Source organism: Haloplanus sp. (assembly GCF_028275055.1).
Taxonomy (GTDB): Archaea; Halobacteriota; Halobacteria; order Halobacteriales; family Haloferacaceae; genus Haloplanus.
On record NZ_JAQCNJ010000020.1, the window covers coordinates 1 to 55,569 of the forward strand.

The following is a 55,569-nucleotide window of genomic DNA, read 5'->3' on the forward strand; positions in this document are numbered from 1 at the left end:
CGGTCGGCGATTCGAACCCGCAACTGAGACACCTGACGCTGGTGGTGGCTGTGTCGTCGACCATGCCCGCTACTACGTTCCGACGTGTCATAGTGTTTTCTCGTCGACGACAATCCCTTTGGTCGGCGGGCGTCGATAGCGGGACATGACCGAGGACGACCACGACCACGGAGACGGGAACGGGAACGACAGTCACGAACACCACGGACACGATCATGATGACCACCACCACCACGACATCGAGACCATCGGAGCCGGCATCGTGACCGTCACCTCCTCCCGGACGCTCGACGACGACCGGGCGGGCGACGCCATCGCCGCGGCGTTTGAGGCCGAAGGTCACGAGGTGGTGACGCGGGAACTCGTCCCGGACGACCACGACCGGGTGCAGGCGGCGCTGGCGAACCTCGCGGGGCGGGACGATGTCGACGCCGTCGTGAGCACGGGCGGAACGGGCGTGACGCCGGACGACGTGACCGTCGAGGCGGTCCGGCCGTTGTTCGAGCGGTCGCTGCCGGGCTTTGGCGAACTCTTCCGGCGGCTGTCCTACGACGAGATCGGGACGCGTGTGGTCGGCACGCGGGCGGTCGCGGGACTCGTGGACGGCACGCCGACGTTCTGTCTGCCGGGAAGCGAGAACGCGGCGACCCTCGGTGCCGAGGAGATCATCGTCCCCGAGGCCGGTCATCTGTCCGGGTTGGCGAGTCGCGAGGAGTGATCGGACGTTCGTCGTCAGGGTTTAACCCCCCGGCCCAATAGGTCGGGTTATGAGTCAGCAGGAACCACCCGATCGGGACGACGAGTCGCCGTACGCCGGGAGCAAAGACCCCGACCTCCGGAGCCGCGAAGTGACCGAGGGGCGCGACCGTGCCCCCCACCGGTCGATGTTCCGGGCGATGGGGTTCGACGACGACGACCTCGAGTCGCCGATGGTCGGCGTCCCCAACCCCGCGGCGGATATCACGCCGTGTAACGTCCATCTCGACGACGTCGCCGAGTCTGTCGTCGACGGTGTCGACGAAGCGGGGGGTATGCCCATCGAGTTCGGCACGATCACCATCTCCGACGCCATCTCGATGGGGACAGAAGGGATGAAGTCATCGCTCGTCTCGCGGGAACTGATCGCCGATTCCGTCGAACTCGTCTCCTTCGGCGAGCGGATGGACGCCCTCGTCACGGTCGGTGGCTGTGACAAGAACATGCCCGGCATGATGATGGCCTCGATTCGAACGGACCTCCCCTCTGTTTTCTGTTACGGTGGGTCGATCATGCCCGGCGAACACGACGGTCGCGAGGTCACCATCCAGAACGTTTTCGAGGGTGTCGGCGCCGTCGCCGAGGGTGAGATGTCCGACGAGGAACTCGACACGCTCGAACGGAACGCGTGCCCCGGTGCGGGCTCCTGTGGCGGGATGTTCACCGCCAACACGATGGCGTCGATCAGCGAGGCAATCGGCTTCGCCCCGCTGGGCTCCGCGTCCCCGCCCGCGGAGGACGCGGCCCGCTACGAGGTGGCCCGTGAGACGGGCGATCTCGTCGTCGACGTGATCGAGGCAGAGCGCAGGCCCTCGGACGTTCTCTCGAAGGAGTCTTTCGAAAACGCCATCGCGCTCCAGGTCGCGGTCGGTGGCTCGACCAACGCCGTCCTCCACCTGCTGGCGATGGCCGCGGAAGCCGGCGTCGACCTCGGTATCGAGGCGTTCAATCGTGTCAGCGAACGGACGCCCAAGATCGCCAACCTCCAGCCCGGCGGTGAACGGGTGATGAACGACCTCCACGAGGTCGGCGGCGTGCCGGTCGTGTTGGGGGAACTGCTCGATGCCGGTCTGCTCCACGGCGACGCGCTCACCGTGACGGGCGAGACGATGAGCGAGGCGCTCGACCGCTACGATCCGCCCGCGGTTTCCGACCTCGATGCCGACTTCCTCCACACCGTTGCCGACCCGATCCACGAGCGGGGTGCGATCCGGGTTCTCACCGGCAACCTCGCCCCCGGCGGCGCGGTCATCAAGATCACCGGCGAGGACCACCTCCATCATGAGGGTCCCGTGCGGGTGTTCGAGGAGGAGAAAAACGCCATGGAGTACGTTCAAGCGGGCCGGGTCGAGTCGGGCGACGTGATCTGCATCCGGAACGAGGGGCCCCGCGGCGGCCCCGGGATGCGCGAGATGCTAGGGGTCACGAGCGCAGTCGCCGGGCAGGGTCACGCCGAGGACGTGGCGCTCTTTACCGACGGCCGCTTCTCCGGTGCGACGCGTGGGTTCTCCATCGGCCACGTCGCCCCCGAGGCGTTCGTCGGTGGCCCGATCGCCGCACTCGAAGACGGCGACGTGGTGACCATCGACATCGACGACCTCGAACTCTCGGTCGATCTGAGCGACGAGGAGATGGCAATACGTCTGGAGGGGTACGAACCGGAGCCGAACTACACCGCAGGCGTGTTGGCGAAGTACGGGCAGATGTTCGACTCAGCGGCAAACGGTGCGGTCACGGATCCGGGCTCGAAAGAGGACTGATCGGACGATTCACGCCTTCTTATCGACGATTTCGACCCCGTCTGCGGTCGTTCTGACGTACAGGAGCACGTCGGCCGGACCCGGACCGGTCACGTCGTTGAGTTCGGGTGCACACCCCATCATCCCGACGTCGTTGAACCCACAGGCGTCACAGACCGCGTCAGCCGGGTGAGGGTCGTAGCCGTCGTCGAGCGCCGCAGCCGGGAGGTAACCGGCGCCGGTGATCGGGTCGCCACACGCCGAACAGCGCAGGGTGTCGGGGAAGTCCATACCCCCAGTCGGTGGGTCTCGTACATAGACCTGTGTGAGATGTACCGGGGCGACGCCGGCCTACTCGTCGAACAGGCCACGGAGCGTCTCGTGGACGCCGACGACCATCGCCGGAACGATCAGCATGAACAGGTGTTCTTCCAGCGGGATCCCCAGCAGTTCGACGCCCGTCCGCATCGGGATTGCGAAGACGCCGACAGAGAGCGTATACCAGTCCCAAACGTACGCGAAGGGGTAGAGTACGGCGGTCGTCCGCATGGCGGCCCACACCGCGTCGGCCCGAACCACCAGTGCAACGGCGACGGTTCCCCACAGCACCTCGGTCGCGAGGTACGTGTACGGACCGAGGGCGGTGATGTCGGGCAACGAGACCCCGGATAGCGGCCGGAACCAGACGGCGACGACGAGGAGGGCAAAAAAGAGATACGACGCCCGCACGAGCAACATCGTCGCGAGTTCGGCGTCGGCCCGGCGGGCGAGGAGGGCGACGGCGAGAAACGGAATCGTCGCGAGCGCGGATCCGCGGGGGACGACACCGGTCACCGAGAGGGCGGCGACGGCGGCCATACCCGCGCCCATCAGGGTGCCGGCGACGACCCGCGCCCGCCGACGGCCGACGACCACCGCGACGGTTCGCTTGTCGACCGACCGGTCGTACGCGTAGTCTGTGGCGTCGTCGACGACCTTGATGCCCGCGAGAACGACGACGAACACGACGGCGAACGCGAGGACTGTCGTCGAGAGCGCCCGGGACTGGACGTAGTGGCCGCCGAGCAGGGCGAACCCGATACCGACGGGGTAGCCAAGCGTCGCTCCAAAGGGATTCGTATCGAGGTGGGGTGCGTGGAGTACGGCGACGAGCCACCCCGGGATGGCGAGTGTGGCGGCGACGGCGTCAACGCGGAGTCCGAGGGCGACGACGCCGATACCGAAGAGCAGTGTCGACCCGGCGAGCGCGAGATGACAGCCACGACGGGTGAGCGGGTGGTCGTCGTCCTCGCCACGGTGGTGGAAGTCGACGAGGCCGTCCTTGACGTGGGCGGTGTAGAGTGCACAGAAGGCAACGCCGAGATGGAGCGCCGCGAGGCGGGGCGCGCCGAGACCGCCGAGAACGGCGCCGAACCCGGAGGCGGCAAGCGGCGGGAGCATAAACACCGGGTGGATCTGGGAGGCGACGGCTCCGAGCGATGCGCGAAGGCCGGTGCCGTGCCGGGCGATGGCCATGGGAGTACGGATACGCCCCACACCCACATATACTGCCGGCCATCGTAAGTTATGAGTCGACGGTACAACACACCGCCGTGCCCGGAACCCCACACCACGCGCTCGGCAGCCCGCTTCTGACCGGAGCGGCCGCGACGCTCGTCGCCATCGTCGTCGCACGGGCGGCGGTCGGACCGCGGTCGGGGTCCGTGCGTCCCCGGTCGCTTGCGGTCGGCGTCGGCGTCGCGTACGGCGTTGGTCTCCTTTTTTTGTGGGCGGTGGTCCGTCTGTTGTTCTGGCGGATCGAACCCGACCCCCGGTCCTCGCCGTTCTTCGCGGCCGTGGTCGTCGGGGGAACAGGACTCGCACTCATCGTACAGGGCGGCGTCCCGACATACCTCCACGCGAAGCGGGGGCTGTGGACGCCGCTCGCATGGCTGGTCGGGAGCAGTTGGCTCTGTGTGTACGCCTTTCTCCGCGTCGGCGGCGAGTCGGGCGCGTTCTTTCTGCTTCTCGTCTGGACGGTCGGGATCGTCCCCCCGGCGTTGCTCGTTCTCGGCGTCTGCTGGGGTTTCGAAGCCGGCTACCGTCGACTCCGCGACAACGACGGGCCGTGATCCGTCGGAGCGCATCGCTTATCATGACACGCGGGCATCCGGTTCACATGAACGCACGCGAACGACAGGGGCCGCTAGATGGGCTCCGTGTCGTGGACTGCTCCGGGATGATCGCCGGCGGGTTCGCGACGACGCAGTTGGCCGACTTCGGCGCGGACGTCATCAAGATCGAACACCCGGAGGGAACCGATCCACTGCGCGAGTGGCCCCCCTACGACGAGGGGGTGTCGCTCTGGTGGAAGTCGATCGGTCGGAACAAGCGGTGTGTAACGCTAGATCTGAGCACGCCGGAAGGGAGCGCGCTCCTTCTCGCCCTGATCGAAGACGCCGACGTTCTTTTCGAGAACTTCCGACCGGGCACGATGGAGAAGTGGGGGCTGGGCCCGGACCGACTCCACGAGGAGAACCCCGGACTGATCGTCGTCCGGCAGTCGGGCTATGGGCAGACGGGGCCCAAGTCGGACAAGCCGGGCTTTGGCACCGTCGCAGAGGGCATCACGAACTGGGCACACGTCAACGGGTTTCCGGACAGCAAGCCCCTGTTGCCGCCGATCAGTCTCGCCGATCTGACCGCCGCCACCTTCGCCGTTCAGGGCGTCATGTTCGGGGTGTTCGAGCGCGACGTAGGGCGAGACGGTGGGAGTGGCCGAGGGCAGGTTGTCGATATGAGCCTGTATGAACCACTCTTTCGGCTCTTTCTCTCGGAGGTGGAGGCATATGACCGCCTCGGCGCGGTCAGAGAACGGATCGGGAACCACCACGAGAACGCCGCGCCGCGGAACGTCTACGAGACGGCCGACGGCCACATGACCCTCTCTGCGTCGGCCCAGTCCATCTTCGAGAACGTGGCCGAGGCTGTCGGCCGCCCCGACCTGATCGACGACCCACGCTTCGCCGACAACGAGAGCCGGGTCGAACACGCCGACGAACTCGACGAGGTGATCGAGGCGTGGACGAGGGAACGCTCGACCGAGGAGGCCATCGCGGAGATGGAGGCCGCCGACGCCATCGTCGGTCCCGTCTACGACATGGGTGACATCTTCGAGGACGAGCAGTACGCGGCCAGAAACGACATCGTCGAAACCGAGGACGAGGACCTCGGACGCCTGAAGACGGCCGCACCGGTGCCCCGTTTTACCCGGACGCCCGGCGCGGTCGACCACGCGGGGCCGGGACACGGACAACACAACGACGAGGTGTATCTGTCCGAACTCGGCCTCGACAGGGGCGAGTACGACCGCCTCCGCGAGGAGGGCGTGATCTGATGGCGGTCCTCCGAGACGTGACCGTCCGGGAGGGTGCACAGATGCCCGGCCGGAGCTACGGCGTCGAGGCGCGGGTGGCCGCCGGCCGGGCGCTCGACCGCCTCGGAATCGACGCCGTACAGGCCGGCTTTCCGGTTGTCGGCGAGGACGACCGGGAGGCGATACGGCGACTCGCCGGCGACGAGGGTGTCGACGCCGACATCGTCGGTATCGCCCGCGCTACGACCGGCGACGTGGAAGCCGCCCTCGACGCCAGCGCGGACGTGATCGAGGTGTTCGTTCCCACCTCCGAGCGACAACTCGAACACGTCATGGGGATGTCGCGGGCGGAGGCGATGGAGACGGCGGGCGAGGCACTGGACCGTGCCCGCGAGGGCGGCGCGGGCGTCCACCTCACCCTCGTCGACGGCTTCCGGACCGACCCCGACCACCTCGCGAGGACGTTCGATACGTTTCCGTCCGTGCCGACGATCACCGTTGCCGACACGGTCGGTGCGCGAACGCCGGGCCGCGTACGAGCGGTGATCGCCGACCTCCGTGGCCGCGGCGTCGACTGCGACCGCCTCGGCGTCCACTTCCACGACGATATGGGCGTGGCGGTTGCGAACACGCTGGCGGCCGTCGACGCGGGCGTGACGATGGCTGACGTAAGCGTCGCGTCGCTGGGCGAGCGGGCGGGCAACGCGGCGCTCGAACGGGTGGTCGTCGCCGACGCCGTGGACGGTGAGGGGGCGTTTGCGGCCGACCGGTCGGCGCTCGTGCCGGCGTGTCGGGCGGTGCTTGACGCACTCGAGGAGCGGATCGACCCGCGGACGCCCGTTCTCGGGGAGGCGGTGACGACTCACGAGTCGGGGATTCACACCGCCGCGATGCTCCGTGACCCGGGCACGTTCGAACCGTTCGACCCCGCGGCGTTCGGCGGGGAACGCCGCCTCGTCTTCGGCGAGGGGAGCGGCCGGGGCAGCGCCCAGGCACTTCTGGAACGGGCAGGGATCGATCCGACGGCCGACCGTGTGGACCGACTCCTCGACGCCCTCACCGAGCGTGGCCCGATGGACGCCGCCGCCGCGGCGACGCTGATCGAGGAGCTGTTCTGAGGGTGGGCGGGGCGTGCCAGCGTGGCTCACGGAATCGATTTACGACACTAGCCCGTATTTGGCGTATGAACTACGATTCCGCGCTCGACCGTGCATACGACACGCTCCCCGAGCGAACGCGGGAGGCGGGCGACCGCCTGCAGGTTCCCGACCCGGTCGGTGAGACGGACGGTGCGTTCACGCGGCTGACGAACCTCGGCGACATCGCCGAGGCCTTGTCGCGGGACCCGGAACACGTCCACCGGTCGATCCAGCGCGAACTGGGGACGAACGGCCAGTTCGACGGCGACCGCGCCCGGTACAACGGTTCCTTCACCGCCGACGAGTTCGACGCCGCTGTCGACGCGTACGTCACCGAGTTCGTCACCTGTTCGGAGTGTGGGTTGCCCGACACCAACCTCGTCAACGAGGATGGGGTCGACATGCTCCGGTGTACGGCGTGTGGGGCGTTCCGCCCGGTTGCAAAGCAGACACAGGAAACCGCAAACGAGGAACAGGCCGTTCTCGAGGAGGGGAAGACCTACCAGGTACAGATCACCGGCACCGGCCGCAAAGGCGACGGCGTCGCCGAGCGCGGAAAGTACACCATCTTCGTGCCCGGCGCACAGGAAGGGCAGGTCGTCGACGCGTACATCGAGAACATCAGCGGAACGCTCGCGTTCGCGCAGTTGGCATAAACCGAAACCGATAGCCCGAGGGCCACCGTCGTCGGCCCATGCGACTGGCACGCATCTCGACCCCGAAGGGACCGCTGACCGGAGAGTACGACGGCGGTGTGGTTTACGCTGATGGCGACGCGTACGTCGTCAGCGAGGACGGTGATCTGATGGCTCCCTGCGATCCGGCGGCGATATTCTGTACCGGCCGAAACTTCGGCGCGAAGATCGAACAGATGGGTGAGGACGACCGCCCGGACCGACCGGACTGGTTCATCAAGCCGCCCCACTCGTTGCACCCACCGGCTCACCCGATCACGTACCCCGACTGGGTGGAGTCGTTCACCTACGCCGGGGAGCTTGCGGCCGTGATCGACGAGCGATGCCACGACCTCGCGGTCGACGAGGTCGACGACGTTCTCCGAGGCTATACGATCCTGAACGACCTCGACGCCTACGAACAGGACCGTCGCACGGCCCGGAAGGCCTTCGACGGGGCCGCGCCACTCGGCCCGTGGATCGAGACCGATGTCGACCTCGACGGGATGGGGATGGAGACGGTGATCTCGGGCGAGCAACGGCAGTCCGCGACGACCGACGAGATGCTCTTCTCACCGGAGGAGGTCGTCGCCGTTCTCTCGGAGCGGTACACGTTCCGACCGGGCGACGTGGTCTCTTTCGGTAGTCCGGCCAATCCCGGCCTGCTGGAACGGGGCGATACGATCGAGATCACCTACGAGGGGGTCGGGACGCTCCGAAACACGGTCGAGTAGCCAAAACGCCTTTCAGCCGCGCGTGCGGCGACGACCCCATGCCCGAGTGTCTCGACATCTCCGAGGGGTTCGATGTCCACGAGTACCGCGCGGGGCTGAAGCTCCGGACACAGGACGGCAACTCGATGCATCTGGAGAACCGCGAGGGGTACGGCTGTCCGGCTTGTGGGCGGCGGTTCGACCGGCTGTTCGTCTCGTCGGACGACCGGGTGAGCTTCAACGATCCGCCGAACGCGCCGTTCTGTCTGGCCCGGACGGCGGAGCAACTGTTGTTGTTGACCCACTGATCGTCCACCCCTGCGGTCATCACGGCGTGCCACCGGACCGTGGAACGACCGCGACGTGTTCCCGGAAACCGAAAAGGGTGTCAGGGTCGGTTGAGAACCGACCACACGATGTACGAGGAGGTCCTGCTCCCGACGGATGGGAGCGAGTCGATGGACGTGGTGGTCGACCACGCGGCCGAGGTGGCGGCGCGGCGGGACGCGACCGTTCACGTTCTGTACGTGATCGACGATCGGTCGTTTCTGACCCTACAGGACGGTATGCAGACCGACGTGGAAAACGAACTCCGCACGGAGGGCGAAACCGCGACCGCCGCCGTCGCCGACCGTCTCGACGACGCGGGCGTGACCGTCCGGACGGTGATCCGCAAGGGTGACCCTGGAGAGGAGGTTCTGGCCTACACAGAGGAGTCGGGAGTTGACCTCGTGGTGATGGGCACCCACGGCGACGACTACCAACGGACCATGCTCGGGAGCGTCTCCCAGAAGGTGGTGACGATGGCCGACGTGCCCGTTCTCACCGTCGGCGTCGGGGGTTAGTCCTCGGGATCGAACGCCAGTGCGACGGAGTTGATGCAGTAGCGTTCGCCCGTCGGATCGGGACCGTCCTCGAAGACGTGGCCGAGGTGGCCGTCACACCGGGCACACGACACCTCGGTTCGGGTCATCCCGTGGCGGGTGTCGGTCTCGAAGACCACCGCATCCTCGATGGCGTCGTAGAAACTGGGCCAGCCGCTTTTGGAGTCGAATTTGGTGTCGGAGGCGAACAACGGCGCACCACACCCCGCGCAAGCGTAGGTGCCGTCCTCCGTGTTTTCGAGAAGGTCGCCGCTAAACTTGGGTTCGGTACCGCGTTCGCGGAGGATGTTGTACTCCTCCTCGGAGAGCCGGTCGCGCCACTCGTCGTCGGACAGGTCGCTCAGGGATCGTTCTTCGCTCATACGGGTCCTACGTGCCGGGGACTGATAGCCTCGGCGGCTGGCGTGGCGGCCACGACGTTACGTCCGGGTCGGCACGCCGTCGAGAGCGAGCAGATCGGCCAGCCCGTCGAGTTCGAACGTCGGCGCGACCGAAAGGTCGTAGCCCTCGCGGTGGGGACGGCGGATGAACGCGGCGTCGGCGCCGGCGTTTTGGGCCGCCAACACGTCGGACTCGCTGTCGCCGATAAAGAGGGTGTCGGCGGCGTCGACACCTATGTCCGAGAGGGCGCGCCGGAGGTAGTACGGAGCGGGCTTTTTTCGGGTCAGGCTTTGGATCGTGGGCGAACGTCCGTACACCGGGTCGAAGAGGTCGGCCGTTTCAAAAAAGTCGTGCATGAACTTGAGGGTCGCCTGCTGGTTCGAACTGACGATACCACGAGGTGTGTCGATGTCGTGAACGACGTCGAAGTCGTCGTACAGCGTCGCCCGACCCGCCCGAAGTTCGACGCGTTGAGCGTGCGAGGAGTAGTGGTCGCGGGCGCGCCAGAGCCGCGACGGGTCGAGACCGTATCTCGCACACACCGAGGAGAGGCGGTCGGGCGTGACACCGATGGAGAGTCGTGCGACGTCGTCGTCGTCCGGGTCGGGAACGCCGAGAGCGTCGAACGCCTCCCACGTCGCGCGCCGGAGAACGGAGTGGCCGACCGGTTCGACGAGAACACCGTCGTTGTCGAACAGCACCGCCTCGTATGGCATACACGGAGGTTGGGACCGACGGCGAAAAGCGTTTAGTTCTTGCCGGCGGCGCGATCCGTCGGAGGGCCGGGGTTTAATCCGCTCGCCCGAGATGTGTGTCCGATGGGTGACGAGCGCGTAACTCGGCGGGCCATCCTCGGAACCGGGGTCGGGGTACTCGCCTCGCTGTCGGGCTGTGGGCGGCTGTTTATCGAGCCGGAGCCGACACCGCCGGACAGCGGTGACACACCGGCGTCATCGCCGACGGCCACAGCGACCGAGCCTCCGACCGTCACGGAGACGGTCGAAACTCGGGCGCGGGCACGGACGCGAACGGCCGCCGCCGTCGCGCTTCCGGGCGACGGAATCGAGGTACGGAACCGACGGCTCTCGATCCGGCTGACGCCGACGGAGTCGCACGCGTTCGTCAACTATCAGTTCGAGGTGGAGAACACGGGCGAACGGCCGATAACGGACGTCGAGTTCCGGGTGGATGTCCGTTACGCGCGCGAGGACGTCTCCCGCGTCGTCGCAACCGACTATCCACGGTTCTGGTTCGTCCCGCTTGCGAGCCGTGGCGACGGTGATGAGGACGATGGGAACGGGAACGGGAACGGACTGGATCGGGACGACAGCGAGCGGGTAGGCAACGAGGTCCGGTTCGAACGCGACGGTCGTGCGGAAGGCTCGACCGACTCCGACCGGTTCGACATCGAACTCGCGATCCGGCGGGTCCGGCGGCGTTGAGACCGAGCGGAGACAGTGAACCGTCGGGACGGGCAGCGGTGGCGCGGCCGCCGACTGCTTCGGTGACAATACCTAAGTTTGTCGGCGACCGAGCAGCATTGTCCGGCATCGGCCGGTGGTACACATGTTCGCGCTCGCCTTGTTCGCACTGTTTCTCGCCGCCGGCCTGTTCGTCGGGGGATACGTCATCGCCCGAGCCGGTAGGACCGGCCGCCGCCGGACCGTCATCGTCGCGGCCGTCCTGCTCGCCGCGGGCGGTGTGACCGTACCGGCGATGCCGGCGGCCGTAACGCCGTCGCCGGAGCCGATGACGTCCGCGCCGATGCCGGCGGCTGTGGCTGACGCCGGTGCGGGGGCGGGAGCGGCGGCGGACGAGCGCAGGGACACACGGGCGGGCGCCGCGACGGTGGCGGCAAACGCGACGGTCGTGGCGGTGAGCGCCCCCGACCGCCTCACGTACCGAACCGGGTCGGGGGCTCGGCGAACGGTGCGCCTCGCCGGTGTCGATGCCCCGGGTCTCGACGCGGCCACCCTCGAACCGTTCGATGGCGTTCCGACCGGCGACCAAGGCCGGCGGTGTCTCGCCGACCATGGCCAGCGGGCGCTCGTCGACTTACGGACGGACCTGGTCGGTGCGGGGGTGACCGTCCGGACGACGAGTACGGCGGTGGGAACGCGGACAGCAGTGGTCACCGTCGACGGACAACCCCTCAACCGACGGCTCGTCGAACGAGGGCGCGCCCGGGCGACGGACGGGCGGTATGCCGACGCCGAGCGGGCGGCACAGAACGCTCGCCGGGGTATCTGGTCGTGTGGTGTCGTCGAGCCGACCCGGCCGATCCGCGAGTCGAACACCTCGGCGCTCCGCATCGTAGCGGTCCATCCCAACCCGCCGGACGACGCGGCGGCGGGAATCGACGACGAGTTTATTATCATCGAAAACACCGGAGAGCGAGCGATCGACCTCTCCGACTGGTCACTTATCGTCGACGACACGCACTACTACTTCTTCGGCGACCGGCGCCTCCAACCGGGAGCCGAACTCGTCGTCAGCGTCGGAACGGGACGCGACGACGAGGGTCGTGTCTACTGGGCGACCGGTCGTCCGGTTCTTGACGACGGAAGCGGGACGATCCGACTCATTGACGGCGACACCGACCGCTCGGTTTGGTTGTCGTATTGACCGACACGCATCGGCCGTACCCGGTAGGTAGTAAATACCGAACACGTTCAACCAAATTTTAGTTTGATATATTGGATCGTCATCGTTATTATTGGGCGACCGCAGGTGTATTTATGAAGCGGATCACGATTCTGGCGGTCGTCGGCCTGTTGCTGGTCGCGCCGGTCGTTCCCGCGTTCGCATCGAGCGTTGTCTCCGGGAACCCGGTATTGGGTGTCAGCGTTGCCGACGAAACCTTCCAGTCGAACGAGGAGGCGCGGCTCACGGTCGTCGCGAGCAACGACGGCAACATTGAGGATGGCGGGCCCAGCCGGTTCGAGGAGCAGGTCCAGACGGCTCGGAGCGTCCGGATGCAGGTCGATGAAGACCAGGTCGACGCCCCGATAGACGTAAAGACGGGGACGGTCACGGCCGGGAGCATCGGCCCCGGTGGAACGGCCGAGTTCAGCTTCAATGTGGATATCGGTAACGCCGAACCGGGGCGGTACACCGTCCCCGTCGAAATCACGTACCGACACGCGCGGGCCGTGCTCTACGATGAGACGAGCACCGGTCCGGCAAACATCGAGTACACGTGGCTCGAAAAGGAACGGACGGTCGATCTGACGATCCGGATCGAGGAACGCGCCGAGTTCGACGTGATTTCGGAGGGATCCAACGAGTTGCTCGCGGGCGACACCGGATCGCTCGCGTTCACCATCGAGAACACGGGCACTCAGACGGCGCGGAGCGCGACGGTCCGGTTGGAATCGCGGGCGTCGGGGCTGTACTTCGGGAGCCCCGACGCGCCGTCGACGACAACCGGCGTGTTCGTCCGGTCGCTCGATCCGGGCGAGACCAGACGGGTGTCCGTGCAGGTGGGCGCGGACGCCGACCTCTCGCCGGGTGAGTATCCCGTCGACGCCGTGGTCTCCTATCGCAACCGAAACGACATCGCAAAGCAGTCGAACAGCCTGACCGCGGGTGTCGTCGTCCAACCCGAACGGAGTTTCACGATCGAGGACCTGACGACCGAGAACTTCCGGGTCGACGAGTCGGAGGCGACGTTGTCCGGCCGGGTCGTCAACACGGGACCGGCACCGGCTCGGAACGTGGTCGTCAGGATGCGCGACGCCGGCCCGGTGACACCGACAAACGGCGAGTCGGCGGTCGGAACCCTCGATCCGGGTGAGTCGGCACCGGTCACGTTCACCGTGGCCATTGCGGGCGACGCCGAACCCGGAACCAACTCGTTCACCTTCGGCGTGGAGTACGAGAACGCCGACGGCGACGTGCAAACGGCGTCGAACCCGATCCGGAAGCGGGCGACGGTCGACGAGTCACGCGACCGGTTCGAGGTGGAAAACGTCTCGACAACGGTGACACCCGGCGGTACGGCGCGGCTCACCGTCGACGTGCGGTACGTCGGCGACGACCCCGTGTCGGCGACCAACACACGACTGTTCACCAGCGACCCGCTGTCGACCTCCGACGACGGGGCGTTTCTCGGACGACTGGGGCCGGGCGAGACGGCGACCGCCTCGTTCCGGATCAGCGCGACGAGCGACGCCATCCCCAAGCGGTACAACGCCGCTGTCCAGGTGCGGTACGACGAGGCCGACGGGGATACGAAGTTCACCGACGAGATACCCATCGGCGTGGGGGTGAACGAGGCCGATGGCGGACCGCCGATTCTCCCGGTCGGCGGCGGCGCGATACTGCTCGTCGCCATCGTCGGGGGGCTCTGGTACCGTCGACAATGAGCGCCGAGACGGGGCCGGCGGAGACAAGCGTGGGCGGGAACGAGGACGAGCACAAAGACGAGAACGGAGGAGACTGACGTGGGACGACTCGACCACCTCTTCGGCGGCATCGGCAACGAGGTGCAGGCCCACCCGGTCGCGACGCTACTGATCGCGGTGGTCCTCCTCGTCGCCGCCTTTGGCGGCGCCGCACAGATCACGAGCGTCACCGGCGATCAGGCCTTCACCGCCGGGAACCCGACCCTGAACACGTTCGACGAGACGTTCGACCGTGGCTCCATCTCCGTGCTGGTCCGAGGGGAGGTGAGCGATCCGGCGACGATCAGGGCGGTGGCCCGCTTCGACGACCGGATGTCGGCGGTCGACGACGTGGCCTACGTGTCGAGTCCGGCCGACCGGGTGCGCGCGGAGTACGGCCGGGTCCCCGACTCGCAGGCGAAAGTCGAGCGAGCGATCGGTGATCCGGACACCGCGTTCGTTCGGGTGGTGTTCGAACCGGGACTGACACAGCCCGAGGAACGACCGATCTACGAGGAGGCGACCGGGGCCGAGGAGTGGGCACGCTTCCCAGCCGGTGTCGACGTGATCGTCACCGGGTCGGCGGCGTTCTCCGCACAGCTGTCGGCGTTGATCCAGCAGAGCACGAACCAACTGCTCGGGTTGGCGGTCGGGCTGATGATCGTCGCCCTCTTTTTCCTGTTTCGTGGGGTGCGCCTGCGGCTCCTCCCGATCGTCGCGGTCTTTACCGGCGTGTTGTACACGTTCGGGGCCATCGGCTACGCCGGCGTTCCCAACTCGACACTGACGAGTTCCGTCTTCCCGATCCTGATCGGTCTCGGCATCGACTACTCCGTGCAGTTCCACGAGCGCTACGAGGAGGAGTTGGAGGTGGCGCCGCCACGGGAGGCCCTGCCACGGGCGTTGTCGGGCATCGGTCCGCCGGTGTTCGTGGCGATGCTCGCCGCCGCACTCGGCTTCGGCGCGACGTGGATGTCGACACAGGGGTCGCCGGCGTTCGTCTGGTTCGCCCAGACCTCGATCTTCGGGGTCTTGCTCACCTTTCTCGCGGCGATCCTAATCTTGCTCCCGACGCTGACGCTGTACGCGCGGTGGCGAGAACGAGGGCGAGGGCGGGATGCCGACGAGACCGAACGACGCGGCGGCGGGCAGACCGGCGGCGAGGGACCGGCAGACGTCGATCCGGTGGGGCCGGCGGATCCGGCAGGATCGACACCCGACCTCGACGAGTCGGACCGCGTCGGCGTCTTCGGGCGGACGCTCGGACAGGGTGCTCGGACGGTTGCGGCCAATCCGGGACTCACGCTGGTGGTGGCGGTGCTCCTGATGGGTGCGGGATTCCAAGCCGGCACCGGACTGGAGACGCTTGCGGACACCGAGGAGTTCGTGCCACAGGACCTGCCGGCGTACGTCGACCTCCAGCAGTTCCGCGCCCAGACCGGCGGCGGGAGCGCCGTCCAGTTCGACGTGCTCGTTCTCGGGAGCGACCTCACCCACCCCGAGGTGTTACGCTGGATGGAACGGTTCGAGCGTGTCGCCGTCGGTACACCGCTGGTCCAGGGGGTAGACTCGCCGGCGACGCTCGTCTCCGAGTACAACGGCGGCGAGATTCCCGAGACGCGGGCGGGCGTCGAACGTGTTCTCGCCGACGTTCCGGAGGAGGAGCGCGTCAACTACTACAACGACGGCTACGCCCACATCACCGTTATCGGTGCCGAGGACATGACGACCGACCAAACGTTGTCGTTTATTACGAACGTCGACAAGGCGATCGCGTTCAGCAACCCACCGCCGGGTGTGCAGGTGACGCTCACCGGTACGGAAGCGGTTTCTCCGCCGTCGGTCGTCGAGCAGATCGAGAACCGGAACGTGACGACGGGACTGGGCGTTCTGTTCGTGTTCGGTCTCCTACTCGTCTACTACCGGCGGCTGACGAAGGCGGTCGCGCCGCTGATCCCGATGGTGTTCGTCATCGGGTGGCAGAACCTCTACATGGCCGCCCTGAACATTCCCGTCTCGCCGCTCGGGGCGTCGCTGGGGGCCATGAGCGTCGGCATCGGGGCCGAGTACACCATCATCGTGATGGAGCGGTACTACGAGGAGAAGGCGCTCGCAGGCGTGAGCAGGCTCGACGCCGTGGAAACGGCGGCCACACGGGTCGGCAAGGCCATCTCGGTGTCGGGGATGACCACCGTCTTTGGCTTCTCGGCGCTGACGCTCTCGCCGTTCCCGATCCTCGCGGACTTCGGCTACCTCACCGTCGGTGTTATCTTTCTGACGCTGGTGGCCGCACTGGCGACGCTACCGCCGACGCTGATCGTTCTCGACGAACTGGTCGAGCGGCTCCCGACGCCGTTCTGGGCGGCGAGCGCCGACGCCGGCGTCGGCGGGGAGAAGGGAACGCATAACTGATCGCGGGTCGAGACGCCAGGCATGCCAACGGCACCCGCCGATTCGGCGTACGGTACCAGCCTCGTTCCGACGGTGACGCCCTTCGTGGACGGGTCGGTCGACACCGATGCGATTGCCGACCTCGTCGAGTTCGTTCTCGAAAACGGCGCTGACGGCTTGGTTCCCTGCGGGACGACCGGCGAGTTCGCCAGCCTCACCCACGAGGAGTACGAAACGGTCGTGCGAGCGAGCGTCGACGCCGCCGACGGCGCGTCGGTGCTCCCGGGAGCGGCGGCATCAAGCGTCGCCGGAACCCTCGATCGGATCGACACCGCGGCCGACTGCGGCGCGGACGCCGTTCTCGTCGTGCTGCCGTACTTTCACGGCGCGAACGACCCGACCGGCAACGAACGGTTCGTCCGTGCGGTGCTCAAGGAGACGGCGCTACCGGTCGTTCTTTACAATATTCCTTCGTGTGTCGGGCAGTCGATCGGCGCCGACCTGCTCGACGCCGTCGCCGACCACCCGGACCTCGTCGGGATGAAAGACACGAGCGGTGATCTGACACACCTCACGGAGGTCATCCGGCGGACCGGCGAGAACTTTCACCTGTTTCAGGGGTTCGACAGCCAGCTCGCCCCCGCGGTGTCGATGGGGGCGACGGGTGGCATCAACGCCGTCGCGAACTACCGCCCGGGACTGGTCGCAAACACCATCGACGCGGCGGCGGACAACGACGTAGAACGGGCCCGGAACCTGCAGGTGAACCACATCGGCCCGGTGTTCGACGTCTCGCTGAACCACGGCTTCGCCCCGGCCACAAAGGCGGCGCTGGTCGAACGCGGCATCATCGGTGACGACGCCGTCCGCCCGCCGCTGGTCGAACTCGACGACGACGCACTGGCGGCGGTGCGGTCGGTGCTCGATAACACACCCGGCACGGTCGCGGAGTGAGCCACGGGGCTTATCGTTCCACCCCTCGAAGAACGGTCGTGAGTCAGACGACGGTCCGGATCGACCCACACGTCCACTCCGAGGCCTCGTACGACGGACACGACCCCGTCGAGTTGCTACTGGAGCAGGCGGCGGAGGTTGGACTCGACGGCGTCGTCGTCACCGACCACGACGTGATCCACGAGTCGGTCCGGGCGGCGGCACTCGCCCCCGAGTACGGCCTGCTCGGCATTCCCGGAGTCGAGGTGTCGACCGCCGTTGGCCACCTCCTCGCCATCGGCGTCGATGAGATGCCACCGCGACGGACGGGCCTCAAGGAGACGGTCGGGTGGGTGCGCGACCACGGCGGAATCGCGGTCGTTCCACACCCGTTCCAGCGGAGCCGTCACGGGGTACCGCGGCGACACCTCGTCGACTGTGACGCCATCGAGGTGTTCAACTCGTGGCTGTTCACCGGCTACCGGAACCGGCGGGCACGGCGGTTCGCGGCCGAAAGGGGCTACCCGGGGGTCGCCGCCAGCGACGCCCACTCGGTGCCCCACGTCGGCCGGGCGTACACCGAACTGGTCATCGACGACGCCGACCGGGACACGCTGGACGGCAAGCAGGTACTGGATGCCGTCCGGAGCGGCGCGACGCGGATGCGGGGGCGACGGCAACCGGTGGTCGACTCGGTGCGCCACTACGCCGTCGGAACGGCGCGCAAAAGCGGCTACTACGCGAGGGTTGGGGCGCTGAAGGGACGCTCCGGACTGGTTCGTGGCGCACAGTTGTTGTCCGACGCCGCCTCTCGCTGACCGACCGACGTTTTTTGTACGCTCCCTCCAACCGACGTGTATGGCGAACCGAATTCGGGGTCTTTTGCGGCGGATCGCACGCTCCTACGTGTTGTTCGTCGTTATCGGCGTCGTCGTCGGGTTGGCGTTGGCTCCCGTCGCGTGGAACGCCACCTCCTCCGATGGGACGGTGGCGGTCGTGCCGGTTGCTGGAGCCATCGACGGCGGAACCGCCGCCGGCGTCACGTCGATGCTCCAACAAGCCCGCTCGGACCCCGACGTGGAAGCTGTCGTACTGCTCGTGAACAGTGGGGGTGGTGGGGCCGCCGCCAGCGAGGAGATGTACCTCCAAACCAAACGGACGGCCGGCGAGATGCCGTTGGTGACAAGCGTCGACGCCGCGGCGGCCTCCGGCGCGTACTACACCATCGCCCCGAGCGACCACATCTACGCCAAGCCGTCCTCGACGGTCGGGAGCGTCGGCGTTCTCGCGACCACGCCCCAGGCGCTGGAGCCAACGGGGCTCGTCTCGACAACGGGGCCGAACAAGCTGACCGGCGGCGACGAGCGGGAGTTCAACTACATTCTCGAATCGCTGGGCAACGCCTTTATCGGCGCGGTGTTCGAGCAGCGGGGCGACCGGCTGGAACTGTCTCAGAGCGAGGTCGAACAGGCGCGAATCTACAGCGGAACGCAGGCGGTCCAAAACGGAATGGCCGACTCGATCGGCGGTCGGCAGGCCGCGGTTGAACACGCGGCCGAGGAGGCGGACCTCGACAACTACGACGTGCGCGTGATGCGCCCCGGCGGAACAACGCGGTTCCTCTCGCGGTCGAACTACGTGTCGTCGAACGCGTCGGACAAGGAGATGGTGTCCGCGGAGTACCTCTACGGCGAGGACACGACCGAGCCGGTGTTTCTGATGGTGCCGGCGTCGTATCTCGACACCGCAGACACCGAGTCGGGGGCACCGCCGGCGAACGCAACCGCCGACGTAGGAGGCACGCATGTGGCGTGAACTCGGCAAACGGGTCGCCGTCCTGGTTATAACCATCGTCGTCGTGGTGGCGGTGGCGGCGGCGGGACCCATGCTGCTCCAAGCCGGTGACGAGGGATCGGATGCACCCGCAAACCCCGAGTACGATCCGGCCACGGTCGCACCCGATCCGATCGAGGCGACGGGGGAAATCGAGGCCGACCCCGCGGCCGACGCCGACGGTAGTGGGACGGTCCTCATCGACCGCGGGCACTCGAACCGGTTCACACGGACCGATATCGAACCGATCGTCGACGCCTTGGTGCAACAGGGGTATGACGTCGAGTTCTACAACAGCGGAAACCTGTCGTCGAATCTGGAAGATGTCGACGCGTTTCTCGTCATCGATCCCGGTGAGGAGTATCTCACCGGCGACATTGAGGAGGTGCGGAAGTTCACCGGGAACGGCGGTCGGTTGGTGATGATCGGCGAACCCGACCGGACGGCGATCAGCACCGGGCTCCTCGGTGCGAGCATCACGACACAGGAGAGTCAACTCACGACGCTCGCGTCCCGCTACGGGATGAGCATCGACACACAGTATCTCTACAATCAGGAGCACGCGGACGGGACGTTCAAACACGTTCTCGCGCGGCCGACCGGGGCAGGTGGCGCCGGCGATGCCGACCGGCTGGCGATGTACACCGCCGCCGCCGTCACCACCGACGATGGGACCGTTCTCGTGCGGAGTGCGCCGAACACCCACAAGTCGGGAACCGATGGCCAGAGCGGCGAGTATCCGGTCGCCGTTCGGTCGAACAACGCCCTGCTCGTCGGAGACAAGACGTTCATGCGGAGCGACCGCTACAACGTCGCGGACAACGAGGAGTTTCTTGCCTACCTCGTCGAGTTCATGATCGAGGGCGATCAAAAAGGGTCATCCGCAGAAACGGCTAGCAACTCGGGGTCGGACTCCGAACCGGGACCGACATCCCCATCCACATCCGCGGCGACGCCGGGTGAGTGATCGCCCATCGGTCGGTCGTCGGTCAGCAACGTTATGCCGACGGGTCGCCTGATGATGGTATGAGCAATCCGGCTGCGACGCTCCGAACGACACACGGCGACATCACGGTCGAACTGTTCGAGGACCGGGTTCCGACGACGGTCGAGAACTTTCTCAACCTCGCGGAACACGACCCCGCGGCGAACGACGACCCCGGGCCGGAAACGACGACGTGGGAAGACCCAGAGACCGGCGAGATCCGGGGCGACGCGCTCTACAACGACGTACCGTTTCACCGGATCATCTCGGGGTTCATGCTCCAGTGTGGCGATCCGACCGGGACCGGGCGCGGCGGCCCCGGCTACACCTTCGACGACGAGTTCCATTCGGACCTGAGCCACGACGGTCCGGGGGTTCTCTCGATGGCCAACCGTGGTCCGGACACCAACGGGTCGCAGTTTTTTATCACGCTGGACGCCCAGCCCCACCTCAACGGCGACCACGCCGTTTTCGGGGAGGTCGTCGATGGGATGGACGTCGTCGAGGAGATCGGAGCGGTGCCAACCGGCCCGAACGACCAGCCCAAAGAGGACGTCGTGTTGAAATCCATCGATGTCGAGCGCTGAGCCGACCGGGGCATACCGTCCGGCGGGTGGTGAACACGGCGACCCCGGCGGGAGGGTGAGCGCGTGACGGGGACGGTGACGACCGACCGGGCGTCGTTCCGGGCGACCGCCGAGGGTAAGCCCCCCGAAACACGCGTGCCGGTCGTCGTGGAACTGGAGACCGACCCGTTCGAAGCCTACCGGCGGGCGCGGGGCGAGGACCCCTCGATCTTTTTCGAGACGTCGGGGGGCCAGCCGGGATGGGGCTACTTCGGCGTCGCGCCCGATACCGTCCACGAGGTCGACGGTGAGGGGGTGTTGGAGACGATCACCGACCTCGTCGGCGGGGAGTCGCTCGCCCGCGGTGACTGCGGGGTGCCGTACCCGGGTGGTTTTTTCGGGTGGCTCTCGTACGATGCCGTCCGGGAGATCGAGACGTTGCCGTCGACGACGGTCGACGACCGTGGGCTACCACGCCTCCAACTCGCTCGGTACACCTGCCTCGCCGCGTGGCAGGCCGGCGGGTCGACGCTTCGTTTCGTCGCGACACCGCGGATCGGGGAGGACCCCGACACCGCGTACGACCGCGGCCTCAAACGAGCCCGAACGCTCGCGGCGGCCGCGACGGAGGGCGACCCCTCGGTCGGATCGCCGCCGGTGACGGGACCGGTGAGCTTCACCAGTTCCTGCGAGCGGTCGGCGTACGCCGACCGGGTGCGCCGGGTCAAGGAGTACATCCGCGATGGCGACACGTTCCAGGCGAACGTCTCCCATCGGCTGACCGCGCCGGCGGCCGTCCACCCGGTGGCGGCATTCGCCGCCCTGCGGGACGTGAACCCGGCGCCCTACTCGGGGCTGGTCGAGTTTCCCGGCGTCGACCTCGTGAGCGCCAGCCCTGAACTCCTGTTGGAGCGGAAGGGTGACCGCCTCCGGACCGAACCGATCGCCGGCACGCGTCCCCGGGGTTCGGACGACGAGGCGGATCGTCGGCTCGAAGCCGACCTCAGGAACGACGAAAAGGAACGGGCCGAACACGCGATGCTGGTCGACCTCGAACGGAACGATCTAGGGAAGGTGAGCGAGCACGGCTCCGTCACGGTCGACGAGTACCGCCGGATCGACCGCTACTCCGAGGTGTTCCACCTCGTCTCGACGGTGTCAGGGCGACTGCGCGACGATCACGACCTGGGCGACGCCATCGGCGCGACGTTTCCTGGCGGAACGATCACCGGCGCGCCAAAGCCCCGGACGATGGAGATCATCGACGAGGTGGAACATCATCGGCGTGGCCCCTACACCGGGAGCATGGCCGCGATCGGCTTCGACGGCCGAGCGACGCTCAACATCATCATCCGGACGCTGGTTCGCCACGGCGATGAGTACCACCTCCGGGTCGGCGGCGGCGTCGTCCACGACTCGGTGCCGGATCTGGAGTACGACGAGACGCTCGCGAAGGCGCGTGCGCTGATCAACGCCGTCGACGACGCACTCGGTGGGGAAACGGAGATGGAGATGGAGGCGGAGGTGGAGGCGTGAGCCGAGTCCTCGTTGTCGACAACTACGACTCCTTTGCGTACAACCTCGTTCAGTACATCGGCGAGTGTGCCGACGAGGTGGTCGTTCGCCGGAACGATGCCGTCGATATCGATGGCATCAGGCATCTCGATCCGGACGGTATCGTCGTCTCGCCGGGGCCGGGGACGCCCGCCGACGCGGGCGTGTCGATGCCAGTCTTCGCCGACCTCGACTTTCCCACGCTTGGCGTCTGTCTCGGCCATCAGGCGTTGTGTGCGGTCCACGGCGCGACGGTCGGACACGCCCCCGAGGTGGTCCACGGAAAGCGCTCGGTCGTCACCCACGACAGCCGTGGCGTGTTCGCCGACCTCCCGGCCCGACTGGAGGTCGGGCGGTACCACTCGCTCGCGGTTCGATACGACGACGTGCCCGACACGTTGGAGGCGACGGCCCGAACCGACGACGAAGCCGGTGTCGTGATGGGCGTCCGCCACCGTGATAGACCCCACGTCGGCGTCCAGTTTCACCCCGAGAGCATCCTGACGGAGAACGGCAAACACCTCGTTCGGAACTTTCTGGACCTGTGCAGTACCACGTGAACGGCGAACTGGTCGAGGCGGGGGAGGCGACCGTGAGCGTCGAGGATCGTGGCTTCCAGTACGGCGATGCCGCCTTCGAAACGCTCCGGGCGTACGGTGGGACCGTCTTCGAGTGGGCGGCCCACCGCGACCGACTCAACGGCACCTGCGAGACACTCGGGATGCCCGAAGCGGTCCCGGACGACCTCCATGACCGGATCCGAGCGACACTCGACGCGAACGGCCTCAAAGACGCGTACGTCCGGGCGTCGGTGACGCGGGGCGTTCAGGCCGGCAAACTCACGCCCGCGGCCGAGGTGGACCCGACGGTCGTCGTCGTCGTCAAACCGCTCCCGCGGGGCGGGGTCGAGGGGACGCCGGTGTGGGGCGGGCCGGCGACGGTGCGGACCGTCGAGTCGCGCCGGACCCCCGAGGCGGCGATGCCCGCCGACGTAAAGACCCACAACTACCTCGGCGGGATCCTCGCACGCCTCGAACTCCGGGGGACCGACGCCGACGAGGCGCTCGTCCGCGACGTCGATGGGAACGTCGCAGAGGGGGCGACGAGCAACGTCTTTTTTATCGACGACGGCGTTCTCCGGACACCCGGACTCTCGGGACCCATCCTGTCGGGTGTGACGCGTGCGGTCGTTCTGGACATCGCCCGGGACCGCGACATCCCGGTCGAGACGGGGTGGTACGGCGTCGAGGACGTTCGCTCGGCCGACGAGGCGTTCCTGACGAACACGACGTGGGAGGTCCGGCCCATCGGATCGGTTGACGGTGTTGCCGTCGGCGGCGGGCCGGTCACCGACCGCATCGTGTCGGCGTTCGACCGCCGGGTCGAGGGGTTGTACGGGTCAGTGTGAGACTGCGACGCAGGCGGGCCAGAACGAGGCAAGCGGTCCCGTACAGCGCATCCGCGACCGAACGCAACACACGACACTGTGACCGGTGATCGATCCCTCCGACCGACCGGGGGCTGCTGTTGACCCTCACGGTCGGGGTCGCGGCGTGGCAGTTCGTCGTCGGTGGGTCCGTCACCGCAACACTCGCCGGAGCGGTGCCGTTCGGTGGCGGTGTTGTCGGCGTCGGCTTGCGTGTCCTCCGGTGGTACCGCGGGCGGTAGCCCCCGAGACCGCCGCTAGACGGCCGTATGCGCTCCCGTGCGGGTGAGGCCACTTCCGAGACGACCGGGCGGCATACCTGTCGGATGACTTATTATTGTCTGACGATGGTTTATCACCGAGAAGCCCGATACGTGGGGTATGAAGATCAATCCAGCCAACGGGGCCGGCACCGATGCCGAGCGCTCGGACGCCACCGGAGCGGACGGCGGGGCCGAAGCCGAGGCGCGTCCGGCCAGCGCCGACGACGCCGACGGCACCGACGACCCGGCAGAACCCAAAGCGAGAGTGGTCGACGATTCGACCGACTCGGAAGCGGATACCGTCGACGCCGCCGGGCCGCTGACCATCACGCTGCCTGACGGTAGCGAGAGCGTCTCGGAGGCCATCCTCTCGAACCGGCGGATGCTCACGAACCCGGAGGAACACGGCCTCGTGTCGGCGAGCGAGGTAGACGACGTGCGCGGTGCGCTCGACACCCTATCGGCGGAGGTGTCCGACGGCCTGCAGGACGAGGTGGCAACCCTCGAAACGTCGCTTGCGGAGGCAGAGAAACAGCTCGACCGGCAGAGTCGACGGATCGAGGAGCTTCGCGACACCGTCTCGTCGCTTGCGGAGATTCTCGGCGCGTCCGTCGAGTTTCAGGAACCGGAGTGACACCGTCGGTCCCGCCCGGGGGACCGAAAGTCACTTCGGGGGCAGTGGAAAACTGAGGTTGTGGAGCGAGGGTGGCTGAGCTAGGCCAAAGGCGGCGGGCTTAAGACCCGCTCTCGAAGGAGTTCGGGGGTTCGAATCCCCTCCCTCGCATCGAGTGAGGCGCTCAAACTCGGATCGAAGGGTGATCGGACCGGCCATGACTCGAATCCCTTCTCGGGTACCGTCCGGACGAGCACACGGTGTAGAGAAGCCGAGTGTTCTCAGTCCGTCCTCAAGGGTTGTGAGCGAGGTACTGGTCGGGAGAAGCGTCATGTGAACTGAAAAGCGAGAAGCGATCGTACGGGGAAAGAGGGGTCCGTACGGTCGCCTGCCGCCCTGATTGGTCCCCGCTGACGCTTCGGCCCTCCAGACAAAGCGTCATATTTGGCCAATCGGGGAAGAAACTTAAACGTGCCGCCGCCGGCGTTGCCGCCGGGGACCGGAAGGAACGGGCAGCCACGACGCGAGGGACTTTTGCCCGCTCACGACGTCCATCCGATCATGACAGAGACGCCGAGGCGGGTCAAGCGTGCGGTCCGTGACGACGACACGTTCGATCCGATCGAGGGCGGGCGATTCGAACTGACGACCACGGCGTTCGAGGCCGTGATGACGGCGACGGAGACGGACGGCCGGATCGACTTCGAGGTACGGATGCGAGCACCGTTGCTTTCTGCGGCCGTCGACGACGACGTGGCCGACGTGGTCGAGGAGGGGTGGCTAGAAACGTTCGAGCGACGGATGGAAGACGTCGGGGGTGCCATGCGCGGTGACGACACGCCGGAGCCGACGGTCCGCGCGACGGCCGACGAGATCGTTATCGAGGCGTCGTTCACCGACATCAACGAGCGCCGGGGCGTCGAGGACGCGGCGGCAATCGTCAACTACGCAGAGGGAACCTACGTGCAGGGGCTCATCCCGGGCTACGACTACGTCGATCCGGTCGCGGGACTGGTCGCCCGGGCGCGCCGGACGGGCGGGGGCTGAGTCGACAGGCCAAAGCCGGTCGAGCCCGTCATCCTACCATGGCGACGGTTCTCGACATCGTCCTGATGGGCGTCGTTCTCGTCGGCAACACCCTTCTCGCAGCCGTGATGACCCGGTTCTTTCGGATTCAACTCGACACGCGATGGGGGGCGGTCGTTTACACCGTGTTCATCGTGCCGGTCGTTCTCGCGGTGACGACGATCGGGGCGTTCAGCCTCGGCGTGGGCGTCGACCTCGGGAGCACGGCCGCCGCCCTCGGGCTGATGGTCGGACTGCCGATGGGGCTGGGCGTAACCATCGACGTACTGTACGTCCCCGCGCCGGACGAGTACGAGCTGCCCGATACGGCGCGCTAGTCGATCAGCCGGTCGACCGCCGCCGTCACGTCCCCACGCACCGCCTCCACCGGCCGGGTGGCGTCGATGCGGACGAACCGGCCGGGGTCGTTGTCCAGTAGCCGTTCGTAGCCCTCCCGAACGTCACGAAGGTAGTCGACGCGTTCGAACTTGTTCGTCCCGCCGCTTCGGTCGACGGCCGTCTCGGGATCGACATCGAAATACAGCGTCGCGTCCGGCGACCGGGAGAATGGTTCATGGATCGACCGGACGTACGAGAACGGGTCGTCGACGCGGGAGCCGTCGAGTGTCGCGGCCTGGTAGGCGATCCGGGAGTCGGAGTAGCGATCGGAGACGACGGGCGATCCCTCGTCAAGCGCCGGTCGGATCACCCGAGAAAGGTGGTCTGCGTGGTCGGCGGTGTAAAGAAACAGCTCGGCCACGGGATCAGCGTCGTCGTTGGCGATCGATCGGGCGACGGCGTCGCCGTACCACGAGTCTGTCGGCTCGCGGGTGAACACCGCCTCGGGGTAGCGGTCTCGGAGCGCCCGCCACGCGGTCGTTTTGCCGCTACCGTCGAGGCCCTCGAGCGTGAGGAGCATACCCCAGTATACCGGGCGACGGGATTAATCCCCCGGGTCGTGGCCGCGGGCCGAGGAACCGGAAACACCGACGGCGGCGAGCGCGTTAGTTTTAGGTCAGCACACGGATACCTACGAGGCATGAAGATTCTGGTAACCGGCGGAAGCGGATTCGTCGGTCGATACCTGTGTCGCGAGTTGAAGACCCGCGGCCACTCCGTAACGGCGCTGTCCCGGACGCCGAGCGACGGCGATCTGCCGGGCGGTGTCGAGAAGGCGATGGGCGATGTGACGGCGTACGACTCGCTGGTCGAACCGATGCGCGGGCAGGACGCGGTCATCAATCTGGTCGCGCTCTCGCCGTTGTTCAAGCCCTCGGGCGGCGACGAGATGCACGACCGGGTTCATCGGCAGGGAACCCGAAACGTCGTCGACGCGGCCGAGGAGGTCGGTATCGAACGGATCCTCCAGATGAGTGCGCTCGGTGCCGACCCCGACGGGGCGACGGCGTACATCCGTGCGAAAGGGGCCGCCGAGGAGATCGTCAAATCATCGTCGTTGCGGTGTGTGATCTTCCGGCCGTCGGTGATCTTCGGCGACAGCGGTGAGTTTGTCCCCTTCACGAAGAAACTCGCGCCGCCGTATCTCGCGCCCCTCCCGGGTGGGGGAAAGACACGCTTCCAACCCGTCTGGGTCGAGGATCTGGTCCCGATGCTCGCCGACTCGATCGAGGACGACGCCCACGACGGTGGCGTGTACGAGATCGGTGGCCCCGAGCGACTCACTCTCGCCGAGATCGCCAGACAGGTCCACGAGAGCGACGGCCGGTCGACGACGGTGCTCCCCGTCCCCATGGGACTGGCCAAGATCGGGCTAACGGCCCTCGGAAGCGTCCCCGGCGCGCCGATGGGTGCCGACCAGTACCGTTCGCTACAGTTCGACAACACGACCGACCGCAACGATATCGGGACGTTCGGCGTGACCGAGAGCGACCTGACGACACTCGGAGAGTACCTCAGGAGCCACTAACCGGCGACAGACGGGCGTCAGACGACCGGCGGTCGGAATCACCCCGCTGTTGTCTATCGGTTTGACGCATGGAATCGGCGGCTGACGGCGACGTCTCCCACAAGGTTTATGCCCGCTTTCCACCTGCGTTATTCCCAATGACAAGGGGTATGAGATTATGAAGTTGGCCATGATCGGCTTCGGACAGGCCGGTGGCAAGGTCGTTGATAAGTTCCTCGAGTATGACCAGCGTACCGGGAGCGAAATCGTTCGCGCGGCGGTGGCGGTCAACACGGCGAAGGCCGACCTGATGGGCCTCGAAAACATTCCGCAGGATCAGCGCGTCCTCATCGGCCAGTCTCGGGTGAAAGGGCACGGCGTGGGCGCGGACAACGAACTCGGGGCCGAAATCGCCGAGGAGGACATCGGCGAGATTCAGGGCGCTATCGACAATATCCCGGTCCACGAGGTGGATGCCTTTCTCGTCGTCGCCGGACTGGGCGGCGGCACCGGAAGCGGCGGATCGCCCGTTTTGGCGAAACATCTCAAGACAATCTACACGGAACCGGTCTATGGGCTCGGCATCCTCCCCGGAAGCGACGAGGGGGGAATCTACACGCTCAACGCCGCCCGTTCGTTCCAGACGCTCGTCAACGAGGTCGACAACCTCCTCGTGTTCGACAACGACGCGTGGCGAAAGACGGGCGAGTCCGTCCAGAGCGGCTACGACGAGATCAACGACGAGATCGTTCGCCGATTCGGCATCCTGTTTGGCGCTGGCGAGGTCCGTCAGGGCCAAGAGGTCGCCGAGTCGGTCGTCGACAGTTCGGAGATCATCAACACCCTTTCCAGCGGCGGTGTCTCAACGGTCGGGTACGCCTCCGAGACGGTCGAACGCAAACAACAGTCGAACGGGCTGTTGTCGAAACTCACCGGCAGCGAACAGTCGATCGAGGATCAACTCGACTCCGCAAACACCACCAATCGTATCACGAGTCTCGTCCGCAAGGCGGCGCTTGGTCGCCTGACACTCCCCTGCGAACTCGACGGGACCGAACGCGCCCTCCTCGTGATGGCCGGTCCCTCCGCGTACCTCAATCGGAAAGGGATCGAACGCGGGCGGAAATGGCTCGAAGAGCAGACCGGAAGCATGGAGGTTCGAGGCGGCGATTACCCCGTCAACGACAGCGACTTCGTCGCCTCCGCAATCTTGCTGTCGGGGGCCACGAACGTTCCCCGAATCAAGGAACTCCAGCAGGTAGCGATCGAAGCGCAGGACAACATCAGCGAGATCCGCGAAGAGAGCGAAGCCAACCTCCAAAACCTAGTCGAAGATGACGAGGACGAACTGGAATCGCTCTTTTAGGGTCGTCCTCGCCGCGGTCATCGTTCTGCTCGCCGCGATGGTCCCGGCGGCAGCAGTGTCCGTCACTGACGAGGATATCCCTTCGGAGGGCGAAGTCGGCACGCAGATTTCGGCGACGGTCACGCTGGAGGAACTGTACCGGAACCCCCAGAGCGAGCAGTGGCAACTGTCGGGCGAGACGGGACTGACAGACGTCTCGTGGACCGTGACGTTCTACGACCAGACCGGCTCGCAGGTCGACATCATCGAGCCGACCGGGCAGTCCTTCTCCGGGCTCGACGTCGCCGCGAGTAGCGACACGGCCGAGGTCGAGGTTCGCGTCACCGGAACCGTCCCGACGGTCGAGTCCTACAGCTACGACCCGGCACACGAGTTCCTGCTGATGGAACTGACACGCGGACAGGCGGGCGGGGCGAGCAACACGATCGACAGTTGGCAGACCCACCACTACACCGCCGAGAGCGACTCGGCGCGCGAGGCCATCGACGAGGCCGGGAGCGCGATCGAGGATGCGGAGGCGAGCGGCGCAACTCCCAGCGACGCACAGGCCAACTACGAGGACGCGGTTGCGGCCTACGAGGAGGGGAGTTTCGGGGTCGCGACCAACCTCGCGAACCGAGCGACCGAACAGGCAAACAGCGCCCAACAGTCCCAGCAGACCCAGCAGTTGGTCATCTACGCCGTCGGGGGCCTGATGGTGGTCGCGCTCGTAATCGGGGGGGTTCTCTACTGGCGCTCCCAGCAGGGACCGGGCGATCCGCTCGGCTGATCGCCGATGCGAACGCTCGTCCCGTTCGAGGCGGCACGGCCCAAAACGCGGCTCGATCCGTTTCTTGACGACGACGAGCGGGCGGCGTTTGCCCGCTCGATGCTCCGTGATGTGATCGGCGCCGTCGAGCGCGCCGGTCACGACCCGGAGGTGGTGGCGACCGCACCCCTCGAGTTGAGTTCGGCTTCCGTTTCCGTTCCCGTCGCCGTCGACGACCGTCCGCTCTCGGCGGCGGTGAACGCCCGTCTCGACGGTGTGGACGCGAACGATCCGGTGGCCGTTCTCGTCTCTGATCTCGGCCTCGTAACCCCGGCTGCGGTGTGTCGTCTCGTCGACGCCGAGGGGGCCGACGCCGATGCCGACGCTGGCGTTGCCATCGCTCCGGGCCGGGGTGGGGGAACGAACGGTCTGGTCGTTTCCCACCCCGAGTTTCGGGTCGACTTCCATGGCACCTCCTACCGCGACCACCGCCGGACCGCCCGCGCGGTCGGGGCGTCCGTCCGTGTCGTCGACTCGATGCGGTTGTCGACCGATGTGGACGAACCCGAGGACCTCGTCGAGGTGTTGCTCCACGGCGAGGGAGCGGCGGCGGCGTGGCTCCGGTCGGCGGGAGTCGGCCTCGGCGGCGGCGACGGCGGCCGAGTGGAGGTGACGAGATCGGGCGAAGGGTGATACCTTTTTTACTGTCGGCCGATCATCCGAAATCGTGTCACGGGCACCCGAAACCGACGACGAGCGGGTCGACCCCGATTCGCTCGTCGGCGCCGATGCCGTCGACGCCCTACTCGGTGTCACGCCGGCGGACATCGATCCGGCGTCGGAGCTCAGCTTCGCTCGAAACGTTTTCCTGCCGTTAACGACCGCCTGCCGCTACACCTGCACCTACTGTTCGTTCTACGACGTTCCCGGCGAGGCGACGCTGATGCCTCCGGACGCAATCCGGGAGCAACTGCGCCACGGGGTGGCGGCCGGCTGCACCGAGGCGCTCTTTACCTTCGGTGACGCCCCGGACGAGCGGTACACGGCGATCCACGACCGTCTCGACGCGTTAGGCTGTGACTCGATGCTCGACTACCTCTACGACGCCTGCGAGATGGCGCTCGACGTCGGCCTGCTCCCTCACAGTAACCCCGGCGATCTGACCGAGGCGGAGTTCGACCGCCTCGCCGAGGTGAACGCGAGCATGGGCGTGATGTTGGAGACGACGGCAGACGTGGCCGCACACTCGGGGAGTCGGAAAAAAACCCCGGAGCGCCGGCTCGGGACGATCCGTGCGGCCGGCGAAACGTCCGTCCCGTTTACCACCGGGATCCTCGTCGGCATCGGCGAAACCCCCCGCGACCGGGCCGAAAGCCTCCTCGCTATCGCAGAACTCCACGAGCGGTACGACCACGTTCAGGAGGTGATCATCCAGAACGTCGTGCCGAACGAGCGTTCCGATTTCGACCGACCGAGCGTCGAGACGATGCGTAAAACGGTCGCGATGGCCCGGGCAGCCCTGCCGACCGAGGTGTCGGTACAGGTTCCACCCAACCTCTCACCGACCCGCGAGTTGCTCGACTGTGGTGTCGACGACCTGGGCGGCGTCTCGCCGGTGACGGAGGACTTCATCAACCCCGACTACGCGTGGCCCGAACTCAGCGAACTGCGGGATATCGCGGCGTCGGCGAGCGTTCCGCTGTGGGAGCGACTCCCGACCCACGAGCGGTATCTACCCGAGCGGTACCGGCGGGACGACGGCCGGCAACCGGCGGCAGGGTCGTGGCTCCGCCCGCCCATCCACGAGGCACTCGACGGGATGGAGCGGCGGCAAGCGGCCGGCGAGGGCAGGCAGGAACGGCGGCCACGTCCCCCAGCGGCCGACGACGATTAAAACAACCGCTCCTCGACTCGAGGGAGGTGCTTGCGGACGAGGGTGTAGCACCCGCCGACAACCAGAAAGACGACGGTCACACGACGGACGGTCGGTCCGAAGACGACGAGTCCGGGCGAGAAACAGACCACGGTGAGAAGGTAGTCCTCGGGTGCCCCGTCGTAACGGACCCAGTACCGGGGGGCGACCCACCGGTTCCGGGAGTGGACGTACACCGCCTCGTCGGAGGTCCGCTCCCACGGACGGGTTCGGTGCCGGCACCGAAGGCATCGGCCACCGAGTGGACGGCCGCGGAAAGAAAAAAGTACGCGACTGCAACGACCGCTGGTCCGGGCACGACAACGGCGGCGGCGAGGGCAGGGACTGCACCCACCCAGTAGTAGTCGGGGAAGTGGAGGCTCTTGCGGTGGACGCCGACGAGCAGATCGAGATCGGGAAAGACACCGCCCGCGACCCCGGCGAGGGCGGCGACGGGAGCTAGGTCGGGCGCCACGACGGTTAACGGGACGGCAAGGAGAAGACCGGCGGCCGCGTGGGTGGTGGCCATCATCTCAGTCGTCCGCCGGCGGCGACCGGGAGGGATCGAGCATCGGCGTGCCGTCGGCGCGGGGACCGAGGCGGGGACCGTGGGGAGTATCGGCCGGATCGATCGGGCGACGGCGCTCGTAGTCGGTCGAGCGCTCAACCGGCCGCCGGCCGATCGCCGTCACCATGTCGACGTAGTCGGCGACCGACCGGAACTCGCCGTGGTCGCCGCCCGCGCGCTTGGTGATTTCCTCGGAGAGGAGCGTCCCCATGAAATCGTCTGCACCGCAGGAGAGCGTCTTCAACGACTTCTCGTCGCCGAACTTCGCCCACGAGGTCTGGATGTGCTCGATGTTGTCGAGAAAAAGGCGGGAGACGGCGATCATGAGTTCGTCCTCGGCGTCGCTCGCGCCGCCGTCGACGAGGCCCTGTTCGTACAACGGCGTCCGCTCGTGGACGAAAGAAAGGGGGACGAACTCGGTGATGCCGCCGGTTCGGTCCTGCAGATCACGGATCCGTTTGAGATGCATGACGCGGTGCATCTCGGTTTCGACGTGGCCGTACATGATCGTCGCGGTGACGGGGAGGCCGGCGGCCATCGCACCCTCCATCGCGGCGAGCCACTCGTCGGTGTCGATCTTCGCGGGACAGATCACGTCCCGCACCTCGTCGACGAGTATCTCGGCGGCCGTGCCGGGAACGCTGTCGAGGCCGGCCTCGCGGAGGCGGCGATACACCGACTCGTAGGAGCGGTCGGTTCCTCTGCGAGCGTGGTAGGCCTCCTCGGGGGTGATCGAGTGGACGTGGACGCCGTCGACGGACATGGCGCGGATCTGCTCGGCGTAGGTGCCCGGCGACGTGGTGTAGGCCTCGGGCGACCGGTAGTTCAGCCGTTCGGGATCATCGGCCGCCTCGAGCAGTTCGCGGTGGTCGGCATCAAGCGCGAAGGCTGGGTGGAGGCCGCTGACCGAGCACACCTCGTAGATGCCCGAGTCGAGGGCCTCCTCGACCGCACGTCGGGAGTCGGCGGGTGTCTTGGTGAAGCCGCCGTGGTCGTCGGGCGCGTCCGTCTCGAACGCCGACGCGCGGTCCTTGAAGTTACAGAACAGACAGCCCGTGTCACAGGCCGTCGTGACGTTGTTGTTGAGGTTGGCGACAAAGGTGACGTCGTCGCCAGCCACCTCGGCGCGCCGGCGGTCGGCCGCCTCCAGTACGCGTTCCTTGCGAACGGGGTCGATTCCGGCGCGGTCGGTGCCGGTCGTCAGGAGTTCGACGCCGTCGTCGACGGTGAGGCGGTGGCCGTCCCGAGCCTTCGCGAGTGCGTTCTCGAACTGCTGGTCGGTTTCGGGGACGTGATCGAACGCCGCCACCGCCTCGGCCGGATCGCTCATCATACCGGATGAGGTACCCGAGCGTGAAAAACGGGACGGTCGGGGAACCGTGGGGTAGGGCCCGTAATGACAAGACCCATACCGGTCGGGGGCGACCGTTCGCGCATGCACTCACGGCTCCGTCGGTGGGCCGACCGGGCCTACGAGCGCCTGCTCAGACGCGACATCGACGGCGGCCCCAACCACGTTGCGATCATCCAGGACGGCAACCGGCGGTACGCCCGGGAGCGTGGTGGAGGTGCGACCGACGGCCACCGGGAGGGAGCCCAGACAACGGAGCAGGTGTTACGCTGGTGTCAGGAGCTTGGTGTCGAGGAACTCACCCTCTATGCGTTTTCGACGGAAAACTTCGAACGCCCGCCCGAGGAACGGGATCAGCTGTTCGACCTCATCGAGTCGAAACTCCGGGAGTTCGCCGACGCGACCGAAATCCACGAAAACGAGGTGTGTATCCGGGCGCTGGGCGATGTGTCCCGCCTGCCCGACCGGGTCCGGGACGCCGTTGCCTACGCCGAGAAGCGAACCCGATCCTACGACCGCTTCCGGCTGAACGTCGCACTGGCGTACGGCGGGCGCGCGGAACTCCTGGAGGCGGCCCGCGACACGTTGGAGGCGGTCGATGCCGGCAGCCTCGACGCCGAAAACGTGGACGCGGCCGAAATCGAGCGTCGACTCTACGCCCGGCCGGTCCGGGACGTTGATCTGATCGTCCGCACGGGCGGCGACGAACGGACGAGCAACTTTCTACCGTGGCACGCCAACGGCAACGAGGCGGCCGTCTTTTTCTGTGCGCCGTACTGGCCAGAGTTCTCGAAGGTGGACTTTCTTCGGGCGATCCGCACCTACGAGTCCCGCGAGGCGTCATGGCGACACACCCGAACCGAACGAGCGGTTGCGCTGGTCAGGGCAGTCGCGGGGTCGTCGCTGGTCGAGACACGGGAGGTCGTTGGCCGCCTGCGCGAGCAGTTGCCACGCGCGAGCGCGGAGGAACTGTCGGCCGAACTCGACGGACAGGACGGCACGACCGAGTAGCGTCGGGCCGGGACCGAGCGAGCCTCGGGCGCGCCATTTAATATCGTACAGTCGTTTCGTCCGACCGGATAGTGAGGCATGGCAACAAACAACTCGGAAGAAGGCGTCTCACGACGGGCATTTCTGCAGGGAACGGGGGGTGTCGCCGCCGCCGCCGCGGTTGCGGGATGTGGCGGGGGCGGCGATGCCGAAACGGGGGCGGGGACCGACAACGCCGGAACGGAGCGAGGTGAACCGGATCCCGACGCGACGTTCAACCTGATCAACTCGACGATCACCACCCTCGATCCGGTCGCGGCGACCGACACGGCCTCGGGAGCCGTTATTGAGAACGTCTTCGACGGTCTGATGAACTACCCAAACGGGGTCGCAGAGGTTGAGGCGTTGTTGGCGACGGAGTACGAAACCTCGGACGACTTTACCACGTACACGTTTTCGCTCACCGACGCACAGTTTCACGACGGCAGCGAGGTCACGGCACAGGACTTCGTCTACTCGTTACACCGATTGGCGTTTTCGGAAAACAGCCGGCGCACGCGGTTCGTCATCGACTCACTGGGGGTTACCCGACCCGAGGAAGGGGAACTCGGGGTCAGCGCCGTCGACGACAGGACGCTCGAAATCCGGCTACAGGAGCCGTTTCATGCCGTTCTCGAGATGCTGGCGTACTCCGCGTTCGCCGTGGTGCCGGAGGGCATCGTCGGCGATATCGACGGCTACGACGGGGAGATACCGTACGAGACGTTCGCACAGAGCGACCCGGTCGGGGCGGGGCCGTACGAGTTCGAGGACTGGACTCAAGGGACCAGCGCGGACATCAGACGGTTCGACGACTACCACGGCGGCGACGTCTCGAACGGTGGCGTTCACTGGGACATCATCGAAGACGATCAGGCGGCGTACAATCACGCGATGAATCAAAACGCCGACCTGTTCGGCCTGCCGACCGCACAGTACGATCCCTCGAAGGTGGGCGTCGACCGGACCGACGACCGAGGACGCGAACACGGAACCTACGGGGAGTTGCGCAACGGGCTGACCGCCAACTATCTCGCCGTGCCGGAGATTTCGGTGTACTACGTCGGGTTCAACACTGCCGTCGTTCCGAAGCCGGTCCGGCAGGCGTTTGCGTACGCGACCAACCAGCATCTCCTCGTCGACGAGGTGTTCAAACAACGCGGCGAGCCGGCTTATCATTTCAGTCCGCCGGGTGTCTACCCCGGCGGCGCGGAGGCATACGACGAACACGCGCGGAACGCCTACCCGTACGGCTACAACGAGAGTCGGCTCGACGCGGCCGCACGGATCATGGAGGATGCGGGGTACGGCCCGGACGATCCGTTCCAGATCGAATGGACGCAGTACGAGTCCGACTCCTGGCGACAGATGGCCCAGATTCTGCGCGATCAGCTGGCGAGGGCGCACATCGAGATGGAGATCCAACGAGCGCCGTTCTCGACGTTGACCGAACGCGGTCGCAACGGGGATTTGGAGGCGTACACCCTGGGTTGGATCGCGGACTGGCCAGCGCCGGACAACTTTCTACAGCTGCTCAACCCACCACAGACGGACACCTCAACCGATGCCCCTATCTCGTTCACGAACTGGAGTGCCGACACCGGCGATGCCGCCGGCCGGGCGACCGAGGCCTACGGGACGATTCGAGACAATCCCGAGCCGACGGACGCCGCACAGCGGGGCCGGGAGGGAGCGTACATCGAGATGGAGGAGGCCAACTGGGAGGACGTCGGGATTCTCAGCGTCTACCACTCGCTCGGCGAGCGGTTCTGGTACGACTGGGTCGATATCGAACCCGACGGGGGCATGGGCGGGTCGCGACAGAAGTTCGACGACGTGACGCTCTTCGAGCATGAGTGACACGGGAATCCGCGCGGCGCGGGCGGGACCGAACGCGACGGCCCGGTCGGGGAGCCGTCGGTGAGCCGTTGGAGTTACTTCGCACGGCGGGTGTTGCTCGCGGTTCCGGTCGTGTTTTTAGGTACGACCGTTGCTTTTCTGATCGTTCGGCTGGGACCGATCGATCCCGCGGCGGCGATTCTCGGGGCACAACAGGTCGGATCGCCGGAGTACTATCAGCTTCGCGAACAGCTTGGCCTCACCGATCCGTTGTGGGAGCAGTACATCGACTTCATGTGGGAGATGGTCACCTTCCAGCTCGGCCGGTCGTGGGTGATCAGTCCCGGCACGCGCGTCAACGACCTCATCGCCATCTACGCTCCGCGAACGATCTGGCTGGGGTTCTGGTCCGTGCTGATCGCGCTCTGTGTCGGCATCCCGCTGGGGGTGTACGCGGGGCTCAACCCCAACACGCTCGGTGATTACGTCGCCTCATTGGGGGGGATCGTCTGGCGAGCGATGCCGAACTTCTGGCTCGCGGTCATCATCGTTACCGTGCTGTCACAGTCTCAGGCGCTGGTCGGGGTCGACTGGGAGCGGCTGTGGGTGTCGACACAGGTCGTTACGCCGCCGGACCTGAGCGTCTTCGCCCGCCCGAGAATCCTCATCACGCGTCCGGGCGAGGCGTGGACGCAGGTTGCGGTCGCGGTCAAGCAGGTCGCCCCGGCCGCGCTGGTGCTCGGTTCGGCGTCGATGGGCAACGAGATGCGCATCGGACGAACAGCCGTTCTCGAGATCATCAACGCCGACTACATTGAGGCCGCACGGGCAAAAGGCGTTTCGAGTCGGCGGCTGATCTGGAAACACGTCTTCCGGAACGCCCTCATCCCGCTCGTCCCGATCATCACAGCCGAGGCGTTTCTGCTCATCGGGGGTTCGGTGCTGGTGGAAACCGTGTTCGCGATCAACGGGCTCGGATACCTGTTCTTCCAAGCCACCGTGCAAGGTGACCTGCCGCTCGTGATCTCGCTCATGTACATCTTTATTCTGCTGCTCGTCGCCGCGAACATCCTGCAGGACTTTCTCTACACGCTGATCGATCCCCGTGTGGGATACGAACGGAGCTGAGACGATGCACGATAGAACACCACCGGTGGACACGGAGGGCGGCCACGCCGAGGGGAGCACCGCAACCGGCGAGAAAACGGCGTCACTCACCGAACGCATCGCGGCGACCCCGACCCCCGCGGTGTTGTGGGCGGTTGGCCTGTTGGTCCTGCTCGGCGTCGAGTTCGGCGCCGTTCTGCAGACGGGGGCCGCACTCGTCGCGGGGCTGGGACGGGCGGTCCCCGGCCTCTCGCCCGAGGCACTCGACGGTCTCCGGTCGGCCGCTCGGTCGGTGCCGACACTGCTCTCGCGGGAGACGATTCCCACTCAGGGCTGGCGGACGGGTGCCGATGGGCCGTGGCGGTCGACGTTCGCCGGGGTCGAACCCAAACACGCCTGGCTCGTCCGGGTCGGGCTCATCTACACCTACGCGTTCGTGTTCTTGGCGTGGCTCTGGCTCGGCTATCGCACCTACCGTCGTCACTACCGGCGCGCCGACTGGACGCCACGAGACGACGTGATCGACCGGCTACGGAGCCATCGATGGGGGCAGTTCGGCCTCGTCATCGTGTTGGCGTTCGTGGTCATGGCGCTTTTCGCGCCGGCTATGGGTCCGACCACCGCCGACCGGAACATCCTCAACCCCTACGACCACGAGATCAAGTATTACGACGCGAGGACGGGCGGAGTCGAGACTATCGCGGTCGGGGACGCCAACCTCAGGTCGGGATCGGAGGGACCGAGCCGGAACGTGGGACCGTGGACCTACGACGCGTACGGCCGGTTCCACCCGTTCGGAACCCTCCCGAGCGGGAAGGACCTGTTCACCTTTCTGGCCGAGGGTGCACGCATCTCCCTGAGCATCGGCGTCGCGTCGATGCTCATCTCCGGTGTGATCGGGATGGCCATGGCCACGATCACCGCGTACTACAAGGGGGTGGTTGATCTGCTTGTTGTCCTCACGAGCGACTCGATAAAATCGCTCCCGTTGTTGATGGTGCTCATCCTGGTCGTGGTGGTGTTTCAGGGGACCTGGCTCGCCGAGGTCTACGACGGTGCCGTCCTGTTGACGTTGGTGTTGGCCCTGGTCAACTGGCCACACCTTTGGCGGGCCGTCCGCGGGCCCGCACTACAGGTCGCGGAGGCGACGTGGATCGACGCGGCGCGGAGTTTCGGCCAGTCGCCGGCGGTGATCATGCGCAAACACATGGCGCCGTACATCGTCGGGTACATGATGGTGTACGCATCGATGAGTTTGGGCGGGGTCGTCATCTCCGTCGCCGGACTCTCCTTTCTCGGCCTCGGGATCACACCCCCGACGCCGGAGTGGGGTCGCGCCGTCAGCGTCGGACAGCCGTACGTGGCGACCGCCTCGTGGCATATCTCGCTTCTGCCGGGCATCCTCGTCACCCTCGTAGTGACCGGGTTCAACGCGCTTGGAGACGGTCTCCGCGACGCCATCGATCCGGAGAGCGAGGGCGACACGGCCGACGTCGAGAGCACGACGGCCGGCGGAGGTGGCGCGTGACCGACCACAGAGCGGGACCGACAGAACGGACACGGGAGCGCGCCAGCGAGCCGGTTCTCGCCGTGGAGGGCCTTCGGACGACCTTCGAGACCGATAAGGAGACGATCAGAGCCGTCGACGGAATCGACTTCGACGTGTGTCCGGGCGAGACGGTCGGACTGGTCGGTGAGTCCGGATCCGGCAAGAGCGTGACCGCCCGTTCGATCATGGGGTTGATCGACGCGCCGGGTCGGATCGACCCCGACAGTAGCATCCGTTTTGACGGTGCGGAGTTGGTCGGGAGCTCCGATGCGGAGTGGCGGGCGGTTCGTGGCGGAAAGGTCGCGATGGTGTTTCAGGATCCACTCTCGCGGCTCAACCCGGTGTACACCGTCGGGAACCAGATCAAGGAGGCGCTGCGCATCCACCGCGGGCTTCGCGGGGCGGCGGCGACGGCGGAGGCGGTCGAGTTGCTGGAGTCAGTCGGCATCGCGGACGCACAGCGTCGGCTCGACGAACACCCCCACCAGTTCTCGGGCGGCCAGCGCCAGCGCGCGGTGATCGCCATGGCGCTTGCCTGTGATCCCGAGGTGTTGATCGCCGACGAGCCGACGACGGCGCTGGATGCCACCACCCAGGCAAAGGTTCTCGAACTCCTCAAGCGACTGCAGGCCGAGCGGGAGCTGGCGATTCTGTTCATCACACACGACATGGGCGTGATCGCGGACGTCTGCGATCGGGTGAACGTCATGTACGCCGGGGAGATCGTCGAGACGGCTGACGTCGAGACGCTGTTTGCCGAACCGGCGCATCCGTACACCGAGGGGCTACTGGCGAGTATCCCGGGCGCGCAGTCGGAAACACGGCGGCTGCGGACCATCGAGGGCGAGGTGCCGACGCCGACGGATGCGCCAACGGCCTGCCGGTTCGCGCCGCGCTGCCCGAAGGCGTTCGGGGAGTGCGAGCGGGTTCACCCGGAGTCGACGGGAGTGACCACCGACGAGTCGGACCACACGGTGGCCTGCCTGCTGTACCCGGAGGATGCCGACACCAGTTCCGACTCCAACTCCAACTCGGATTCAGAGTCGGGGGTCGCTGCAAACGTCGATGCCGGGACTCGACGGGGAGAGCCTGCGAGAGCCGACCGGCGAGAACCGTCGGGGACCGCGAGCGCCGGCGAGAACACGCGTCGGGGCGACCCCACGGGTGAGCCGTTGATCGAGGTGCGTGGCGTGGAGAAACACTACGAGGTCGGTTCGGGTCCGTTCAGGTCGGCGGCGGTCAGGGCGGTCGATGGGGTGAGCTTCGATATTCGGCGAGGGGAGACGCTTGGCCTCGTCGGGGAGTCGGGGTGTGGAAAGACCACACTCGGACGGACCCTTCTTCAACTCGAACGGGAGACGGCTGGCACCATCCGGTATGACGGGCGCGACCTGGCCGAGATGTCGGCCACGGAGCGTGAGGGATGGCGTCGCAACGTGGGGATGGTGTTTCAGGACCCCGACTCCAGCCTCAACGAGCGGATGACGGTCGGCGAACTCGTCCGCGAACCGCTCGACGCACACGGCTGGAAAACACCACCGCGCCGGCGGGCGCGGGTTCGCACCCTGCTGGAGGACGTGGGACTCCGGCCGGAACATTATCACCGGTATCCCCACCAGTTCTCGGGCGGCCAGCGCCAGCGTGTCGCCATCGCGAGGGCGCTCGCGTTACATCCCGAATTTCTCGTTCTCGACGAACCCGTCTCGGCGCTCGATGTCTCCGTGCAGGCACAGGTGCTCAATCTCCTCGATGACCTGCAGGCCGAGTACGACCTCACGTACCTGTTTATCGCCCACGACCTCTCGGTCGTACGGCATGCGTGTGACCGGGTTGCGGTGATGTATCTCGGTAACGTACTCGAGTTCGGCGAGACGGAGACGCTGTTCGAGACCCCCGCAAACCCCTACACCATCTCGCTTCTCTCGGCGGTGCCAACGGCGGAGCCGACACAGGAGACAAACCGGATCACGCTCCAAGGAACGCCGCCGACGCCACGCGAGCAACCGACCGGCTGTCCGTTCAGCACGCGTTGTCCGATGAAGGTCAGACCGCCCGAATTCGCCGACCTCGACGAGGAACTCTTCGACCGGATCGAGACGCTCCGGACGGTCCTCCGGGAACGGTCACAGGCCGACAGATCCCTGACCGATCGGGTCGCGTCCGTGTTCGGCCGGGGTGGTGCGAACGCGGATGTCGCAACGATTCGAGACGAACTGTTCGGCGATGTCACACTGCCCCCGAAGGCAAAGCGACCGGTAGACGATGCGCTGGCGAGGCTGGAAGCGGGCGAACTCGGGGCCGCACGGCGAACGCTGGCCGACGCGTTCGGCAGCGACTGTGACAACGCCACGCCCGAAACGTACCGGGTAGGACCGACCGGGCGGACGAGCCGGTGTCACCGCCACCGCGACGGCGAGGTCGACCCCGGATCGACGGTCGACCTCGATCGGTACACCCTCGGCTCCGGTCCAGACGAATGATGCGGGTCGTCGGAGCGATCCGCGGGTGGGGTGGCCCGGAGTCATGACCACGACGCCGCGGTCGGCAGGCCGGTGGGGGCGGCGCCTGCTTGATCTCGTCGGCTACGCGGTCGGGTCGACGGCGGCGGCAGTTCTGCTGACCGCACCCGTGAGCCTCGCGGCGGGACGTGGGATGGTCGGTGTCAAGATCGGCCTCTTTATCTCCGGTGTCGTCTGCGTCGGCTACGCGACCGTGCTCTGGTGGCCATCGCGGTCCGAAGCGGGAACCGACACCGCGCCGAACCACGCCGGCCGCGGCGGCCGGCCGACCGGGTTCGAGGCGGTTCTCGACCGTGTCCCGCCTTGGAAGTGGTACGGCCTCGATCCGCGGGACCGGGTCGACCCGGGGACCAAGCTGTACGCCGCGGGTACGCTGATGTTTGTCATCTCGTTTCTGTTGGAGGCGGCGTTCGGCGTCCGGGCCTGAGCGACGGCCGTCACGGCCGTTTTTGTCCGTGTAACCCGAAACACCACATATGCCAGCGGCCGGCGACGACGACATCGACGACGCGGAGCGTCTCGCCGCCTACGCGGCCCGTAACAAGCAGGCTTGGCAGGCGACGATAGCCGATATGAACGCCATATCGGCCGACCGGGCGGACGACGGGTGGGAGACGGTGACGGTTGCGGCGGGACACACCGAGCCCCGGCCCCGCGAGGCCGGCGTAACCGACCGGTACGGACTCGTCCACGTCGTCTCCGGGAGCGAGGCCGACTCGGTCGCCTCGGCGCACGATGCCGGCAGCTACCCGCGCTACGACGTCTACCGCGGGACGACCGCCACCCGCATCTTTCTGGTGACCGAGTGTCTCGACCCCGAGAGCCGGACCGCCGTTCTCGTCGCCGGGAGCGTCCGACGGCATGACGCCGGAGAACTCGCCCGAACCGCCGCTCGAACCGGGCGGATGTACACCCACATCCGGACGCTGGACGGCACACACGTGGGATCGTTCGAGCATGCAAGCCCCGAGAAGTTCTTTCCGACGACCGCTCGAACGCCGCCACCCGACAACGATGACTGACCCCAACCGGTGTCCGGATCCCCGGCCCCGACCTCGGCCGTCATCGATCGGCGCCGACTGCCCGTGCTGTCGCGGTGTGCTTCGGCTTATCGGCCGAACCGTCGCTGGCGGTTCTGGTAATCGAGCACCGCCCGGAGGTAATCGCGCTTGCGCACGTCCCGCCAGTTCACGTCGGTGAAGTACAGTTCCGAGTAGACGGACTGCCAGATCATGAAATCGGAGAGGCGTTCGGCTCCCGTCTTGACCAGAAGGTCGGGTTCGTCCGGAAAGACCAGACGACGCTCCACGTCGGTCTCGTCGACGTCGGCAGGGTCGAGCCGGCCGGCGTCGACCTCCTCTGCGAGCGAGCGGACGGCGGCGGCGAACTCACCCTTGCCGCCGAGGCCGACGTTCACCTGAACGGGGGCGGCGACGGGTTCGGTGTCGTCCGGAGCCCGGACCGCCACCGGTCGGGGCGCGTCGACCGACCGGAGTTCGCGTTCGAGCGTCGGCACCACCGCCTCGTCGAGAACACTCACCGAGACGGTGACGCGGTCGGCACCGTACTCGAACGCCCAGCGGAGAACGCGTTCGAGACGGTCGTAGGCTCCCTGTTCCAGCAGGTCGCGCTCGGTGAGGACAAAGGCGACGTGGGCGGGCGGGGCGCCGTCGTGGAGGTGGTGTCTGAGCGCGAGATACCGGTCGTACAGTCCCACACGAATCGCAGGCGTCGCCGGCTCAAAAGCACAACGGGTCCGACAGCCAAGGGGGCGGCGAACCACGAGGGGCGTGTCGGGAGCGTTAAGTGGCCATCGCAGGTAGCGATGGGTGTGACGTCCACCCTTCGGCGGGCGGGAGGGTTCGCGGCCGTCGGAACGCTCGCGCTCGCCGCCCCCGAACTCGGACGTGCGGTGGCCGCCCCCTTTGCCGTCGTAGCACTTCTCGCGGCGTTCGTGATCAACGAGGGGCGGCTGTTCGACCTGTTCGCCCGGCCACAGGACCGCCGGGACGGCCGCCTCAACGGGCTGGCAGGGTTCGCGCTGGCCGCCACGGGACTCGCGGTCCTCTCAACGGCCCCGCGAGCGTCGATGCCGACGGCCGTCTTCGTCGCGGCGGTGTTGGTCGTCGGCTACGGCAACCTCGGCGCGCGCGCCGTCGAGCAGGTGGACACCGATCCGTTCCGCGTTGTTGCCGGCTTCAGCCTCGCCGCCTTCGCCGCCGCCGTCGCCGGGCAACTGGTCGTCGGGTGGACGCTCGGCTCGGTCCGGCCGGTGCCGACCGTTGCCTTTCTCGCCGCGGCCGGTTCGCTCGTGGCGGCGCTCATACGGACGATGCTGTTCGAACGCGACGACCCCATCGTGATGCTGTCGACCGGCCTCCTGCTTTGGCTGTTCGAGGGTATCGGTGTCGGTCCGGGGTTCGAGGAGGTCGGCGTCGCCCTCGGAGTGACGGTCGCCCTCGGCTACGTCTCCTACCGCACAGGCACCGCGTCCGTGCCGGGGATGGTGACCGGGGTGTTGCTCGGTCTGCTTACCATCGTCTTCGGCGGGTTCGGGTGGTTCGCCGTTCTCATCGCATTTTTTGGGGTCGGTGGTCTCTCCGCCAAATACCGATACGACGAGAAACGGTCACGGGGTGTCGCCGAGGACAACGAGGGGGCGCGGGGGAGCGGGAACGTTCTCGGTAACGCCGCCGTCGCGCTGATGGCCGTTATCGGCTTCGCCGCGAGCGCCGGGGTCCCGGTCGACGGCACGCTCTTTCGGTTTGCCTTCACCGGATCGCTCGCCGCCGCAATGAGCGACACGCTGTCGAGCGAAATCGGCGTCCTGTTCGATCGCCCACGGCTGATTACGACGCTTGAACACGTCGACCCCGGTACCGACGGCGGGATCACGTGGCAGGGGTATCTCGTCGGCGTCGCCGGGGCCGGCATCATCGCCGTCGTCGCCGTCGCCCTGTTCGTGTTCAACCGACCCGCGCTCGCGGCGGCGGCCGTCGTCTGTGGCGGCGTCGCCGGGATGACCGTCGACAGCGTTCTCGGTGCGACACTCGAGGGCGGCCGCGTCGGCAACCAGACGGTCAACTTTCTCGGCACGCTTGCCGGTGCCATCGTGAGCGTCGCCCTTGCCGCTGTCCTGCTGTGATCCGTCCGGCGACGCCGGCCGAAGAGCCCGCGCTCGTCCGTCTTCAGTCGCGACTCCCGGAGCCGAGTCCCGGGTTGCTGGACGCGTGGGCGAGCGACCCCGTCGCCTCACCGGTGGAGGTGTTGGTGTCGGCGACCGAGGCCGGCCGGCCGGCCGGCTACCTGCTCGCAGTGCCCGGCAACGGGACGGCGTACGTCGCAGAGCTGGTCGTCGCCCCTGGCCACCGACGAGAGGGACGGGCAGCGGCGTTGTTGTCGGCGTATGTCGCCGGTTCCGAGGGGAGCGTCACGGTGACCGTCGCGCCCGGCAACGAGGCAGCACGGGCATTGTACCGGGACTGTGGCTTCGAGCGAGTCCGGCGGCTTCCGGGCTTTTTCCAACGGGGAGACGCGGTGTTGTATCGACGGGATTAGTCGACCATCGCGAGTTGGTCGACCGTTCGAACACGGACATCGACGGGCGTCTTCACCATCTCGTCGGCGGATCGTGCGACGATGTGTTCGACCCCGCGCTGAGCCGCCACATCGAGCAGTCGCTGGGTCACCATGCCGTCCAAAACGACCGCGTAGGGCGTCGTCTCGGCGTCTGACACCGCGTCGAAGGCTTCATCGGCCGGCACGGTTTCGGAAAGCTCGAAGTCGTCATCGAGGAGACGGGCGGTTCCGGTCTCTCCCTCGATGGCCGTACGGACGTGTTCCCCGAGTGTCGAGACGTCGCTGGCGTCGTCGGCGCCGTCGGCGTCATCGGTGTCGTCCGTGTCGTCCGTGTCGTCCGCACTCCCGTTCTCGGGTCGCTCGTCGGCCACAGCGCCGTCGGAATCGGCGTTCGCGGCCTGTGTCTCCGACGGCGACGGGGTGGAACCGGATCCGGGGTCGGGGTCGGAGTCGGGAGTTGGATCGGGGTCTGAGGACCCGTCACCGGCCGGGACTGCGGTCGTCGGCGTCGACTCGGTGGACCGGGGCGAGCCGTCGGCGTCGGCGGCCGCCGAGGGGTCACCGGGGGTCGAGAGGTCGTCGGCTCCCTCAAACTCCGCGTACGGCGTCTTATCGCGGAGCGCGGACATGACCTCGTGGTGGTTGAGGTCCTCGACCGACCGGTTCTCGGGGGCGAAAACGACGTAGTCGACATCGCCGATCTGTGCGAGTTCCCGGAGGATGAGTTCGCCGCCACGGTCGCCGTCGAGAAAGGCGGTGACCGTCCGCTTCTCGGTGAGGCCGGCCACCGCGTCGGGAACGTTCGTCCCCTCGACGCCGACGGCGTTTTTGATGCCGTATCCGAGCAACGTCAGCACGTCTGACCGACCCTCGACGACGATGATGGCGTCGGAGTCGGCCACCCGTGGCCCCGCTGGCAGGCCGTGGTAGTCGGTGATGTCGTCGATTCGGACGCTTTCACGAACTTCCTTGAGGATCTTCGAGGAGTCCATGACGCTCTCGTCGAACGACCCCGCGAGCAGTTCCTTTGCGCGGTCGATGACCTTTCGTCGCTTGGCCTCGCGGATGTCTTCGATGTCCGTCACCTCGACCGACGCCTGACACGGGCCGACACGGTCGATGGTTTCGAGCGACGCCGCGAGGATGGCTGTCTCGACCTTGTCGAGGTTTGTCGCGATTGTGATATGTCCGAACGACTGTCCGTTCTCGCTGTCTACCTGTACGTCTATCCGACCGACCTTCGAGGATTGTTGGAGATCCCGAAGGTCGAGGTCGTCGCCGAGCAGACCCTCGGTCTGCCCGAAGACGGCGCCGACGACATCGCTTCGCTCAACGACGCCGTCGGCCGCAATGGATGCGTGAATGAGGTATTTGGCTGTGTCGTCCATTGATAATCCCCTCGTGGGGGTGATGATGATGAGTCCATGGGCGGCCCCATGCACACTCATATACTTTTCGGGGAGCGCTGAAATACTTGTCGTACTTCGAGGGTCGCGGGGCACCGGGGTGGTCGTACCAACGGTTATGTCGCCGAGGCGTGTAGCCGACCCACATGGCCCGCATCGAACGGCTCAGGCGGTATCCGGTGAAAGGGCTCGACCGGACGGAGGCCGATTCGGTGCGGATATCGGGGTCCGGAACGGTTGCTGGCGACCGCGAGTTCGCCATGTGTGAGTCCACCGCCGACCGGATCGAGACGGGTGAGCAGATGCAAACACTGACCTACAACGGCAAACAAACCGACCGACTCCACGACCTCCGGACGACGTTTGACTCCGAAACCCGAACCCTGACCGTCGACCCGAACACCGGCGGCCGTCGGGAGTTCGACCTCTCGACCGGCGACGGCCGTGAGGCCGCGAGCGAGTGGTTCAGCGGGTTCATCGGCGATGACGTGGAGTGTCGTCGGCACGAACCGCCGGCATTTGTCGACCGTCCCCACGCCGGCCCGTCGGTGATCAGTACGGCGACACTGGAGAACGTGGCGTCGTGGTTCGACGGCATGAGCGTCGAGGGTGCGCGTCGCCGGCTCCGGGCCAACGTCGAGATCGGCGGCGTCCCCGCGTTCTGGGAGGACCGTTTCGTCGGTGAGCGGGATGCACCTGACTCCCGGGCGGAGTCCGGAACCGTCGGCACGGACGCGCCGGGATTCGTCGTCGACGGTCCCGACGGCGAGGTCCGATTCGAGGGCGTCGAACCCTGCGCACGGTGTGTCGTTCCCAGCCGCAACCCGGAGACGGGTGACCCGCTCCCCGGCTTCCGTGAGCGGTTCGTCAAGCGCCGGAAGGCGACGTTTCCCGAGTGGGCCGACCGCGACGCCTTCCCGCATTTTTACACGGTTATGCTCATCTCACGGGTTCCCGAGACATCGCGGGGGCGGACGGTCAGGGTGGGCGACGACGTGTGGGTGAGAGACGCCTGATCAATCGTACCGGCAGGCGGGGAGCGTGACCACCGTCGTGGATGACGATGTGGGACTCGTGGGTGCCGACACACCGAACGCACCCGGACGCGACGGGCTAATCGATCCTGTACCGTCCGACCTCATTCGACCCACACTCGGGACACTCGTCCGTGTCCGGTTCGACGTTTGCTCCACACCGGCGACACTCCCCGATTACGTTACTGTCGTTAGAAAATAATCGCATGAGAACCGTGCGGATACCCATTGTAACTTATACAACAGATCCTCGTTAATCAATCCCTACGATGACTCACTTGATTAAAAATTGGGCGTGTGCCGGCATCTGAACATCATCGAGAGTTTACCCTCGGGGGTACCGAACCGGCGAAGACACGCCTGATTCCGCGCTTGTGGCCCGCCGGTGTTCGTGCCCCAAACGCGGCAGTATGCTGACATGTGGGTGACTCGGTCTTACATTTGAGGCCACACGGCTCGTTGAGGGCGCGGCGACACGGGTCAACGACGCACGAAGCGACGGTCCTGAGACTTGTACTTTTTATAAATGCCGGCCACACGTTCCACGTATGAACACCCACATCGTCCCGGTCGGGTTCGACTACGACCGGCTGATCGCGCCGCTGATCCGCGACCAGTTCGACGTGGACCGCGTCATCCTGTTGGAGGGCGCGGTGGGGAGCGAGGCCAACGTGGAGTATTCGCGGAACATCTCGGCCAAACTGGAACAGGACTTCCGCAACCTGCTCGGTGCCGAGACACGGCGGGTCGTCATCGAGGACGTGTACGACTACGACGCCGCCTTCGAGGACGCATACGACCTCATCAACAATCAACTGGACGAGGGCGCGCCGGACGGCGAGGTGTGGGTGAACGTGAGTTCGATGCCCCGACCGGTGAGCTTTGCTTTCGCCACGGCCGCTCATTCGATCACGCTCGAACGACAGGCCGACCGTGACCGCATCCACACCTACTACACCGCGCCGGAAAAGTACCTAGAGACGGAGCTGGCGGAGGAGTTACGGGCGAACCGGGAGCTTCTGTCCGATCTGCTGGAGGGCGACGACGGAGACGGGGAGGCTCGCCTCCGGGAGCGCCTCGAAGGAACGACGGCGCTGCTCGACGAGTTCGACGAACGCGGCACCACAATCGGGGCAAAGCGCATCGGCGACGACCACATCGTCGAACTGCCGGTCGCCTCCTTCTCGAACGTCAAACCGTTCGAGGAGGTGATCCTTTTCGAACTCGGCGAACGGGGCGAATTCGAGTCCGTCTCTGAGTTGGCGGAAGCGCTCGCCGCCGAACTCGGCGAGGAGTACACCGACAGCTTCCGGTCGAAGGTGATCTACAACGTCGACCGTCTCGGTCCCGGAGGAAAAGGGTATATCGAACAGGAGGAACAGGGAAAGTCCTACCGGACGCGTCTCTCGCGGATCGGCGAACTCTGGGTGCGCGCCCACGCCGGTAGCGGCGACGGGTCGAGCGCGGATTAGAAATCAAGGCCGCGAGCCGCCCGGTCGGGACGGAGCGGGCTCCCGGGCAGGTCGGCCGGCAGGTCGGGGAGGTTGTAGCCGCCGGGGGCGACGTCGTTCGGCGCGTCGGGAAAGAACGTCGCCGCGAGCGTCTGGATGTGGTCTCGACCCACGTCAAGTTCGAACTGACCGCCGGCATAGCAGACGATACCGTTCTCGCGGGCGTACTCGGTCGTTTCGAGCAACGACTCGACGGTGCCGAATCGGGAGGGCTTGATGTTGAGCCACCGGGGGCGATACGGCAGGTCGCGGACACTCTCGACGCTCGTGATCGGCGCGTCCCACGAGAGGCGGTCGGTGGCCCCGTTGACGATCGGTCGGGTCGCCTCGGTGACCGCCGGGTCCTCGATAACCGCGTCCGGGAACGCCTCGATCACACGGTCATAGAGCGCCGGATCCGCCGACTGATCGACCATCGTTCCGGTGTAGTGGCCCTTCAGGTCGAGCACCTGTACCGCGTCGGTCGCCGCGAGCGCGTCGACAACGTCGTCGGTCCAGTCGCTCGTCGGGTCGAGTTTCAGCCCTAAGCCAGGGTGGCGAGCCAGGATCGAGTCGACGCGGTCGGTCGTCGGTGGATCGCCGAGGCGGGTACTCACGACGAACTCAACCGGATCCCGGGTACGCCCGAGGGCCTCGGCAAAACTGGTGTCCGCCCGTTTCAGCGCCAGGTCCACCCCAGCGCTTTCCAGCGCCCAACGCCGATAATGGCGGGCGGAGGGCCGTTCCGGCGACTTCGTCGGGAAGAGATCGAGACCGTCGAGCGCCGTCGAAAACTCGTCGAACGTCCACGTTCCGGTGAGGGCGTCTGTGAACGTGTCGTCGGGGACGGCCGAGAGTGCGTCGTGGTCCTCGGCGTCGTAGGTCACGTCCTCGCCGCGTCCGACGACACCGTCGCCGTGGAGTTCGAAGACGGTGGTCACGCGGGTGAAATCACTCGACGTCTCGCGTTCGTGGCGGGTGCGGGCGGTCGTATCGATCGAGAGGGTGCGGTCGGCGAGACGATCGTACGCGGACATACACACACCAGACCGGCAACAGGGATAACCGTATGCCCGCGGGGAGCGGTTAGCGAACGCGATTTAATCCGGTTGAATCGCCCGAAATTCGGGGGGAGCGCCGGTACGTTATATGCGGCCGGGACCCGTTTGTCAGGATATGATGAACGCGACCGCACGGACCGCCGCCGCCGCCACGCCGACAACGGACGGGGACAACGACGGAAGCGTAGACCACGCGGCCGCCGGGATGGTGGGGTGAGCGGGCCGTGCGCGACCGCTCCATCGCGGTGGGTGCCGTCGTGGTGTTTGCCGTCGTCGTCACGGGCGTTATCATCGTGAGTGCGTCCGGGGCCGGGAGCGGCGGGAACGGCGACGCGGTGTCGACGGACGACCCGTTCCCGACGCAGACGCCGGCCGACTCGGGGGCAGGATCCGGTGACGGAGCGAACGACGCGGGGACAGCCGACGCCGAGCCCTCCTTCGCGTTCGACATCGACCGCATCGAGTCCTGTGGAGAGACCTGTCGAGACGTGACAACGACGCTGACGAGCGAGGGTGCCGGAGCGGCGGACGTGACCGTCTACACCCGGATCTACGCCGGTAACGGAACCGACGGCGACGTGGTCTGGGAGGGCAGCGAACCGATCGGCGACCTCGACGCGGGCGAGTCGTACACGGGAACGGAGCGGGTCGATCTGTCGATAACCCAGGCCTACGCGATCCAGCGATCCGGCGGCTGGATCACGGTCCGGACGACGATAGACTCCGACGAGCGGACGGTGACCACGACCGAGCGACGAGAGGTGGTCTGACGGGACAGAACGGGACCGGTTACCCCCGGGATTCCAGTTTCTTCACCCGTGTCGCGAGCGTCAGAAACGTCGCCGTGAGCGTCAGAACGACCGCGCCCGTGGCGGCGATTTCGTGGACCGGCGAGAGGTGGGTGATCGACCCGTCGACGATCCGCTGGCCGGGGAGAAGCGTGTGATGGGGCGTTCCAACGAGGGGGATGAAGTAGTCGACGGCGTCGTTCAGACCGTACCACACGACGGCGACGGTGACGGCGCCAACGGGGAAGTCGCTGTAACGGTGAATAAGAAACGCCTCGACGACCATCATGAGGTGGCTCCCCAGAAGGAACGCGTACATCGGAAGCGGGGTTGTCGCGAGAAAGCCGTCGGCAAAGGCGACGAGAACGAACGGCGTCCAGAGACCGAGTTTCCAACAACCGAAAAAGGCGAGGGCGTTCACCACCTCGTTTGACCGGCCCAGTTTCCAGAGAGCGAGCGAGAGACCGATAAAAAGCGTCGCGACGGGGCTGTCGGGAACGAGCGGCCAGATCACGAAGGGTTCGGCCGCGAACTGAAAGCGATAGTACCAGAATCCGAAGGCGGTACCGACGAGGTTGATCCCGACAACGAGCCACACGAGCGAGAGGCCGAGGTTCTCGACGGCGCGGGGCAGAGGTGCGAGCCACCGTGGGAGCGGGTCGGGGTCCGGGAGCCCGTCGCCGACCAAAACCGAGCGGACGCGGCCGGTCGCAGGGTCGGCGTCGGACGGTGATTGGGGGCCGGACCCGGAAGCCATCAGCTGATATGATGGCGGGGATGGGTAAATCGGTGGCGATGGCAACATCTACCGAAAGACTGGGGTTAAGTGGATCCCACCGTAATATGAATTATGGCTGATCTTGAAGAGTTGCGGCGGGGAACGGAACTGGTGAAACGCGGCTTCGCTCTGATGCAGAAGGGCGGCGTCATCATGGACGTCGTCACCGCGAAACAGGCCCGCATTGCCGAGGACTGCGGTGCGGTGGCGGTGATGAGCCTCGAATCGGTTCCGGCGGACATCCGCAAGCGCGGCGGCGTCGCGCGGATGGCCGATCCGGCCGCCCTGACCGAGATTCTGGAGGAGGTGTCGATCCCGGTGATGGGGAAAGCGCGCATCGGCCACACAAAGGAAGCCGAGATTCTCGAAGCGACGGGCGCGGACATGATCGACGAGAGCGAGGTGCTGACGCCCGCCGACGACGACTACCACATCGACAAGCGGGAGTTCACCGCGCCGTTCGTTTGTGGAGCACGGAACCTCGGCGAGGCGCTCCGCCGCATCGACGAGGGCGCGGCGATGATCCGCACCAAAGGTGAGGCCGGAACGGGCGACGTGAACCAGGCGGTCACCCACCAGCGGGCGATCAAAGGTGCGATCCGAAAACTGGACGGGATGGCCTACGAGGAGCGTGAGCGATGGGCGCGCGAACACGGCGCACCCCGTGACCTCGTCCACGAGACGGCAGAGATGGGTCGTCTCCCGGTCGTCAACTTCGCCGCCGGAGGTATCGCGACGCCCGCCGACGCGGCGCTCATGATGCATCACGGCTGTGACGGTATCTTCGTCGGCTCCGGTGTCTTCGGTGCCGAGAACCCCGAGGCGATGGGAACGGCCATCGTCGAGGCGGTCAACAACTGGGACGACCCCGACCGACTGGCCGAGATCGCGACGAACGTCGGCAAGGGGATGAAAGGCCAGTCGAACGCCGACATGCCCGAGGAAGAAAAGCTACAGGGCCGGGGCGTCTGAGCGGTATCAACCGGACCGAGGGCCGTGAACCGCCGTTACGAGAGGTGAACTGTTTTGAGCGGGAGTGAGACGGGCCGGAACCGTCAGTACAACGTCGCGCCACGACCGATGTTCGTCTGATAGGCGCGCGCGTCGACGCCGACGTCTTCGAAGCCCTCGACCATGGCGGCCGCAATCGCCTTGCGGTCGCCGGGGTAGCAGGCGGCAAGGATCCCCGGACCGGCACCGCTGACGGTGACGCCGGTCGCGCCCGCCGAAAGCGCCGCCTCGCGGACGTTGTTGTAGCCGGAGATGAGGTCGGCCCGTGCCGGTGTGACGAGGCGGTCGTGCATTCCCTTGCCGACGAGGCGGGGATCGTTCCGGCACATCCCCGTGGTGAGGGTGGCGGCGCGGCCAACGGTGTAGACGAGTTGTTCCATCGTCGCCCCCGCGGGGACGACATCTCGGGCGTCACGCGTCGAAATTGCGATTTCGGGGAGACAGGCGACGAGGGGGATGTCGGCGTCGACGGTCGTCACGTCCCTGCCGGTCGCCACTGTAAACCCGCCAAGCAGGGCGGGCGCGACGTTGTCGAGGTGGACCTCACCGGAGACGGTCGCCTCCCCTTGCCCGGCGATCGGGACGAGTTCCGTTCGCGTGAGCCCACGGTCGTACAGTTCGTTCAACGCGACCGCCGCGGCGGCGGCGCTGGCACCCGAGGAGCCCAGCCCCGAGGAGGGTCTGATCCCCTTGTCGATCCGGATGTGAGCCGGGGCGTCGAGGGCGTCCGCCACCGCGCCGACGGTGTTGTTTTCCGGGTCCTCGGGGATGAACTCGCTGCCGTACCCCGTCACGTCGATCGTCGTCCGGTCGGCCTTCTCGACGCGGATGATATCCGCCGGTCGGGCAAGGGCCGCGCCGAAGACATCGAACCCACTGCCAAGGTTCGCACTCGTTGCGGGGGCCCTGACCGTAACCATGCCACGGAGTTGCGCGAGTCGGGTCAAAAACCTGCCGAAGGTGTAGGGCGGGCGAGGCCTCGATGAGGTATGGAAGTGGTCAAACAGCCGACTGCCGGCGGCCGGCGGCTGGCGGCCGGCAGCCGCGCTCTCATCCACCCAAGCGGTGTTCCCGACACGATCCTCCCGTCGGTCCGGCCCGTCGAAGCCGTCGGCTCTGGCGTTCGACGTTCTGCCGGTGTTGGGGTGCTCGTCGGGACGGCTAGAGTCAGAAGCCGACTCAAAGAAGGTCGACGACCCGGCGTCAGTCCGAGGTGGCGACCGTCGTGTCGGTCTCCACCAGATCGAGCACGTCCTCGAAAAAGTCGAGCGAGTCGTTGGGACCGGGGTGGGCCTCGGGGTGGTACTGGCGGGTGAGAACGCCGAGATCGTCGTTTGCGAGGCCCTCGGCGGTGCCGTCGTTGACGTTTACCTGCGTCACGTCGAGGCGGTCGCCCAGGTCGCCCACGGTGTAGCCGTGGTTCTGGGTGGTCATAACGACCCGGCCGGAGTTGAGATCACGGACCGGCTGGTTGACCCCACGGTGTCCGAAGTCCATCTTCTCGGTGCTGCCACCGAGGGCGTTGGCGACGACCTGTTGACCGAGGCAGATGCCCGCGATGGGGAGATCACCCAGAAATTCGGCGACGAGTGCCTCGGCGGCCTCGAAGTTCTCGGGGTCGCCGGGACCGTTCGAAATAAAGAGCACGTCGGCATCGACGGCCTCAACGTCTCCGGGCGTCGCGTCGTACGGCAGGACGTGGACGGTGGCGTCGCGGTCGAGAAGGGACTCGGCGATCGACCCCTTCGCGCCGCAGTCGATCAGCGCGATCGTCGCGGCGTCGCCGCCCTCGTAGACAAGCGGCTCCGCGACGCTCACCTGTGCGCCGATGTCGACGTGTTCGCTCATCCCCTTGCAGGCCGCGAGTTCCTCGCGGGCGGCCTCGGGCGTCGCGTCCGGGCCGACCGCTAGCCCACATTTCATCGCACCCCCCTCTCGGATCAAGGTAACGAGGTCACGGGTGTCGAGGTGGTCGATGGCGGGAACGCTCTCGTCGTCGAGCCACTCGACGACCGCCTCCGTGAACTCGCGGGCGATGGCCGCCCGGGGGTGGACCCGATCGGACTCGAATCGCTCGGCTCGGACGCCGTAGTTCCCGACGAGGGGGTAGGAGAACGTGAGCACCTGCTCCTCGTAGGAGGGATCCGTCAGGCTCTCCTCGTATCCGGTGTAGGCGGTCGTAAAGACCAGTTCACCACGGCTCCGACCCGGAACACGGCCACGCGCCTCGACGACGCGGCCGTTTTCCAGAGCGAGATAGGCGTCCGACATTACGAGATACACAGAAAGTCACGGCAAATAAGCCTTGCTTTCGAAGCTGAGTTACGAAATTCGCAATCGGTAAGTCGTCCCCGCAACAACGCGGTGGCATGGACGATCTGGACCGGCGGATCCTGAGCATCCTCCGTCGGGATTCGCGGGCACCGTACACGCAGATTGCGGACCGAGTCGGCACCTCCGAGGGCACGGTTCGAAACCGGGTCGAACGACTGGTCGACGAAGGGATCATCGAGCGGTTCACCGTGGCGACGCGCACGGGCAACGTCAAGGCGATGGTGGAGGTTTCCGTCGCCGTCGACGTCGACACCACGGCGGTCTCCGGTCGCCTCGCGGAATGGGACGAGGTGGATTTCGTCTGGCAGGTCTCCGGCGAGGAGGACATCGTCATGGTCGTCGACGCGACCGACACGAACGCCGTCAACGAACTGATCACGAGAACGCGGGGGTTGGACGAGGTACAGAACACGAAGACACGACTCATTCTGGACGAGCGACTCGGCTGACGCCCGCCGAAACCGTCATCGGTAAAGCCGCGCCACGCTCACTGACGTGTATGAGCGAAGGCGAAGGCGAGGGCGAAGGTGAAAGCGAGA

General features: G+C 66.7%; 57 protein-coding genes, 1 tRNA gene and 1 pseudogene (1 of these 59 only partly in view). 46 read left to right on the top strand and 13 right to left on the bottom strand.

Annotation, left to right across the window (positions count from 1 at the left end; translation table 11 throughout):
• The first annotated feature begins 145 nt into the window (after nucleotides 1-145).
• Nucleotides 146-718 (top strand): MogA/MoaB family molybdenum cofactor biosynthesis protein, encoded by a 573-nt coding sequence (locus tag Q0925_RS02350; RefSeq protein WP_299331507.1) that lies wholly within the window; start codon nucleotides 146-148, stop codon nucleotides 716-718.
• A gap of 49 nt (nucleotides 719-767) precedes the next feature.
• Entirely contained in the window at nucleotides 768-2,516 is a 1,749-nt protein-coding gene (gene ilvD / locus Q0925_RS02355; protein WP_299331510.1) for a dihydroxy-acid dehydratase, read from the top strand.
• Nucleotides 2,517-2,525: 9 nt separating this feature from the next.
• On the opposite strand, the gene Q0925_RS02360 is transcribed toward ilvD, so the two are convergent.
• On the bottom strand, nucleotides 2,526-2,786 hold the full coding sequence (locus Q0925_RS02360) for a hypothetical protein (protein WP_299331512.1): 261 nt from the start codon (nucleotides 2,784-2,786) through the stop codon (nucleotides 2,526-2,528).
• A gap of 60 nt (nucleotides 2,787-2,846) precedes the next feature.
• A complete protein-coding gene (locus Q0925_RS02365) occupies nucleotides 2,847-4,010 on the bottom strand; it encodes a lycopene cyclase (RefSeq protein ID WP_299331513.1) in 1,164 nt (387 codons plus the stop codon).
• A gap of 77 nt (nucleotides 4,011-4,087) precedes the next feature.
• On the opposite strand from Q0925_RS02365, the gene Q0925_RS02370 reads away from it, so the two are divergent.
• The 7 genes from Q0925_RS02370 to Q0925_RS02400 all read left to right on the top strand — a co-directional run bounded on the left by Q0925_RS02370 (nucleotide 4,088) and on the right by Q0925_RS02400 (nucleotide 9,221).
• Nucleotides 4,088-4,606 (top strand): hypothetical protein, encoded by a 519-nt coding sequence (locus Q0925_RS02370; protein WP_299331515.1) that lies wholly within the window; start codon nucleotides 4,088-4,090, stop codon nucleotides 4,604-4,606.
• A gap of 47 nt (nucleotides 4,607-4,653) precedes the next feature.
• A complete protein-coding gene (locus tag Q0925_RS02375; protein WP_299331517.1) occupies nucleotides 4,654-5,871 on the top strand; it encodes a CaiB/BaiF CoA transferase family protein in 1,218 nt (405 codons plus the stop codon).
• Complete coding sequence (locus tag Q0925_RS02380) at nucleotides 5,871-6,968, top strand: LeuA family protein (RefSeq protein WP_299331519.1); 1,098 nt, start codon at nucleotides 5,871-5,873, stop codon at nucleotides 6,966-6,968. Before Q0925_RS02375 ends, Q0925_RS02380 begins: the two co-directional genes overlap by 1 nt.
• 65 nt (nucleotides 6,969-7,033) lie before the next feature.
• Nucleotides 7,034-7,645, top strand: coding sequence for a translation initiation factor IF-2 subunit beta (locus tag Q0925_RS02385; protein WP_299331521.1), 612 nt, complete (start codon nucleotides 7,034-7,036; stop codon nucleotides 7,643-7,645).
• Between the two features lie 38 nt (nucleotides 7,646-7,683).
• Nucleotides 7,684-8,397, top strand: coding sequence for a fumarylacetoacetate hydrolase family protein (locus Q0925_RS02390; RefSeq protein ID WP_299331523.1), 714 nt, complete (start codon nucleotides 7,684-7,686; stop codon nucleotides 8,395-8,397).
• 38 nt (nucleotides 8,398-8,435) lie between these two features.
• The gene (locus Q0925_RS02395; RefSeq protein WP_299331526.1) at nucleotides 8,436-8,684 is read left to right on the top strand and encodes a DUF7385 family protein; all 249 of its coding nucleotides are present in this window, start codon (nucleotides 8,436-8,438) and stop codon (nucleotides 8,682-8,684) included.
• A 108-nt stretch (nucleotides 8,685-8,792) separates the two neighbouring features.
• Nucleotides 8,793-9,221, top strand: a complete 429-nt coding sequence (locus Q0925_RS02400; RefSeq protein ID WP_299331527.1) for a universal stress protein — start codon at nucleotides 8,793-8,795, stop codon at nucleotides 9,219-9,221.
• On the opposite strand, the gene msrB is transcribed toward Q0925_RS02400, so the two are convergent.
• Both msrB and Q0925_RS02410 read right to left on the bottom strand, forming a co-directional pair.
• On the bottom strand, nucleotides 9,218-9,622 hold the full coding sequence (gene msrB, locus Q0925_RS02405) for a peptide-methionine (R)-S-oxide reductase MsrB (RefSeq protein WP_299331529.1): 405 nt from the start codon (nucleotides 9,620-9,622) through the stop codon (nucleotides 9,218-9,220). The two genes, Q0925_RS02400 and msrB, sit on opposite strands and share 4 nt — an antisense overlap.
• 57 nt (nucleotides 9,623-9,679) lie before the next feature.
• Entirely contained in the window at nucleotides 9,680-10,357 is a 678-nt protein-coding gene (locus Q0925_RS02410) for an HAD family hydrolase (protein ID WP_299331531.1), read from the bottom strand.
• A 102-nt stretch (nucleotides 10,358-10,459) separates the two neighbouring features.
• Between Q0925_RS02410 and Q0925_RS02415 the strand changes: the two genes are divergently transcribed.
• From Q0925_RS02415 to Q0925_RS02495, 17 genes are all read left to right on the top strand, one after another.
• Nucleotides 10,460-11,083, top strand: coding sequence for a hypothetical protein (locus tag Q0925_RS02415; protein WP_299331532.1), 624 nt, complete (start codon nucleotides 10,460-10,462; stop codon nucleotides 11,081-11,083).
• A gap of 124 nt (nucleotides 11,084-11,207) precedes the next feature.
• Entirely contained in the window at nucleotides 11,208-12,266 is a 1,059-nt protein-coding gene (locus Q0925_RS02420; RefSeq protein WP_299331534.1) for a lamin tail domain-containing protein, read from the top strand.
• A 113-nt stretch (nucleotides 12,267-12,379) separates the two neighbouring features.
• Nucleotides 12,380-14,008, top strand: coding sequence for a COG1361 S-layer family protein (locus Q0925_RS02425; protein WP_299331536.1), 1,629 nt, complete (start codon nucleotides 12,380-12,382; stop codon nucleotides 14,006-14,008).
• 78 nt (nucleotides 14,009-14,086) lie between these two features.
• Nucleotides 14,087-16,438, top strand: a complete 2,352-nt coding sequence (locus Q0925_RS02430; RefSeq protein ID WP_299331539.1) for an efflux RND transporter permease subunit — start codon at nucleotides 14,087-14,089, stop codon at nucleotides 16,436-16,438.
• Nucleotides 16,439-16,459: 21 nt separating this feature from the next.
• Entirely contained in the window at nucleotides 16,460-17,371 is a 912-nt protein-coding gene (locus Q0925_RS02435) for a dihydrodipicolinate synthase family protein (protein WP_299331541.1), read from the top strand.
• A 38-nt stretch (nucleotides 17,372-17,409) separates the two neighbouring features.
• Nucleotides 17,410-18,168 carry a CehA/McbA family metallohydrolase gene (locus Q0925_RS02440; protein WP_299331543.1) on the top strand — a complete coding sequence of 253 codons (759 nt, stop codon included), beginning with the start codon at nucleotides 17,410-17,412 and terminating at the stop codon, nucleotides 18,166-18,168.
• Nucleotides 18,169-18,208: 40 nt separating this feature from the next.
• The gene (locus tag Q0925_RS02445; protein WP_299331545.1) at nucleotides 18,209-19,165 is read left to right on the top strand and encodes a S49 family peptidase; all 957 of its coding nucleotides are present in this window, start codon (nucleotides 18,209-18,211) and stop codon (nucleotides 19,163-19,165) included.
• Nucleotides 19,155-20,150 (top strand): Gldg family protein, encoded by a 996-nt coding sequence (locus tag Q0925_RS02450; protein WP_299331548.1) that lies wholly within the window; start codon nucleotides 19,155-19,157, stop codon nucleotides 20,148-20,150. Before Q0925_RS02445 ends, Q0925_RS02450 begins: the two co-directional genes overlap by 11 nt.
• 59 nt (nucleotides 20,151-20,209) lie before the next feature.
• Nucleotides 20,210-20,755: a peptidylprolyl isomerase gene (locus Q0925_RS02455; RefSeq protein WP_299331550.1), complete on the top strand. Its 546-nt coding sequence runs from the start codon at nucleotides 20,210-20,212 to the stop codon at nucleotides 20,753-20,755.
• Nucleotides 20,756-20,818: 63 nt separating this feature from the next.
• A complete protein-coding gene (gene pabB / locus Q0925_RS02460; RefSeq protein WP_299331551.1) occupies nucleotides 20,819-22,270 on the top strand; it encodes an aminodeoxychorismate synthase, component I in 1,452 nt (483 codons plus the stop codon).
• Complete coding sequence (locus Q0925_RS02465; RefSeq protein ID WP_299331553.1) at nucleotides 22,267-22,848, top strand: anthranilate synthase component II; 582 nt, start codon at nucleotides 22,267-22,269, stop codon at nucleotides 22,846-22,848. The genes pabB and Q0925_RS02465 overlap by 4 nt, the downstream gene beginning before the upstream one ends.
• A complete protein-coding gene (locus Q0925_RS02470) occupies nucleotides 22,833-23,696 on the top strand; it encodes an aminotransferase class IV (protein WP_299331555.1) in 864 nt (287 codons plus the stop codon). Before Q0925_RS02465 ends, Q0925_RS02470 begins: the two co-directional genes overlap by 16 nt.
• A 119-nt stretch (nucleotides 23,697-23,815) precedes the next feature.
• Entirely contained in the window at nucleotides 23,816-23,956 is a 141-nt protein-coding gene (locus Q0925_RS02475; protein ID WP_299331557.1) for a hypothetical protein, read from the top strand.
• Nucleotides 23,957-24,095: 139 nt separating this feature from the next.
• The gene (locus tag Q0925_RS02480; RefSeq protein ID WP_299331559.1) at nucleotides 24,096-24,611 is read left to right on the top strand and encodes a hypothetical protein; all 516 of its coding nucleotides are present in this window, start codon (nucleotides 24,096-24,098) and stop codon (nucleotides 24,609-24,611) included.
• 65 nt (nucleotides 24,612-24,676) lie between these two features.
• Nucleotides 24,677-24,761: transfer RNA gene (locus tag Q0925_RS02485), tRNA-Leu, on the top strand.
• A 390-nt stretch (nucleotides 24,762-25,151) separates the two neighbouring features.
• The gene (locus tag Q0925_RS02490; protein WP_299331561.1) at nucleotides 25,152-25,637 is read left to right on the top strand and encodes a DUF5813 family protein; all 486 of its coding nucleotides are present in this window, start codon (nucleotides 25,152-25,154) and stop codon (nucleotides 25,635-25,637) included.
• A 38-nt stretch (nucleotides 25,638-25,675) separates the two neighbouring features.
• Nucleotides 25,676-25,993, top strand: a complete 318-nt coding sequence (locus Q0925_RS02495) for a hypothetical protein (RefSeq protein ID WP_299331562.1) — start codon at nucleotides 25,676-25,678, stop codon at nucleotides 25,991-25,993.
• Here Q0925_RS02495 and tmk read toward each other — a convergent pair.
• Nucleotides 25,990-26,574 (bottom strand): dTMP kinase, encoded by a 585-nt coding sequence (gene tmk / locus Q0925_RS02500; RefSeq protein WP_299331564.1) that lies wholly within the window; start codon nucleotides 26,572-26,574, stop codon nucleotides 25,990-25,992. The genes Q0925_RS02495 and tmk overlap by 4 nt on opposite strands.
• Before the next feature lie 120 nt (nucleotides 26,575-26,694).
• Between tmk and Q0925_RS02505 the strand changes: the two genes are divergently transcribed.
• The 5 genes from Q0925_RS02505 (at nucleotide 26,695) to cofG (ending at nucleotide 31,569) form a co-directional block, all read left to right on the top strand.
• Nucleotides 26,695-27,582: a complex I NDUFA9 subunit family protein gene (locus Q0925_RS02505; RefSeq protein WP_299331567.1), complete on the top strand. Its 888-nt coding sequence runs from the start codon at nucleotides 26,695-26,697 to the stop codon at nucleotides 27,580-27,582.
• A gap of 157 nt (nucleotides 27,583-27,739) precedes the next feature.
• Nucleotides 27,740-28,927 (top strand): tubulin/FtsZ family protein, encoded by a 1,188-nt coding sequence (locus Q0925_RS02510; RefSeq protein WP_299331569.1) that lies wholly within the window; start codon nucleotides 27,740-27,742, stop codon nucleotides 28,925-28,927.
• On the top strand, nucleotides 28,896-29,696 hold the full coding sequence (locus Q0925_RS02515) for a hypothetical protein (protein ID WP_299331573.1): 801 nt from the start codon (nucleotides 28,896-28,898) through the stop codon (nucleotides 29,694-29,696). The genes Q0925_RS02510 and Q0925_RS02515 overlap by 32 nt, the downstream gene beginning before the upstream one ends.
• A 6-nt stretch (nucleotides 29,697-29,702) precedes the next feature.
• On the top strand, nucleotides 29,703-30,368 hold the full coding sequence (gene cofC, locus Q0925_RS02520) for a 2-phospho-L-lactate guanylyltransferase (protein WP_299331576.1): 666 nt from the start codon (nucleotides 29,703-29,705) through the stop codon (nucleotides 30,366-30,368).
• 34 nt (nucleotides 30,369-30,402) lie between these two features.
• Nucleotides 30,403-31,569, top strand: coding sequence for a 7,8-didemethyl-8-hydroxy-5-deazariboflavin synthase subunit CofG (cofG, locus tag Q0925_RS02525; protein ID WP_299331577.1), 1,167 nt, complete (start codon nucleotides 30,403-30,405; stop codon nucleotides 31,567-31,569).
• On the opposite strand, the pseudogene Q0925_RS02530 reads toward cofG, so the two are convergent.
• A pseudogene (locus tag Q0925_RS02530) lies at nucleotides 31,566-32,119 on the bottom strand (metal-dependent hydrolase). The gene cofG and the pseudogene Q0925_RS02530 sit on opposite strands and share 4 nt — an antisense overlap.
• A gap of 1 nt (nucleotide 32,120) precedes the next feature.
• Nucleotides 32,121-33,485: a 7,8-didemethyl-8-hydroxy-5-deazariboflavin synthase subunit CofH gene (gene cofH / locus Q0925_RS02535; RefSeq protein WP_299331579.1), complete on the bottom strand. Its 1,365-nt coding sequence runs from the start codon at nucleotides 33,483-33,485 to the stop codon at nucleotides 32,121-32,123.
• Between the two features lie 105 nt (nucleotides 33,486-33,590).
• On the opposite strand from cofH, the gene uppS reads away from it, so the two are divergent.
• From uppS to Q0925_RS02570, 7 genes are all read left to right on the top strand, one after another.
• Nucleotides 33,591-34,517 (top strand): polyprenyl diphosphate synthase, encoded by a 927-nt coding sequence (gene uppS / locus Q0925_RS02540; protein ID WP_299331581.1) that lies wholly within the window; start codon nucleotides 33,591-33,593, stop codon nucleotides 34,515-34,517.
• A 78-nt stretch (nucleotides 34,518-34,595) separates the two neighbouring features.
• Nucleotides 34,596-36,395: an ABC transporter substrate-binding protein gene (locus Q0925_RS02545; RefSeq protein WP_299331584.1), complete on the top strand. Its 1,800-nt coding sequence runs from the start codon at nucleotides 34,596-34,598 to the stop codon at nucleotides 36,393-36,395.
• Between the two features lie 60 nt (nucleotides 36,396-36,455).
• Entirely contained in the window at nucleotides 36,456-37,502 is a 1,047-nt protein-coding gene (locus Q0925_RS02550; protein ID WP_299331587.1) for an ABC transporter permease, read from the top strand.
• Nucleotides 37,503-37,506: 4 nt separating this feature from the next.
• Entirely contained in the window at nucleotides 37,507-39,009 is a 1,503-nt protein-coding gene (locus tag Q0925_RS02555) for an ABC transporter permease (protein WP_299331590.1), read from the top strand.
• Nucleotides 39,006-41,510 carry a dipeptide ABC transporter ATP-binding protein gene (locus Q0925_RS02560; RefSeq protein WP_299331592.1) on the top strand — a complete coding sequence of 835 codons (2,505 nt, stop codon included), beginning with the start codon at nucleotides 39,006-39,008 and terminating at the stop codon, nucleotides 41,508-41,510. Before Q0925_RS02555 ends, Q0925_RS02560 begins: the two co-directional genes overlap by 4 nt.
• 43 nt (nucleotides 41,511-41,553) lie before the next feature.
• Complete coding sequence (locus Q0925_RS02565; RefSeq protein ID WP_299331594.1) at nucleotides 41,554-41,976, top strand: DUF7555 family protein; 423 nt, start codon at nucleotides 41,554-41,556, stop codon at nucleotides 41,974-41,976.
• 49 nt (nucleotides 41,977-42,025) lie between these two features.
• Nucleotides 42,026-42,571, top strand: a complete 546-nt coding sequence (locus Q0925_RS02570; RefSeq protein WP_299331597.1) for a DUF7529 family protein — start codon at nucleotides 42,026-42,028, stop codon at nucleotides 42,569-42,571.
• 86 nt (nucleotides 42,572-42,657) lie between these two features.
• Here the strand turns inward: Q0925_RS02570 and Q0925_RS02575 are convergent, their stop codons facing one another.
• Nucleotides 42,658-43,266 (bottom strand): undecaprenyl diphosphate synthase family protein, encoded by a 609-nt coding sequence (locus Q0925_RS02575; protein WP_299331600.1) that lies wholly within the window; start codon nucleotides 43,264-43,266, stop codon nucleotides 42,658-42,660.
• 114 nt (nucleotides 43,267-43,380) lie between these two features.
• Between Q0925_RS02575 and Q0925_RS02580 the strand changes: the two genes are divergently transcribed.
• Both Q0925_RS02580 and Q0925_RS02585 read left to right on the top strand, forming a co-directional pair.
• A complete protein-coding gene (locus Q0925_RS02580; protein ID WP_299331602.1) occupies nucleotides 43,381-44,694 on the top strand; it encodes a DUF92 domain-containing protein in 1,314 nt (437 codons plus the stop codon).
• Entirely contained in the window at nucleotides 44,691-45,107 is a 417-nt protein-coding gene (locus Q0925_RS02585) for a GNAT family N-acetyltransferase (RefSeq protein WP_299331604.1), read from the top strand. Before Q0925_RS02580 ends, Q0925_RS02585 begins: the two co-directional genes overlap by 4 nt.
• Here Q0925_RS02585 and dnaG read toward each other — a convergent pair.
• On the bottom strand, nucleotides 45,104-46,516 hold the full coding sequence (gene dnaG, locus Q0925_RS02590) for a DNA primase DnaG (protein WP_299331606.1): 1,413 nt from the start codon (nucleotides 46,514-46,516) through the stop codon (nucleotides 45,104-45,106). The genes Q0925_RS02585 and dnaG overlap by 4 nt on opposite strands.
• A 164-nt stretch (nucleotides 46,517-46,680) precedes the next feature.
• Between dnaG and Q0925_RS02595 the strand changes: the two genes are divergently transcribed.
• Nucleotides 46,681-47,550: an MOSC domain-containing protein gene (locus Q0925_RS02595; protein ID WP_299331609.1), complete on the top strand. Its 870-nt coding sequence runs from the start codon at nucleotides 46,681-46,683 to the stop codon at nucleotides 47,548-47,550.
• 566 nt (nucleotides 47,551-48,116) lie between these two features.
• Complete coding sequence (locus Q0925_RS02600) at nucleotides 48,117-49,040, top strand: DUF6293 family protein (RefSeq protein WP_299331611.1); 924 nt, start codon at nucleotides 48,117-48,119, stop codon at nucleotides 49,038-49,040.
• Here Q0925_RS02600 and Q0925_RS02605 read toward each other — a convergent pair.
• Nucleotides 49,037-50,095 carry a hypothetical protein gene (locus Q0925_RS02605; protein ID WP_299331613.1) on the bottom strand — a complete coding sequence of 353 codons (1,059 nt, stop codon included), beginning with the start codon at nucleotides 50,093-50,095 and terminating at the stop codon, nucleotides 49,037-49,039. The genes Q0925_RS02600 and Q0925_RS02605 overlap by 4 nt on opposite strands.
• Before the next feature lie 248 nt (nucleotides 50,096-50,343).
• On the opposite strand from Q0925_RS02605, the gene Q0925_RS02610 reads away from it, so the two are divergent.
• Nucleotides 50,344-50,889, top strand: a complete 546-nt coding sequence (locus tag Q0925_RS02610; protein WP_299331616.1) for a hypothetical protein — start codon at nucleotides 50,344-50,346, stop codon at nucleotides 50,887-50,889.
• 19 nt (nucleotides 50,890-50,908) lie between these two features.
• Here the strand turns inward: Q0925_RS02610 and Q0925_RS02615 are convergent, their stop codons facing one another.
• Entirely contained in the window at nucleotides 50,909-51,664 is a 756-nt protein-coding gene (locus Q0925_RS02615) for a DUF1405 domain-containing protein (protein ID WP_299331619.1), read from the bottom strand.
• 93 nt (nucleotides 51,665-51,757) lie between these two features.
• Between Q0925_RS02615 and pdxS the strand changes: the two genes are divergently transcribed.
• On the top strand, nucleotides 51,758-52,657 hold the full coding sequence (gene pdxS / locus Q0925_RS02620; protein WP_299331621.1) for a pyridoxal 5'-phosphate synthase lyase subunit PdxS: 900 nt from the start codon (nucleotides 51,758-51,760) through the stop codon (nucleotides 52,655-52,657).
• Nucleotides 52,658-52,740: 83 nt separating this feature from the next.
• Here pdxS and Q0925_RS02625 read toward each other — a convergent pair whose 3' ends face one another.
• Both Q0925_RS02625 and carA read right to left on the bottom strand, forming a co-directional pair.
• On the bottom strand, nucleotides 52,741-53,616 hold the full coding sequence (locus tag Q0925_RS02625; protein ID WP_299331623.1) for a homoserine kinase: 876 nt from the start codon (nucleotides 53,614-53,616) through the stop codon (nucleotides 52,741-52,743).
• Between the two features lie 283 nt (nucleotides 53,617-53,899).
• The gene (carA, locus tag Q0925_RS02630) at nucleotides 53,900-54,967 is read right to left on the bottom strand and encodes a glutamine-hydrolyzing carbamoyl-phosphate synthase small subunit (RefSeq protein WP_299331626.1); all 1,068 of its coding nucleotides are present in this window, start codon (nucleotides 54,965-54,967) and stop codon (nucleotides 53,900-53,902) included.
• 98 nt (nucleotides 54,968-55,065) lie between these two features.
• Here carA and Q0925_RS02635 point away from each other — a divergent pair, with 98 nt between their 5' ends.
• The gene (locus tag Q0925_RS02635; protein WP_299331628.1) at nucleotides 55,066-55,479 is read left to right on the top strand and encodes an Lrp/AsnC family transcriptional regulator; all 414 of its coding nucleotides are present in this window, start codon (nucleotides 55,066-55,068) and stop codon (nucleotides 55,477-55,479) included.
• A gap of 50 nt (nucleotides 55,480-55,529) precedes the next feature.
• Nucleotides 55,530-55,569, top strand: partial view of a DUF5778 family protein gene (locus Q0925_RS02640; protein ID WP_299331631.1) — the beginning only. 431 nt of this gene lie beyond the right edge of the window; only the first 40 of its 471 coding nucleotides appear in the window; it begins with the start codon at nucleotides 55,530-55,532; its stop codon lies beyond the right edge, outside the window.

What these genes read in the sequence shown, in the direction of transcription:
- Q0925_RS02350 (WP_299331507.1), top strand. Translation starts at nt 146, where the DNA reads ATGACCGAGGACGACCACGACCACGGAGACGGGAACGGGAACGACAGT.
- ilvD (WP_299331510.1), top strand. Translation starts at nt 768, where the DNA reads ATGAGTCAGCAGGAACCACCCGATCGGGACGACGAGTCGCCGTACGCC.
- Q0925_RS02360 (WP_299331512.1), bottom strand. Translation starts at nt 2,786, where the DNA reads ATGGACTTCCCCGACACCCTGCGCTGTTCGGCGTGTGGCGACCCGATC.
- Q0925_RS02365 (WP_299331513.1), bottom strand. Translation starts at nt 4,010, where the DNA reads ATGGCCATCGCCCGGCACGGCACCGGCCTTCGCGCATCGCTCGGAGCC.
- Q0925_RS02375 (WP_299331517.1), top strand. Translation starts at nt 4,654, where the DNA reads ATGAACGCACGCGAACGACAGGGGCCGCTAGATGGGCTCCGTGTCGTG.
- Q0925_RS02380 (WP_299331519.1), top strand. Translation starts at nt 5,871, where the DNA reads ATGGCGGTCCTCCGAGACGTGACCGTCCGGGAGGGTGCACAGATGCCC.
- Q0925_RS02385 (WP_299331521.1), top strand. Translation starts at nt 7,034, where the DNA reads ATGAACTACGATTCCGCGCTCGACCGTGCATACGACACGCTCCCCGAG.
- Q0925_RS02390 (WP_299331523.1), top strand. Translation starts at nt 7,684, where the DNA reads ATGCGACTGGCACGCATCTCGACCCCGAAGGGACCGCTGACCGGAGAG.
- Q0925_RS02395 (WP_299331526.1), top strand. Translation starts at nt 8,436, where the DNA reads ATGCCCGAGTGTCTCGACATCTCCGAGGGGTTCGATGTCCACGAGTAC.
- Q0925_RS02400 (WP_299331527.1), top strand. Translation starts at nt 8,793, where the DNA reads ATGTACGAGGAGGTCCTGCTCCCGACGGATGGGAGCGAGTCGATGGAC.
- msrB (WP_299331529.1), bottom strand. Translation starts at nt 9,622, where the DNA reads ATGAGCGAAGAACGATCCCTGAGCGACCTGTCCGACGACGAGTGGCGC.
- Q0925_RS02410 (WP_299331531.1), bottom strand. Translation starts at nt 10,357, where the DNA reads ATGCCATACGAGGCGGTGCTGTTCGACAACGACGGTGTTCTCGTCGAA.
- Q0925_RS02415 (WP_299331532.1), top strand. Translation starts at nt 10,460, where the DNA reads ATGGGTGACGAGCGCGTAACTCGGCGGGCCATCCTCGGAACCGGGGTC.
- Q0925_RS02420 (WP_299331534.1), top strand. Translation starts at nt 11,208, where the DNA reads ATGTTCGCGCTCGCCTTGTTCGCACTGTTTCTCGCCGCCGGCCTGTTC.
- Q0925_RS02425 (WP_299331536.1), top strand. Translation starts at nt 12,380, where the DNA reads ATGAAGCGGATCACGATTCTGGCGGTCGTCGGCCTGTTGCTGGTCGCG.
- Q0925_RS02435 (WP_299331541.1), top strand. Translation starts at nt 16,460, where the DNA reads ATGCCAACGGCACCCGCCGATTCGGCGTACGGTACCAGCCTCGTTCCG.
- Q0925_RS02445 (WP_299331545.1), top strand. Translation starts at nt 18,209, where the DNA reads ATGGCGAACCGAATTCGGGGTCTTTTGCGGCGGATCGCACGCTCCTAC.
- Q0925_RS02450 (WP_299331548.1), top strand. Translation starts at nt 19,155, where the DNA reads ATGTGGCGTGAACTCGGCAAACGGGTCGCCGTCCTGGTTATAACCATC.
- Q0925_RS02455 (WP_299331550.1), top strand. Translation starts at nt 20,210, where the DNA reads ATGAGCAATCCGGCTGCGACGCTCCGAACGACACACGGCGACATCACG.
- Q0925_RS02480 (WP_299331559.1), top strand. Translation starts at nt 24,096, where the DNA reads ATGAAGATCAATCCAGCCAACGGGGCCGGCACCGATGCCGAGCGCTCG.
- Q0925_RS02490 (WP_299331561.1), top strand. Translation starts at nt 25,152, where the DNA reads ATGACAGAGACGCCGAGGCGGGTCAAGCGTGCGGTCCGTGACGACGAC.
- Q0925_RS02495 (WP_299331562.1), top strand. Translation starts at nt 25,676, where the DNA reads ATGGCGACGGTTCTCGACATCGTCCTGATGGGCGTCGTTCTCGTCGGC.
- tmk (WP_299331564.1), bottom strand. Translation starts at nt 26,574, where the DNA reads ATGCTCCTCACGCTCGAGGGCCTCGACGGTAGCGGCAAAACGACCGCG.
- Q0925_RS02505 (WP_299331567.1), top strand. Translation starts at nt 26,695, where the DNA reads ATGAAGATTCTGGTAACCGGCGGAAGCGGATTCGTCGGTCGATACCTG.
- Q0925_RS02510 (WP_299331569.1), top strand. Translation starts at nt 27,740, where the DNA reads ATGAAGTTGGCCATGATCGGCTTCGGACAGGCCGGTGGCAAGGTCGTT.
- Q0925_RS02515 (WP_299331573.1), top strand. Translation starts at nt 28,896, where the DNA reads ATGACGAGGACGAACTGGAATCGCTCTTTTAGGGTCGTCCTCGCCGCG.
- cofC (WP_299331576.1), top strand. Translation starts at nt 29,703, where the DNA reads ATGCGAACGCTCGTCCCGTTCGAGGCGGCACGGCCCAAAACGCGGCTC.
- cofH (WP_299331579.1), bottom strand. Translation starts at nt 33,485, where the DNA reads ATGAGCGATCCGGCCGAGGCGGTGGCGGCGTTCGATCACGTCCCCGAA.
- uppS (WP_299331581.1), top strand. Translation starts at nt 33,591, where the DNA reads ATGCACTCACGGCTCCGTCGGTGGGCCGACCGGGCCTACGAGCGCCTG.
- Q0925_RS02545 (WP_299331584.1), top strand. Translation starts at nt 34,596, where the DNA reads ATGGCAACAAACAACTCGGAAGAAGGCGTCTCACGACGGGCATTTCTG.
- Q0925_RS02555 (WP_299331590.1), top strand. Translation starts at nt 37,507, where the DNA reads ATGCACGATAGAACACCACCGGTGGACACGGAGGGCGGCCACGCCGAG.
- Q0925_RS02565 (WP_299331594.1), top strand. Translation starts at nt 41,554, where the DNA reads ATGACCACGACGCCGCGGTCGGCAGGCCGGTGGGGGCGGCGCCTGCTT.
- Q0925_RS02570 (WP_299331597.1), top strand. Translation starts at nt 42,026, where the DNA reads ATGCCAGCGGCCGGCGACGACGACATCGACGACGCGGAGCGTCTCGCC.
- dnaG (WP_299331606.1), bottom strand. Translation starts at nt 46,516, where the DNA reads ATGGACGACACAGCCAAATACCTCATTCACGCATCCATTGCGGCCGAC.
- Q0925_RS02595 (WP_299331609.1), top strand. Translation starts at nt 46,681, where the DNA reads ATGGCCCGCATCGAACGGCTCAGGCGGTATCCGGTGAAAGGGCTCGAC.
- Q0925_RS02600 (WP_299331611.1), top strand. Translation starts at nt 48,117, where the DNA reads ATGAACACCCACATCGTCCCGGTCGGGTTCGACTACGACCGGCTGATC.
- Q0925_RS02605 (WP_299331613.1), bottom strand. Translation starts at nt 50,095, where the DNA reads ATGTCCGCGTACGATCGTCTCGCCGACCGCACCCTCTCGATCGATACG.
- Q0925_RS02615 (WP_299331619.1), bottom strand. Translation starts at nt 51,664, where the DNA reads ATGGCTTCCGGGTCCGGCCCCCAATCACCGTCCGACGCCGACCCTGCG.
- pdxS (WP_299331621.1), top strand. Translation starts at nt 51,758, where the DNA reads ATGGCTGATCTTGAAGAGTTGCGGCGGGGAACGGAACTGGTGAAACGC.
- Q0925_RS02625 (WP_299331623.1), bottom strand. Translation starts at nt 53,616, where the DNA reads ATGGTTACGGTCAGGGCCCCCGCAACGAGTGCGAACCTTGGCAGTGGG.
- carA (WP_299331626.1), bottom strand. Translation starts at nt 54,967, where the DNA reads ATGTCGGACGCCTATCTCGCTCTGGAAAACGGCCGCGTCGTCGAGGCG.
- Q0925_RS02635 (WP_299331628.1), top strand. Translation starts at nt 55,066, where the DNA reads ATGGACGATCTGGACCGGCGGATCCTGAGCATCCTCCGTCGGGATTCG.